The organism is Snodgrassella sp. M0351 (assembly GCF_016100575.1).
Classification (GTDB): domain Bacteria; phylum Pseudomonadota; class Gammaproteobacteria; order Burkholderiales; family Neisseriaceae; genus Snodgrassella; species Snodgrassella alvi.
Genome location: NZ_JACFSG010000001.1, coordinates 115,343 through 173,013, shown reverse-complemented (window position 1 = coordinate 173,013; position 57,671 = coordinate 115,343). Strand labels below are relative to the sequence as shown.

Sequence of the window (57,671 nt, the reverse complement as noted above, 5' to 3'; positions counted from 1 at the left end):
AAATTGTTTGTTATCAATAAACAGCTCTACCTTTTCAATCCCCAGTTCATCTGCTGCATCTACCTGAATATCTATAGGGGCAGAAAGAGTCTGATTTTCTCCGGGTGTTGTGATTGCTCCTGTAGGTACAGGTAAAGCGAAATCAAATATTACAGGAGCACTAGGTTCACTGCTGGCAGAACCATTTATCACAATGGCATGCAAGCGATAGCTACCTTCTTCAGATAACCGGATATCCTGATTAAAATTACCCTGTTCATCCGTTATTACAGGCTTCCCAATCGATTGATTATTTAAATATAGTTGTACTTTACTACCTGCTTCAGCCGTACCCTGAACTTTTAATAAAGAGGTTTTAATCTTTGCCTGAGTAACCGGATTAATAAGTACAGGTGGTGCAATCATAATAGCAGTAGCTTTGGTATAACCAGAGCTGTTACCTGCCTTATCCAATGCATTCAGACGTGCATATAAAATACCTGCAGAGGGCACATCATCAATTTGCACACTATTAGCCTGAGCATTAATATCCTTATCAATCAAAGGATTATTAAATTCAGGATTATTTGCTATCTGCAAATGTACAGAAGCAACCCCACTTAAATTATCGTTGCTGCTGTAACTAATTTGAACAGTATTGCTATTAATACGGTTGAATTTATTCAGTTCAACAACTGGGTTGACAGTATCAATTGTGGTTGGAGCAGATAATGGAGACCACATTTCCCAGCTAGCGCCATTATTAATACTCCCTCTTATACGGGCACGATAAGACTTGCCATCCTCTAAACCATCAGCGAAAGTAAACCGATTCACATGGTTCAGCACTTCTTTATGCACAGAATTTCCGGCAGTATCCTGAATCTCGATTTCCCATGTATTAAATGTATCAGTATTTTTCCATGACCAGGCCGGAGGCTGATTGCTATAAGTGGCAACAGGCTGTGGTGCCGGAGGGATTAAATCTGAAATATCAATGAAATCATATTCAGCATTTTCATTCTTAGTGTATGCTGTTGAATTACCATTGGGCGTAAATAAGATTGCCTGTTCTGATCGAATAGTATCAGCCTTATTACAACCGATCTGGACAGTATTTGGTCGAGTACCTTGTATGCCTATAGTTGCACTGTTACCTCTACTGCGCTCATCAGTTAAAGACCTATATTGGTATTTAATCTGATTTGAGCCTTCATAAAGAATAGCCTGAAAAGTACCCATAGGCTGAGGATTCTTCGGATTTTTAAAATATTGATTAGTCCATTGAACTATCAGCTGCCTGTTGGGAGCCACCCCTTGAGTTTCATATTTGATATTACCCATAGGCTCGCCGGGGACATTGGTAACTAAATCATCCCAGAATACATACAGCGTATTATTAATTTTTGGTAAACAAGCATTGATATAATTTTTCTTAGGTTTGTCAAATTGCAGCAAGCCATTAGTAGTGACATAAAATTTATTATATTTTTTGCCATAATAATTAAACTCAAAACCAATAGGCAATGCACCACTTACCATATTATCACCATTTAAATGGGTATCTGTTCCGGCATAGCCTGATGCAGATGCAATAGTGCATAATGCACAGAAAATCATTACAAATGCATTTTTCTGTTTGTTTTTAAGTTTTGAACTTTCCGTTCGGCTTAAACCGGGAAACCGGTTTTTCCAGTATTGATAAATATTCATTTTATACCCCTCATTAGTTAGAAAACTCCTTAAGTAAGCTATATGTTTAATCGGCAAGATCTGTATAAACTCTTTCCGGTATGGTTAATTAAATTTGTTTGTTGTTGTACATAATGCTGGTAAGCAATTATTCCGCCTCGCAACCATGTAATATTGGCTGATTTACTAAGTTTAATTTGCTGTTGTAACAATTTAATATCCTGTTCATTTGCACCAACCAATACATAGTGAATAAAAGTATCTTTATTAGTAAATTTTTTTTGCATAAACTGATTTAGTTCTGAAACTGTATTTTGGGTAAATGCAAATTGTTTAACTGGCTGCTCAGGTAATGCAGATACTTGTTTGGTATTTAAGCCTATAGAAATGATTTGCCAGTGTATGGTTTTTCCTCCGGATAAAAATTCTTCCGGTGAAATTTCCTGCTGGCGCAGTGACACTGATTTTTGCTGGTTATCCCAGGCATATATACCGCCAGTTAAAGCAAAAATACGCTTAAAGCCTTTTTTTCTTAAATAATTAATAGTCTGATTTATCTGAATCTGATCAAAGCCGCTGCCAACCAGAATTACGTTTTTATCCATTAAAAAGCGTGCTTCAGATATTTGATTAAGTGGGATGGTTAGCATATTTAATCCGGAAATTTTTTCTTTTATTCCTGATCTGACATCCACCAAAATAATATTATCCGGCTGCTTTTTACTTATTTCATTCATTGTCAGCCAGAAATTTTTATCCAGTTGCTGTTTATTCCGGTTATCTGGCCATTTGATAGCCTCAGGCGATATTACGGGATCAGATATATTGCTCTGACATACTGAAATATCTTGTGCGAATATTAGTGTTTTATAGATAACTAATAAGCACATAAGGATAAAAAATTTACTAAATCTAAGCATAACTAATTCTTTTTATTTATTATTTAATCACCGATTACTATTAGGATAAAATATTTAAATTTTATATATCTAGATATAAACTGGTTATTAGTCTGAAAAATTGTCTTAATAATCTACTAGCTGATTCTGAGCTTATATTGCTTTATTCTCATAATGCATAAAGCCATCAATTCGATTTTTTTTGCTTACCACTCTTGTAAACAAAAGACTGAAATATAAATTAAAAATCTAAACCTCTATGTTTTCAACAGTATTTAAAATGCTATAAATATAAAATTCTGATATTTCCATCCAAGATTTTGCATATGAATTATTTAATAAAGATCATCCAGTTTCACTTTAATATGCATTTCAATAATAATTATTTCTGCAGACATATTTCATATAATAAAAATTCGTACCCAAATTAAGTTTAATGGCATTAATTTATATATTAGTACAAAATTACATCAAACAGGAATTATCAGCTTTTTAAATATCATCCAATATCAGTTCATATTGATTCTAATGAACACAAAATAAAATTTTCAGTACTCCATAAGCTTTCGGAATAATTAACAGGTTTAATTTACTTATCTGATAAATACTATAGGAGATAATTTTATACATTATTCATTTTCCATTATTTTCAGACAAAATAATGCGACGATAAGTATTTTGAATAATTGTAGATTTATTTACCAGAAATCAGCAATTTACTAACTAATGTACTGATTAATCTAAATAGCCAGATAAATATAAGAATATTTCAGAACTTTGAATTTTGCGTTCAATATTCTTTTCAGTATCAGATTAATGTATCAATGTTGCTTTTCTAAAGAAGAATTAATTTAAATTGTTGGTAAATATTATCATACCTTAATCTTTACAGGCAAATAATTTTCAATAAAAATTTCAAATAATTAGTATATTGTGTATATTTTTGTTTAAATTTGCGGATATAGAAAATCGTACTTTACAGTACGATTTTCTATTTTAATCAAAAAACATTAACAAAATACATCATTTAATGTACAGATTTTGTCTGATTTATTACTGATACAGGAAATGTAACTGTATTATTATTTTTATCTGGGTCAGTAAGCTGACTTACTACCCGGGCAACAAAATTCCCTTTTCTATCGGAACCAGTTACTTTTACGGTTAATAACAATATAGTTGCATCATTTACTGCCAGCCTGTCTATCCGCTTATCTTTAATATGATAATTTCCCATCAAAACTTTCTGGCTGGTTATTTCTATATCAGAACTCAAATCAGTTTGCAAATAAACATTACGTGCATCAGCCGGGCCATTATTACTGATAGTTAATAATAATTGTACGCTGTCTGCAGGCAGTGTTGGTACACGTTCCAGTTTTTCAACTTCAAGCTCAACATCTGCCTTTCCTGGTAAAACCGGAATACTAATTTGATTATTACTTAAATCAGGATCATTAGTCTGACTGAGTATATGCGTGGTAAACTGGCTTGCCTTATCATCCCCAGTTATCTTAACTGTCAATAATAGTGTGGTACTTTCACCTGAAGCAAGTTTATCAATACGTTTATCCTGAGTATTATAGTTTCCTGCCACAACTTTCTGATCAGTAATTTCAAGATTCTCAGGTAAATCATGCTGAATATAAATATTATTGGCAATCTCAGGTCCGTGATTACTAATCGTGATCAATATTTGCGCAGTATCGTCAGGTAATGAATTGTTCCATTCCACTGCTTGAGCACTGATAGAAATGTCGGCATTATCGGTTGCAGGAGGCTGGCTAATTTTTTGCTTTGCAAACAGATTATTGTCTGCATGCATATCATCTGATAGTACAATGTGCTCAATTTTGCCTGCAACAGCATTACCGCCGGCGCTACCAGCAACAGCAGGACCATCAATCATTCCTTCTACATCGACAACCCAGACAGAATAATCACCGGCAGGTAATTTTTCGAAAATAAATTTACCTGCCTCATTAGTATAAGCAACCCGATCAATGCGTTTACCGGCATTATCCTTTCCGGACAGGACAACTTTGATATGATTCAATCCCGGTTCATTATTATTCAACAATCCGTTTGCATCCAGATCATTAAATACCATACCGGCTATCACTGCCTGATCCTGAACGCTACCTTTTATAAATAAATTATATTTACCAGTTGAATCATGATCAAATACATTCACATAATAAGACCATGACAGATCTTCATTACGGGATTTAGATAACCAGACATTATCATTTAGTAAGCGCTTACCATCTGAACGCTCAACATTTTTCAGTTGTCGGCTACCATGAAAAGGATCGAGTACTTTTGCATAAACAAACCCTTTAGATGCAGGGAATGTTAGCTGGTAACTGTTGCTGATTTCTTTTAAATCAGCCTTACTACTCTGGTCAGTTACATTAGTGTCCACACCATTAGACTCATACAGGCGCAAGGCATCGCCATCACGTGCCAGAAAATCGGTAATATTATCACTGCTGGCCAAATCGACTTTCACATCATGGATCAGTGTATGTGTATTCGTAGCTTTTAACAGACTGGTAACCGCACCACCTAAAGTATCGGCATGAGTAAATGTGGCCTTGAAATCCGTAAATGTACCTGACAGACTGGCCGTCATATTCCAGAGACCGACAGCTACAGCACCGGCCTCTATATCACCAAAATCCAGTAACAAACTTTTACCTGCCTGCTGATTGCCTATATAACTGCCCAGAATGCTGAAATCTACTAGCAGATTCTTTTTATTTTCCACAATTTTGGGCTGAGCAGAATCAATCATGGTTCTATAGGAAATACCTTTACCTTCATTTTTTATGCGTACACCCAAAGCAAACGGAACCGGAGGTTCTTCTTCTGGCGTGAATGGATCATCTCCGTAAACTTCACCAGGTAAAAAGTAATCCAGTGACAGTAATGGCTGGGGTTTCACTACCACATAGTCTGGAACAACATCTACTGTGGTCTCCTGACCATTAAGCTCATAAGTCAGCTTAGCACCAATGTTGTAAAGCGTATCTTTATCTTTAGCTGCTCCGTAGGTCGGTATAATCAGCCAGTGAATATCTGCATTGGATTTTTCAGCCACCTGTCCTGTTCCGTTAATATTATCTATTCCTGACAAGGAGTTAATCCGATAGAAAAATTTAGCTTCATCATCTTCAGTTTTTTGGGTTACCTCAACCGGCTGATTATCTTTGTCAGTAAAAACTAACTCAACCCGTATATTTTTCAGTCTGGTATCCAAACCATTTTTAATTAGCATTCGTGCATCAAATGCCTGCCGCTCAAAAGATAACTTTTGCTCAATTACTATTTTAACTTCTGCACATTCTGCATCTTGCGCAAATACTGGTCTGGCGGGCATTATGCTGCAGAAAAAAAATGCCAACAGAGTCAGTATATGGCAAAACCCTTTAAAGTATTTTAATAGGTTAGCCTTCATTATTTAACCTTCACGTATCATTATTTATCTTGTTGAATTTACAGATATTGTATTCAATAATTTCATATATCCATCCAATTATCTGTTTACTCTCCCTTTAATCTATTATTTAAATTCAAATTTGATTTATCTTTAAATTTCTCTTAATCTCCATTTTTATATCCGTATGTTCTATTATTTAAGTAAGTTATGCTTATTGTAATTTTCAGATAGATAATTACTTATAAATGCTTATAAATAATTATTCCAAATAAATTATAAAGTATAAGCGGATTCCATTAGCTATATAATGCTATTATTACAATTCAGTTAATTATTTGTCATTTAAGAGCAACAACTAACTACGCTGACAGCAGTGTTGCATTCTGTCAGAAAAAAATTTAACTATAACAACCAAAGCTTAATAAAAGCGCGTCAGTTGTTTAAATTATGCAGATTAATGAAGTAATTACAGGTAAAATAGATGATATATGTGAGCAAAATATTATTTATTTCAAGTATTATAATAATAATACAAATACTTTTAATTCAAACTCAACAATGATATTAATACCTGCAGCAAACCATAAAAGCTAATACTATTTATTCAATTCAAATTTAAAATAACCAATAAATAAATGCCATTTTCATATTAAATATACATTAAAATTAAGCAGACATCTATTTCTTTAAATATAACAGCTTTTTAAATACTGACTTTATCTTTAATCAGTGATATCAGCAATATTTGAAACTTAATCTACTATTTATTCATCTGACCAAGATAATTTAAATGATTTCAATAAAAATATAATTTTGTGTCAATAACTCAAATATTAAATATGATTATTAATTCATCCGGAACTTATTTAAGTATTTTATACCGATAATTTAAAATTAAACTCCATTTCCTTGTTATTTCTCTTTTATTCATTCACAACTTTAAAAGTAAATTTCTAAAATCACATTATTCAGAAACAATGTATTTATAAATATCTGTATCACACAATTAAATTTTAAAATATTTTTCTTACTATACTCTGTTTTTAACATACTTTGCAAGTGTTAATCCATACTATTAATCCTGTTCAATAATTCTAGACAGATAATACATCCTGTATTAATGCCTTAGAAGTTAGATTAAAGACCTTCACCAAATTATACTGTGAATATGTTTTTATATTACTTATATCGGTAAAAAGTGCGTTTTGTCTATTATCAGAAGAAACATCATATATATCTCACACCAACTCCTCTATTCTGATACTGATATTACCTATAAAATTCGTATCAGCATGATTGTTAAAAAAGTACGGTAATGTCTTAAGATACATCCGATGCATAAAGCTTTTAATCAGAATGATTATATTTTGTAACAGAGCAATCATTTGATATCAAGCGCCAGAGATATAATGAGCAAATTTGTGCAATTTACCACTTAAAATTTTAGTGTATTTTCAGATAAATCATTAACATTTGTGTTTTGATTATTCAGGTATTAAATCTGTTTTTCAGCTCTTTGAACAATACACCATAATCCGTTTATTTATCAGAGCAATACCGTATCAATTTTATTTTCTAAGAATACAGGTAACTGTATTTAGCAAGTGATAAAGAAAGTATTAATTGCAAGGCAAATCCAATAAAAATTGTATAAATGAAAATATTTTGATACTGAGCCTGCTAAAACAAATAAATTAGTAATCCGTGATAAGATAAATCGTAGAAATTTATTTGCAATCAAAAAATTTCTACTTGTAAAAGTTAGACTATTCTTAATAAAAAAATTAATAATGACTGCTTACCACCATACCATCATAAGCCGGTGTGCAGTTTTTGGGGCAGCGATGCTTGAGTGCGTAATATTCCTGATTATGAGTCATATGAATGAAGTAAGTTTGTCTGGCATTGATACGCTTAGCATAAGTAAAAGCTTGTTCGGTACTTAGATGACTTGGATATGGGGTATCCATCAGGCAATCGAGAAAGAGATAATCCAGTCCGTTTAAGTACGGAAATATAGATTCATCTATATGGTTAAGATCGGTAAACCAGGCGATGTTGCCAATACGAAAGGCACTGGTTGTCCAGCTACCATGCGGTACACCGAAGTGCCATACAGGTACACCTTCAATAGTCAGAACGCTATTTTCACCTTGATTCAATGGCAGTTCATATGCACGTAATACCGGCCGGTTCCAATGGTTATTCTGTTCCAGAAAGGCATAATCGAAACGGTTCTGAATATTGGACAAGGTGTCATGGTGTCCGTAAACAGGAATAGCTGCACGTTGTCTGTAGCAGAATGCACGCAAATCATCAATGCCGTTAAGGTGGTCTGCATGCGGATGAGTATAAAGCACACCATCAATACGCTGCAGTTTATGTTGTAAGGCCTGATGATAAAAATCAGTACCAGTATCAATTTGCCAGTATTGTTCACCAATCTGTACATGTGCACTGCAACGGGTACGCCGGTTTTTGGGATCTGTACTGATACATGCAGGACAGTCACACCCGATAACCGGTGTACCGGATGAGCTGCCACAGCCAAGAACAGTAACAGTAATCTGTGTCATGACTGATTGCTGATTGGCGGAATTTTACTAAAAAGCCGATAGGTATTAGCCGTTGTAGCTTCTTCAATGCTGGTGATGCTGTCTCCGCGCAGTTGTGCTACAAATTCGGCAGTATAACGCACGTAAGCTGGTTCATTTTGTTTACCGCGTTTAGGCACAGGTGCCAGATAGGGAGCATCAGTTTCCACCAGTATTCGGTCTAACGGAACATAGCGACAGGCTTCCTGTATCTGTCTGGCATTTTTAAAGGTTACAATTCCGGAAAAGGAAATATAAAAACCCAAATCCAGTACAGCTTTGGCAAATGCAGTATCTTCTGTAAAACAGTGAATCACACCTTGTTGTGCTTGATTTTCATGCAACAAGCGCAATGTATCACTGGCAGCTTCCCGGGTATGGATAATCAGAGGTAAGCCGGATTGATTAGATGCCTGAATATGCGTACTGAAGCGCTGATGCTGCCATGCCAGATCTCCACTACACCAATGATAATCGAGTCCGGTTTCTCCGATACCCACTACTTTTGGATGTCGGGCAGCGGTAACCAGTTCATCCACACTCATTTCTGCTGAATTCTGATCTTCAGGATGAACACCAACGCTGGCAAACAGATTGGTATGCTGTTCGGCCAGCGCCAGTACCTCAGCAGCGCTGGTACGGTCTACGCTAATAGCAATAGCCTGACCTATGTCTGCCTGAGCCATATTTTCCAGTATTTGCGGTAATCTGACAGCCAGATCAGGCATATTTAAATGGCAGTGTGAATCGATAAGCATGATTATAAAGTATAAGTAGTACGTTCGCTTAACAGTAATCCGGGCAAAATATCTTCAATTGACTGTTTTACTGCAATACTGTCTTCATCTTTACCAAATGCCAGCCCGATACCCTGTGGCTGTCCGGTGGAAGTGGTAGCGGTGTTGATCCATACTACAGTGGTACGCAAATATTTAGCTTCGTTGAATTCTGGCAAGTTAACGACCAGTAATACTTCTTCACCCATATTAAATGTATCAGTGGTAGGAGCAAACAGACCACCATGCTGCAGAAAAGCCATGTAACTGCGATACAGTTCCGGTTTGTCGGGTATTGTTAAATTGAGCATTTTGCCCGGCAGATTAGCAGGAGCTTCGGCCATAAATTTCCTTTATGATTTTATGTTTTTTTGCTGCCAAATATTCAGATATTCAATTAATAAATCTTCCAGCTGCATTTTAACATTGAGTGTATGTTTACCGTAAGGGGCAAGCTTGTTTACTTTATCAATTAAGGCAAACAACGATAATGTATCTGCTTGCCGGCTAATCTCATTTAATGCCTTACTCCATACAGGGTAATACATAGGTTGCATATTTTGCTGAGCCAGTGACAGATCAAGTAACCATTTAGCCAGCCAGTCGAGAAAAGTAGCCAGAGCCAGTTTGTGTTTATCAAAAGTAGCGGCATAATCCAGCAAAGCAATCAGACGCGGCTTAACCAGCAAGGTAATTAATTCGTTACGCAGCCGGGTATGGCTGTCGTTTTCATTAAACAAGGGGGCTCCGCCGTGAAAGGCTAACAGTTCAGCTGCATTATCTCCGTGTTGCTGCTGTGCATAAGCCAGTGCCTGTGCAGGCGCAGGTATGGTTAACACCACTTGCCGGCAACGGCTTTTAATTGTTGGTAACAGACGATCTTTCTGATGGCTTACCAGAATAAATACCATACCTTGCGGCGGTTCTTCCAGAATTTTCAGCAGTGCGTTGGCTGCTTGCAAGTTCATATTTTCTGCCGGATAAATCAGAGCTACACGTTTGCCGCCACGATGAGCACTCAGATGAGCAAAATCCAGAACGTTACGTATAGTTTCCACCTTAATCAGTGGCTGTTTACGCTCTCCGCCTTCGCCATCTGTTTCTTCGGGGCTAACCGGCAGAAAATCGGGATGGCTGTGCTGACTGTATAAATGACAGGATGTACATTCACCACACGGCTGATGATTAGTACCCGGAGACTCGCACAACAATGCTTGTGCCAGATATTCAGCAAATTCCCGTTTACCAATTCCCGGATGACCATAAAGCAGCCATGCATGCGGTTGTTGCTGCCAGTGCAGGGCTATCTGTTGCCAGACTGGTTCAAGCCATGGATAAATCATGAATCTAATCCAAACAACTGTGCTAACCCTTGGTTAATTTGCTGTGCCACATCCTGAAGATTCAAACTGCTATCAATAACAGAATAGCGATGGGGTGTGGCCGCAGCACGTTCCAGGTAGACAGCGCGAGTATGCTCAAAAAACGCAGCATCCAGTTGTTCAAAGCGGTCAGGATGGCTATTCTGGCTGAGACGTTGCTGTGCAACTGTAAGAGGTACATCCAGTAATAAAGTTAAATCGGGCTGAAAACCCTGCTGCACCCAGTTTTCCAGAATAGTGATATCTGTCAGTGGTAAACCACGTCCACCTCCCTGATAGGCGAATGTAGCATCGGTAAAACGATCACTGACTACATGTATGCCTTTTTCCAGTGCCGGTTTAATGACCTCATCCAGATGCTGCTGGCGTGCAGCAAATATCATCAGAGTTTCAGTACGGGCATTAGCATGAGTAGCCGGGTTTAATAATAATTCGCGTAATGCCTCACCAATGGGCGTACCGCCGGGTTCCCGGGTAAAGAGTACCGGCAGCTGGTGTTTTTCAAACCAGTTACGTATGGTATTGAGGTTGGTTGATTTACCGGCACCGTCAATTCCATCCAGAGTAATAAATTTTGCTTTCATCTATAGTTAACCCGGTTAATGCTTTTTCAGAATATATTGGCGGACAGCAGCATTGTGTTCATTCAGATTGTGGCTGAACTGGCTGCGTCCTGTACCATCATTTCGCGCTACAAAGTAAAGATAATTGTTATTGGCCGGATGTGCCGCTGCTTCGAGCGCTGCTTTACCCGGCAACGCAATAGGAGTAGGCGGCAGACCAGAACGAGTATAAGTATTGTATGGTGTATCACGGCGTAAATCCGCTTTTCCAATCTTGCCTTTATAACGGGAACCCATACCATAAATGACAGTAGGATCTGTTTGTAATCTCATGTGCTGATTGAGTCGGTTAACAAATACAGCTGCTACATTGTTTCTGTCTTCAGCATGACCGGTTTCTTTTTCAATCAGACTGGCCATAATTAGTAAATCATAAGCAGACTGATAGGGTAAATCACTGCGACGCTCTTCCCATGCAGTCTGTAAATGTCGCTGCATCGTATTAAATGCCTGCTGATAAAGAGATAAATCACTACTGTCTGAACTAATATCATAAGTAGCAGGAAAAAACAGTCCCTCCGCCTGAGTGTAATTACTTTCAACATTTAGCTGCTGTAGCAATTTGCTGTCCGGCCAGTCTTTCGTAATATGCTCAATATCCGGTGTGTTATCAATTAACCTGCGCATTTGCGCAAATGTACTGCCTTCAATAATCTGCACCGTAATACTGTCTGGTTTACCGTTGCGCAGCCTTTGTAAAATTTGCCAGCTGGAAGCTGAATGGGGAATGCGATAATTACCCCGATTGATTTTATCTCCCATACCCAGCATATAAGCAGTACCGACAAAAACCCAGCGGCTATAAATCACATCATTAGCAGATAAATTACGACTTACTCCGCTAATGCCGTAGCCTGCCGGTACTTTTAACCGATAGCCTGTATTGCTTTTAGGCAGAAATAAAAGTGTTGCCCACATCAGCGCAAATACCAGTAAGCCTGTTAATATTAAAAGTATAGTCTGTCTTTTTTTGCGCTGCATAAACGCTTTCCTGTTTGAGAACAAAAAATCTGGGTTAGCATGTAAGTATAAATTTAATTATCAGATGCGACTACATTATCAATCCATGTTTATTATGGGATAAGTGTTATATTCAAAAATCATACCGGTTGAAAACCATATTTTCTCTCATTCTCAGCAAAGATTGAATCAGTGCTTGCAAAATTCGGTAGTTCAGGTAAAATGCGCAACCTATTCTGCAGTAACTTGCTGCACACAGTGGGGGTATAGCTCAGTTGGTAGAGCGCTTGCATGGCATGCAAGAGGTCAGCGGTTCGATCCCGCTTACCTCCACCAAATAAAACAAGGATTTAGCTTAAATGGCTGAGTCCTTTTGTTTTGTTGGTATGAAAATGTCTAACCTTTTATCTAACCTATTTCGTAGCTACCTTAAAATTGTGTCTTAATACATTTGCAGGCGTGTCAGATTGTTTGCCCAATATTGATATTAATTTTCGATTAGAGAACTGTTGAACCATAAGCTTTATTTTGAGTTTCTTCAGTTATCATATGTAGCTAGACTTTTTTCTAAGAATAGATACAATCCATAGCAATCAAAATTTTATTCGATTGCTACCATGCAAACATCCAATCTAACTCCGTTACAAACTCTTTTGGGTCAATTCCGTGACCTAACTCATTCACAACGCGATAAAGGAACAAGTTTTGAAAATCTCATGGTGAGATACTTTCAAAATGAACCTTTTTACAAGGAAAAATATGCTGAAATATTAAGTTATTTTGATTGGGTTGAAAAATACGGTGATGAACTGGGAATCGGTACAAAAAAAGATACTGGTATTGATTTGGTTGCAATCACATACACAGGTGAACACCATGCCATTCAGTGTAAGAATTTTTCTTCTGACCACAAAGTTAGAAAATCAGACATAGACAGTTTCTTTACCGCGTCAGGTAAATCCTATTTCTCTTATCGTATCATTGTTACCACCTCAAACGAATGGACTGACAATGCCAATGATGCGTTGAGCAATCAAAATCCTCCTGTGAGTAGAATCGACTTATACCACCTTGAAAATAGCGTGATTGATTGGTCGCAATATCAAGAAAATAAAGAGCCTGTGATTCGTTCCAAAAAGCAATTACGTGAACATCAAAAAGAAGCTCAAAAACGCGTTGTAGCAGGTTTACAGGACGCTGAACGCGGTAAATTGATTATGGCGTGTGGTACAGGTAAAACATTTACTGCATTGCGTTTGGCTGAAGAATTGGCAGGAAGTGGTAAACGGGTATTGTTCCTTGTGCCTAGCTTGTCTTTGTTGGGTCAGACTTTGAATGAATGGACTCAAGATTCATTGATTCCGCTCAACAGTTTTGCCGTGTGTTCAGACAGTGATATTGGCAAAAAAACAGGTGACGATGACTGTGTGATTACAGGTTTAAGCGATTTACAATTTCCTGCAACCACAAATGCCAAATCATTGTGCGACAGTATTGTCAAAACAGAAAACGCACATCCAAAATCAATGACAGTCGTATTTTCGACCTACCACTCCATTGATGTGATTAGCCAAGCCCAAAAGCAAGAAAACAATCCTTTAAGTCAATTCGACCTGATTATCTGTGATGAAGCTCATAGAACAACAGGTGCAACATTCGATGGTGATGATGAATCAACCTTTGTTCGAGTACATAACAATGATTACATCAAAGCCAAAAAACGTCTGTACATGACAGCAACACCGCGTATTTATGGCACAACTGCAAAAAGCACTGAAAATGTGACCTTGTGTTCGATGGATGATGAATCTTTATATGGCAAAGAGTTGTATGTTATAACGTTCTCTGAAGCTGTATCGCGTAAATTATTGGTGGATTACAAAGTCATTGTGTTGGCTGTTGAGGAAAGCCATATCAACAAACGATTACAAGACTTATTGAAAGACGAAAATAATTCTTTGAAGGTCGATGACGCTGCAAAGATTGTTGGTTGTTGGAAAGCTTTATCCAAACAAGGGTTGTTTGAAAGTGGCAATGAATTGGGAACGCCAATGCAAAGAGCGGTGGCGTTTTGTCAGGTCATTGGTCAATATCACCATGAAAAAGATGATTCAAAACCGACTAAAAAAGCGACCAAACACAAAGTTGGCTCAAAGAATATTTCTGAAATGTTCCAACAAGTGGTTGAAGCCTATCAACAGTACGAAATTCAAGCCATTCAAGCCAAAGAACCCGATGTAATATTAGACCCTGCATTGTCAATGGTCTGTGAAGCTGACCACATTGATGGTGGAATGAATGCCACCGAAAAAGAATCCAAATTACAATGGCTGAAAAATGACCTTGCTGACAATCATTGTCGCATTCTTTCGAATGTCCGTTGTTTATCTGAAGGTGTAGACGTTCCATCATTGGATGCAGTGCTATTTCTGACTCCACGCAATTCAGAAGTCGATGTGGTGCAATCTGTTGGACGGGTGATGCGTTTAGCTCCGAATAAAAAATTGGGTTATGTGATTTTGCCTGTGGTCATTCCTGCTGGTGTTGAGCCTGAAAAAGCCCTTGATGACAACCAAACCTATAAAGTGGTGTGGCAAGTTCTGAATGCCTTACGAGCGCATGATGACCGCTTTGATGCCATGATTAACAAGCTTGAATTCAACGGTGGCGACTCTAAAAAAATGGAAGTTGTTGCTGTTGCTGAAAAAGTGACTCCGAAATCAAAAAAGGTGTCGAAAAAAGACAATGTGCTTAATAAGGCTCGTCAAAGTGGTGCAATTGGTCAAGCTGATACGAATCCTTATAACAATCCTGCCAACAATATTGGATTCAATTTTGAAGTTGGTGAAATTGAACGTGCCTTGTATGCCAAGATTGTTAAAAAATGCGGTAATCGTCATCATTGGGAAGATTGGTCTAATGACATTGCCAAGATTGCACAAACCCACATTGACCGCATCAAAGCGGTATTGGCTGATTCAAACAACACCAAAGAAATTGAAGCATTCAATGCCTTTGCTATTGAATTGCGTGATGACTTAAACAACAGCATCAGTGATGATGAAATCATTGAAATGTTGGCGCAACACCTGATTACCAAACCTGTGTTTGATGCCTTGTTTGATAAGTACAGCTTTGCTGAACACAATCCGATGTCAAAAGCCATGCAAGCGGTGTTGGATATCTTACAAGAGCAACATCTTGAGAAAGAACGTGACACACTGCAATCATTCTATGATTCGGTAAAAATGCGAGCTGAAGGCATTAACAGTGCTGAAGGCAAACAAAAGATTGTGGTTGAGTTGTACGATAAATTCTTCCGCAATGCCTTCCCTCGTATGACTGAACGTTTGGGCATCGTCTATACGCCTGTTGAAGTGGTGGATTTCATCATTCACAGTGTTGAGCATGTATTGAAGACCGAATTCGGCAAGAGCATGGCTGATGAGAATGTCCACATTCTTGACCCATTCACAGGTACAGGTACGTTCATTACCCGTTTACTGCAAAGTGGCATCATTCCAACAGACAAATTGCCTCACAAATACCAAAACGAAATTCATGCCAATGAAATCGTGTTATTGGCTTACTACATTGCGGCAATCAATATTGAAGCCACCTATCACGGCATCTTGAACAACAATATTCACGGTGAAAACGATGAAAATTCCACGGTCGAATATCAACCGTTCAATGGCATTTGTTTGACCGATACGTTTGAAATGGCTGAACGTGGTGATTTGCATGACCAAATGTTGGTGGAAAACAGCGCACGTCGTAAACGCCAAAAAGAGTTGGATATACGTGTGATTATCGGCAATCCACCGTATTCAGCAGGTCAAGAATCGGCAAACGATAACAATGCCAATGTGGAATATCCTGTACTCGATGGGAGAATTCGACATACCTACGCAGCCAATTCAAACGCTACCAATAAAAATGCATTGTATGACTCTTACATTCGCGCCATTCGATGGTCTTCAGACCGCATCAAAGACTGTGGTGTGATTGGATTTGTGACCAACGCAGGTTTTATTGAAGCCAATACAGCAGATGGATTGCGTAAATGCTTGGTTGAGGAATTCAGCAATCTGTATGTGTTCCACTTGCGAGGCAATCAACGTACATCTGGTGAGCGGCGTCGAAAGGAAAAAGATAACGTTTTTGGGCAAGGTACAAGAACACCTATCGCTGTATCTATTTTGGTTAAGAACCCAAATGCAAAACAGTTTGGTCAAATCCATTTCCATGATATCGGTGATTACCTTTCACAAGCCCAAAAGCTGGAAATCATCCAAGAGCTTGGAAGTATTAAAGGCATCACTGATGCGAATGGCTGGAATGATATCGAGCCTGATGAGTTTGGTGACTGGGTCAATCAACGTGACCCAAATTTTGATGCGTATATGAGCTTGGGAGATAAGAAGGATAAAACTGCCATAACAGTATTTGAAACCTACTCTAAAGGCTTAATGTCAGGAAGAGATGCATGGTGTGTCAACGCATCTACATCTGTTTTAAGCCAAAGCCTTCGGAACATGATTGGAATTTATAACCAACATATCGAAGATGGTTTAAACAGTACCTCTGAACTTAATACCAATTCAGCCGAAATAAGCTGGAATAGAAGCCTACAACAGTTATTGGACAAGAGAGTAAATATTAAGTTTGAACCATCTCATATAGTTCCTTACTACTACAGACCTTATTCAAAACAGAAAGTATATTTTAATAAACATTTAAATGAGATGACTTATAGAATTCCTAAAATGTTTGTGAACGGGAATCAGAACTTTGCAATAATACTTAATGGAATAGGTGTAACTAAAGCATTCTCTACACTCATAACAAATGTTATTCCTGATGTGCAAAATCATGCAAACTGCCAATGTTTCCCACTTTACCTATACGATAAAGTTGAAACCCATGACGATGATTTGTTTGCCAACACCACCGAATCGGAATATACCCGTCGTGATGCGATTACAGATGATGCGCTTAAACATTTTCAGGACGCTTATCCAAGCTGTGAATTGACCAAAGAAGACATCTTCTATTATATCTATGGTTTGCTTCACAGTGAAGAATACCGTGAACGCTACGCCGACAATCTGACCAAGCAGTTACCACGCATTCCACGTGTGAAAACCTTTGAAGCGTTTAAGGCATTCTCTGATGCTGGTCGAAAATTGGCAGATTTACACCTGAATTACGAAACGGTGGATATCCACACAGGTGTGAAACTGAATGCCAAAATCAAGGGATTGAATGTCACCAAACAAGCTGTGATTGGTGGCGTTGATGAAGATTTCCGTGTGACCAAGATGAAGTTCAGCAAGAAGGATGATAAATCAATAGTGGTGTACAACAGCCAAATCACCATTGAAAACATTCCTGAATGTGCCTATGACTATGTGGTCAATGGTAAGCCTGCGCTTGAATGGGTCATGGAACGCCAAGCTGTGACCACTGACAAGAAATCAGGCATTACCAATGATGCCAATGATTGGGCTATCGAAACAATGGGCAATGCCAAATACTCATTGGAATTGTTCTTGAGGGTCATTACAGTCAGTCTTGAAACACAGAATATTGTCAATTCGTTGCCAAAATTGGAAATCTTGAATTAGTAACAGACCACCAAACCACCTCATGTAGGTGGTTATTTTTTACTGCAATATGAATCCAATCAGAATAGAGTGAATTGGATTGTCGCATCGGGGTTTGGATACGACCATGTAGCGCAGCGGAATGGAAAGCACTTAAGTTTGTTCAAGGTGCTTAAAGTTCTTTAAGATGAATGGAATACAGGCTTTAACAAATCCATGAAGTGTGGAATGTGTCTTAAGAATCCTATTAACAGGCTGTAAATACGTTGAGTAAGCTTTGAGTGTTTGCGCCTTACAGCGAATCAACTTTAAGTATTTTCGCCCTTAGGGCGACACTTCAAAAACCGCCTTATGTCGGTTTTCTTGCACACTCAAACTATTTTCAAATTTTTTAATTAAATTAATATAGCTATAACATACTATTGGCAAGAATTTGTGAGTGGAATGGCTTTAACGTATCAAAGGTGTTTACAGTTGGATTTGCAATGGATTTTTGATAATTTATTATTTAAAATCAATTGTTTGATTTAGTTATTTTTGAAGACTACTTGATTGAGTAATACAATCCATATGTGCTAGAAATTAATTTTCATTTAGCAATATATGCTAAATTCATAAAAATATCGCCTATAAAGTGATGTCTTGGATGCTGATAATATTCGGATTTCGTAATGGTTCACAGTCACCAATTTTGACTTCCAAACCAGTTTGGTCTAACACCGATTGCTGTATCAAGTTTAACTGTTCACGTGTTAAACATTCTCAATATGTTAGTCCATCGTGCTGAAGCAACATGATTTTGTTTCCATCAAGTGATTCAATCATGACATCAAGAACAGTCCTTTCTGCCCCTTGTAAAATAAAACTCAACAGTTGACGCCTAGGTGTTTTTTCACATTCCCATTTTTATACGATGCTCCTTTGATAGTAGCAGTCACACCATAATCATTGGTAATAAAACCATTTTTATTGTGATGGTGTTGAATATAATGCTTGACCACACCCTTACCACCTTTTTCCAAGTCACTTAAAATACCTTTTACCAAAGGATGATTATTGAATCGCTCTACATTTTCTTTGCTACCAAAAATATCGCCAATTACGCCAACTTGTTTTGTATACTTATCCAAACGAGTTTCATATTCGGATTTTGCACCAAACATCAATGCCAGCATCGCCTGTTTGACGAATTCAATTGGTATATCCAAATCTTTTGATAACCGTGTTCTGACCAACGATTTATGGTTGTTGTAATATTCAATATTTGGCAGATTAACCCCTATTTTTTTGGCTTTGTTGCAAAGCAAAATATAATGGCAATTATCAAGGTCAATGTCATAGCAGTCTGACAGTGCTGCTTTCCTTACCTCTCTTGGTAAGGTTTGTAAGTTGGGGTAATACTTCGTTGCATATAGACGACTTTGTGGTGATTCAGTGTACTGAATCGGTACGAATCCATCGTAACATCTAGCAACATATCTCAGTGCTAAATCTTTTGTCATAATTTCATGAACATGTCGAAACATTGCCATCATCTCCTTAATTGTCTTAGCACCATCAATCCATGACTGATAAATTGCTCGTACATTCGAAGCGACATTCATAGTCATATCTGCATGTTTAGTTTTATTAATCAATCTCATCTGGGCTTGGGTTTGTAAAGCAGTGTCTTTTTGCTGGAAAAAGCGTTCTGAGTATTTAGGCAGAAATGCGTATGCCGCTTTTGCTAAATCAAATAGAGAATCCACATCAATCGGTATCATGTAAGGCAAATTCGCATCTTTATGAGTTACCTTTGCATTGACCTTTACTGGTGTTTTGCCTTTCATTTTTCTTGTGAATTGAGATTGTATTAGTGTTTTAACCTCGCGGATTTTTTCACCTTATACAATATTAAACTCATCGTTTAGCCATGCGATTTCAAACAGCTCCAACAGCAATCCCATTTTTTTACTAATGCCATAACCCTTTGCTTGATTTTTAAGGTGATTGTGGTCAATCCTTTGTTCAAAAACGCCACCTAATATTTGGTTTATTTGGTCAAATTTTTATGAGCTGCCAAACAAATTACGCTTGGTATTACGGGTAATAATCATGATGTAATCGTTACTCATATCAGCAACATGACGCAATCCTTCGCTGTGCATGTATGCTTATGATAAAAGTTGACTCATGCCTCCTTGATGGTGTTTTTTGATGTCATATTGACCGTATAAATGCAATTGCAAAAATTGGTGTAAGGGATTGGTTGATAAATCCATTGTCTAAATACTCTGTGTACTTGTATTCTATTGATGAATGTCGAATCTCACGTATTGACTGACAATTACGTTGGGTTTCTGTATTGGTAGAGCATGATTTAAACCATTTATATTTGAACGATTCGTCACAATCAGATATATGTCATTCACAAAAAACGCCAGTAGAACTCTCCCATTCGTACTTGCGTCTTTTGGTCGATTTTAATTAACTCGTCTGAGTCAGCACATCATGATAGTTTCCCTCTATAATTTAATACGCTTACATTCCGGTCTTCGACTCAATCCATTTCAAAACATCGCTTTCTTTGTAATGGATTGTTCTCGTTGATAATGCAATTTCCATTGGGAAATGTGGGTCATTACGTTTTTGTCGATAAAATGTAGCTTTTGAGATTCCAAAATGAGCCATAATTTGTTGTGCGGTCAATAAAGCGTCTTCCATGTATTGCTCCTGTATCAATTGATAAAATCCATTTTTGCTTCCTTTTGTTGTGGTTGGAGTAAGCCCTTTTTTAAAGGCTTCGCCTAAATCAGATTTGGATGGGTTACATCTGTATTTCCTTATGGTATGGTTTTTCAAGACGCAAAAATGGCTAGTTTGGATTTTTCACCAAAACTAGCCTCCGCTTTCAAAATCAACCTCACACCACCTTGCTTTAACCAGCTCTCTAATTCGGCACATTGTTGATAGGCATAACCAAATGGCAATTTCTATTTTTTCATTTAAGGGCTTGAGAGTTTTGCGCTTGTTGATTGAGCTAATATAAGCATCTTTCTCCGCTTGTATCAACTGTGCCAACCTAATGATTTCAAATTCTGATAAGTACCATTTCTTACATTGGAATATCCTTTATCAATAAAGGATTTTAGATTGAGATGATTCAATGGATTTTGATATTCTAACAATTGATTCCAACGCTTATTATTTAACGTCCACTTAAAAACTTGTTGTAACTCATCATGTATCTTTTTTACGGTACGATTTCTTGTTTGATTGGTGGTGGCGTTAATTTTAATTTTCTCAAAAATTTTCTTGAGAATAGAGGGTGTAAGGTCAGAAATGCGTTTATTGCCAATAACAGGCAGGACATGTTTGTTGAAGTCAGCTTTGATTGAAGCATTGTCGTTTTCCCTTGATATGCCATGTTCAATCCACTCATCAAACAAATCTCCAAATGTGAGATTTTGTAGTTTTTCCTGTTCTGCCTTTTGTAGAAGAATTTTCTGTTCTTCTTGGTGTTTTATCACGTCAGTCCGTTTTTGAAGATTAGGATTGATTCCTTGTGATAGTTGCTTTTATGTCCAATCACGTTGATTTCAAATGTCTGTCAGTTCATGTTTTCCCTCCCATTTGAATGAGTATTTGAAGTCAATTGACACTTTTCCTGATTGCAATACTCTGATATCACCAAAAAGACCATCTGAATCACTAATTTTATAGCCTTTATATGATGATTGAATTGAATCAAGCTCTTTAACCTCCACTTGAAACCCTTGCCTCTTTTAAGATACAGCGTTTTTGTACTTGTAATTGAATCACTCATGATTGCTCCAAAAAATATCTAACTTTTTGTCTAACCTTTTTATGATATATAATGATACTACTTGAATCCATTAGAATCCAATATAAATATAATTATTCTTTAAATAACTTATTATTATTGATTTTATAGCATCATTTAGTTCCTATTGAATTTGCGTAGTATCATGAATACTTGCATGGCATGCAAGAAGTCAGCGGTTTGATTCCGCTTACCTCCACCAGTTAATATATTGATTATTAAATATAATTATACGCTAGCCAGCGTCTATTTTTGTATTTACAAAATCTTTGCGCGGGTCATGCTGCTTTTTTCTTACGATTGTGAGAGATTTTTTCTGTTGCGGGTCTGTTTCAAGAACCTAACCTGTCATTTCAATCGTGCATTCATATACACAAATCTTCTTATCATCTTTTTGCTAGAAAGCCGTTTGGTGTTCAACCGAAGTATAAGCGGTTTTAATCAACCTTTCCCATAATAAGCACAGCAAATAGTACGTACAAAATCAAAGTATCTAATTGTTCCACTGTGAAATCACTGTTGGTTTTGAAATATGCTACCTACCCGGCTGGCCGATAAGTAGATCATCGTATGCCTTTGTTTGATGTATTTTCTTATTGGTAGTCACCAACAAGTCTAGTTATGCCGTGTGGCTGCACTCTTGATGGGATAAGATAGTGTTCAATGCTTGTTCGCATTTTTTGAGGATTAACATTCAATTAACATTCAATTTATGATAATCAAAATAATTACGCGAGTGTGTATCAATCGGCTAGATGGCAGCTTGAGCTAGTACGCCTTACATCTGGTCTAATTGACGCAAAAGTGAATTCTGCTTGGCATTTTGAAAGTTTCTCTGTGCATAGACTAAGCCAGGATTGTCAATAAGCACAACCACACCGAGATTCTTTTAAAGTAGATCATTTCTACATTTCTTTTTATTAAAAACACCTCAACGATGATTCCAGTATATAAAAATCTGTAATAAATGCGGATTTGGCGTTAATTACTTTTGATGGTATGCTTTTGTATATGAAATTAAAAAAGAATATTTTAATATGAAACAATTTCTTTTTATTATGTGTTGCTGTCTGGCTTTAACAGCTTGCGGAAAAAAAATCAGTACTAGTAACCTACCGCAAAGCTGCCAGGATCTATTTAAACGATGGGATGAATTGATTGTAAAGATGGAATCTAACAGCAATATTCCCGCTTCCCATGTGCAATATGAAAAAGATGATCGAGCCATTATATTTAATGCGGTTCAACATATTGAAGAAAGCAAGAAAATTGGTATGTGTGAATTTTCAAGGCGTTCTGTCGATAAAAAGTTGCAGGCTTTGGCTTCTGACCCTCATGGTCTTGATGAACATGTTAAAAAAATGGAAGAACAAAACAATTATAATTAGACTCAAAAAGCACCCAATGTGGCCTTCACTGGATGCTTAAAATAGTTAAATCACTTCTGCTGCTTCATAAAGCGCAATTTGGACAGGTGATTTATAGCTCAAAGCTACTCTATCTACAACAATCTTATACTGAAGATTGCCACGCAGCACAGCAATCCAATCTTCTGCATGTTTATTGAGGGTATCTTTGGCTTCTTTCAGAACTTCAGCCCATGAACCATAATAGTTCATATAGAAGATTTCAAAAGTTGCGTGAACACCGATCATTGCTTTAGAGCCATCACGGATTTGAGTGAGAACCTGATCCATTAAACGAATCACCCTATCATCGATAGATTCGATGCTGTTAAACTGCATGGTACCATTCCATATAGTATTAATTATTTTTACATACTCAGCTTTTATTTTATCAGTTACCATAATATTTTCTCCTTTTTGTTTATGATTATTATTGAAATAAAATATATATTTTAAATGTTAATTTAACGGAATTTTGATCTCCGTTTTTCTTTTTGTAATTAAAAAGTTCCCTAGGTGAATTCTTTTTTATAATAATGTAACAATCTACAGTATAATTAGCTCCTTTCTAAAAATGATTAAGTGGTGAGAGTTACACTATTGTTACCGAGCTCTTAAAAATTAAAATACAATTTATTTCTGATAAATTTACTGTAATTTCTAAACTCATTTTATTTCTGTTTATAGCTGCATTTTTAAAAGAGATGGATTAATAATTTCAAGAATAATAAACAAGTGTTTGCTTATACTAAACTTATGAAGCCTGCCAATCTGATTAGTCATTCTTTTTACTTCCTTTTCCCCAACTTTGTGTTATATCGAGGTTTTCAGTTTCTTTGGCTTGTTCGATGAGTATATATTACAATTGTAATTAAATATATGCAATCAATTTTGTGATTATTTAGAATAAAAAATATAATATTTTGATTATTAAATGAATTTATTATTACTTTTGTGATTATTTGTTGTAAAAATACCCTATTTGTTACCGATATAAAGTCAGAAGCTTTGGCTACTTCGCCAAACTATTTTGCTTATAATTATAACTATGGCTCCAATACAATAGCATTTACCGGATTATATTCTTTACTGTCCATTATTTTTCTCATGTGATTGCCTTCTTTATCAGCTTCTTCCTGTTTCATTTGCATCAAACATTGTCCTTCACATTGCATTTTTGAAAGCCGAGAAGGCTTTACATCAAAAATAGTTGCTATAAAAAAGACCACCAAGATGGTGGTCGATAATTTGCACATTTTTTCTCCTTTGTAGACCGGCGCATTTGTTATGGAAAATATCTGTTACCGTGCATTTATGATGCAGATAAATTAATGCATATGTTCTAATTTTTGTTTAAAGCTTTTCTTAGTTTTGGAAGAGTTAATACAATGGCAAATAAAATATCTGGCTGTTTTAAAAGAAGAGAAAAACGCTGCTTTACCCTTATAATAAACGGCAAAAATAGGTTCGTTATTAATAATAGCGTATTTGGATATTACAAAACCGCTTTCTTTATGCATCCAGTCAAAGCCACGATCAGGTCGTTTTATTTTGGTTAAGCTGATTTCCATCACGTTCTCCTGCTATTATTAAATCAATTATGCTTATCCTGAAATTGTTAAATCTACTGGTTCCCAATCTTCACTATTTTTACAAGATAACCAATTAAGTGACGTATCGCCGATGTTGTACTCATCTTCCTCAGTAGTAGAAATAACAACTCCATGGCTTTCAGAAAAAAACAGAACAATAAATCCGTACTCTGGATCCCTGCGAGCAACCGGATAGTTAACTCTTTCTTTTGAGGGTTGAACAATTTCCAGCATAATTAACTCCTTTTTAAAAGTGATTAAGTGGTAAGAGTTGCACTGTTACCGAGTTCTAAAAACTAAAATATATTTATTTTTGATATATCTATTGTGGTTTTTAAACTCATTTTATTTCCGTTTATAGCTGCAATTTTTTAAAAAAGAATAATAAACAAGTGTTTGCTTATCATAAGTTTATGAAACTCGGCAATCTGGCCAGTCATTCTTTTGCTTTCTTTCCCCCGACACTGTTTCATGCCGAGGTCGTCAGTTTCTTTAACTTGGTCGATGGGTGTATATTACAATTGTAATTAAATATATGCAATCAATTTTGTGATTATTTGAACTTAAAAATAGTAATAATTTGATTATTAAGCGAATTAATTATTATTTTTGTGATTGTTTGTTGTAAAAAAACCGCTATTTATTAGCGGTATCAAGTTAGAAGTTTAGCCTCCTCGCCAGACCATTTTACCTAGTACTTTAAACTGGTCATATGTTTCTTGTGTTACATGCATAGTTTCATAATCCCGGTGATAGCTAATGATATCCACACCATCTTCAGAATTACGTAATTCTTTAATATATAATCTATTTTTAAATATTATTGCATATACACTGCCATCTATAATCTCTATATCATTTATATCCAGCAAAATCGTGTCCATGTCATAAAGTAAGGGCTCCATGGATTCACCACGAACATACATTGCTTTAAGAGATAACTCATTAAGACCTTTTCTCTGTAGCCAACTTTCTCTGAAGAGTAATTTATCCGGATTATCACGAACTATCCAAGTTGCGTTACCAATACCTGCAGATAAACTAATATCGTAATGCGGAATTTTCACATACGCCCCTTTATCACTAATATTTTTGTCAGAATAGCTACCAATTTCAGAGGATACCGGAACTACACTTAAATCTTTTACTCCATTCAATAAATAATTTGGCGTAGTATCTAGAATTTCTGCAAGCTCTATTATTTTTTTTGTGCTTTTATTTCTGCCTGTTTCTATTTGTGCGATTGTACTTTGTGGGACGCCTGCCATTTTTGCTAATTTAGCTTGTGAAAGATTTTTACTTTCACGAAGCTTAGCCAGACGTTCTCCGAATGTGGTCATAGATCGCTTTCCGGATAAAAATTAAAATTTATCACATATGTAATAATGCTTCAATAACTTAATCGTGTTGGGACTGTACTAAAATTCTAAGATAAAACCCTTTTGAATTGACAATTTAAAATAAAAATTACAATTCTGCCTGCTCATCATAATCATCCAATACCCCATCATTCATTCTGTCTAAATGCTTTTGTTTACTGAGTTCTTTCAGTTTACTATAAGAAATATAACTACAAATTTCAGATAAAGGTGCTTTTTCTAAAAGAGAAAAAACCGGTCTGAGTATTTCCTGAAAAACTTTTTCCTGCCGGTAATCGGGTGCAACAATATGTAATTTGATATTCATATTCGGTTGCAGTGCAAGTAAATCGGCCATTCTTAATAAACCTGAATAAACCGAAGTCGTATGCTCTACTTCGAACGCCCGAACAATTGAACGCCCTTTTAACCAGATAACATCTATTTGTTCAATCGTACTTATTGTCGCTTCATCATAATTAAGCGGTAATCTATCCAATAAAGCTTCGGTACCTTTGTTCCATTCTTTTAAGACTCTGCTGCGATCAGCCTTAGGTAACCAAATTCGATGTCCCATACAAGCTCCTATCTGAGCCAGTAATGCCTGCATTTTAATTGATTCACGAACATCATTATTTTGACTGCCTTCATTATCATCTATAGATTCATCATTTTCAGGCACAGAAACCTGAACGATCTTATCTACACGATTCACAGTATGTTTTTTTAAGTTTTTCAACTCTTTTTCATCTAAAGGATATGGAAAAGGATTATTAGCCTGCATTGATAGCATCTCTGCCAATAACTCTCCGTCTTTATCATTAAGTTTATTTAAACTGTTTCGCAGAATACCGGTCCAGATACTACTATTTTTAGGATATGACTGAGTAAAAGAAAGATGCTGCCAGATTTTATCGTCACGAATTGGGATTGAATCAGGTAAGGATAACCATACTTTTGGTCGTACATGAAAACACAAAACATGCTGATCGTCTGTTTCTACAAAATCAGGTTTAATTGCCCTAAACGGTTCGTTATCAAGTATTTCAAGTAAACCACACCAGCGAGAGATACGGGTAACATAACAAACTAAAATATCTCCGGCTTTAACCCGTTTCGCAACCTCTTTATGTCGTTCATAAAAACCATCAATCGTTCGATCTGATTGAGTAAAAGCCTGATATGTTTCTGGAGTAAAAATTTCCGTATAGTAAGCCATAGACCGCATCCTGTCCACATTTAATTATGATAACTATTATTGTCTATATCAGAATCACAAAAATTAATGACAGCTCTGAATAAAACTAAGTAAAACGATTATTTTTAATAATTACTGATTCAGATACAGAGTTATACACAATTTACTAAAATAAATTTCTCTATTAACTATATTATCCAAAAATAAAAAATATTTATACAAAAATTATTAAAAAATTAACAATAGCATTAGTTCATTTTAATCATTATCCGGATAAATATAAGATTGTATTAACTTAAATAATGTGCTGTTTGTTCTAATATCTGCTGTAATGTTTCTGCGCTCAACCCTAATGCACGTATACATAAAGCACAATCGGCCGCCTGAGTAATCCCCCACAGATATTGATTATTTTCTAACGGCCAGTCTGGCTGTAGTGCAGAATAGATTTCGTTAACCAGTTGCTGGATTTCGTTTTTGCTGGCAGCGGTATTGACATAGTAAAGACAAGCCTGATGGGTATATTGCTCCATCTGTCCCAGTACATTTAACGGCTGCTGGTGCGGATGCCAGTATATATTGTCATTAAGCAATGTCTGCTGTCGGTAATCAATGTTAATGCGTGAAGACAGATAGCGAAAATCCCAGCTTTCCTGATTAAGCACGCGACCGCAGGCTATGATTTCACCTAGAATGAGCTGACAGTTATCTGCCAGAGTAATGTGCATGGTTTGTGTTAAAGCTGCATCACGATGCAATACCAAAGGATGAGGCAGATAGCATAGCCGGCTGTGTTCATGCAAGCAGATACGGGTATGCTGCTGTGCTTCCGTAGCAGCCGGCATGGATTGCACACGGGTAAATGCCTGAGTAAACAAATACAATTGGGTTTGCTCAGCCAGTTCTATGCCAATATCGATACTATCCCCTGCCAGTAATCCCGGTGATGAACTCATCTGTATCGCCGGCAAAGCCTGCGACCATACCGGTGATATCATTTGCGGTAAAGGCAGAATTTTCAGTGGTGGTGTATAAAAGCAACTGGCAAAGGTAGTCTGTCCGTGCCGGTTTAGCTGAGTAGATAGATGTAAGCGGCTGTGCATTAACGTATCAGACCGGCCGGTTCGTCTATGTTCTCAAGTAAAGCGTATTTTTTAATCCATTTGATTACAGTGTTAATACCTTCCTCTGCCATCAGATTGGTAAATACAAATGGCTGCCCTTTACGCATACGCTGTGCATCATGCTGCATCACTTCAAGGCTGGCACCCACATACGATGCTAAATCAGTTTTATTGATAACCAGCAAATCAGAACGGGTAATACCCGGTCCGCCTTTGCGCGGAATTTTTTCTCCTTGCGCCACATCAATAACAAACAGCGTAACATCAGCCAGATCAGGGCTGAAAGTAGCTGAAAGATTATCACCGCCACTTTCGATAAATACTATCTGAATATCTGGAAAGCGTGCTGTCATTTCATCTACTGCTTCCAGATTCATACTGGCATCTTCACGAATGGCAGTATGCGGACAACCACCGGTTTCTACGCCCATAATTCGTTCTGGTGGCAACAGGCTGTTTTTGGTCAGAAATTCGGCATCTTCCTGCGTATAGATATCATTGGTAATCACCGCAATACTATATTCCTGAGCCATATGACGGGTAAGTTTTTCAATCAGTGCAGTTTTACCGGAACCTACCGGACCGGCAACGCCGATTTTAATGTATTCACGCATAGTGTTCTCTGTGCATCGATTACGTTTATTCGGATTGATACAGTATTTCACGACTAACTCAGCTGCTTCTATTCAGACAGAACAGCTTGTTTATTAAACAATCAGTTCAGAAGCCATTTCTGTCTGAACTGATTTTATCCGGGTATTGTTATCAGCCTGCAAACAGCATACCGAAACCAATCAGACCAATCACGCTGCCGATAAAACGTAATACCCACTGATGTTTACTCATTACAGTACCCAGTGCAAATCCGATGGCATGCAAAACCGCCGTTGCAATAATAAAGCCACAGGCATAACTGAATGCACCATGTGAGCCCATTTCGGCACCATGTGCAATACCATGAAACAAGGCAAACAAGCCAACCAGCAGCATAGCGGCACCAGCCGGTACTTTTTTCAGCCAGGCCGCAGCCAGCCCTAATACCAGTACGGAAACGGCAATCCCCTGCTCCAGCATTGGTATTCGGATATCCTGTGCCCCCATCACAAATCCGGCAGTCATCACACTGACAAAAGTAACAGGAATCAGCCAGCGTGCTTTACCCTGAAAAGTTGCCGCCCATAAACCTACTGCTACCATAGCCAGCAGATGATCCCAGCCACTGAGCGGATGCTGAACGCCTGCCATCCAGCCTTCGGTAAGGTGTCCGGGATGAGCAAAGGCAAATGCCGGGGATAATAATAATAAAGCAAATATTTTTTTCATGTTTTCCTCCAGTGTTGAGACATTAACTCATATACAAACGGCTATACAAACGCTCGTGCTGCATTGCCCGAATGTCCGTTGCCAGTGTTGTAGCGCCAAGTTGCTGTTGTTGCGGTTGCATACTTGCAATAACGATATGAGCTATTACTGCATGCAATTCAATTAACATTTCCTGTCCGGCCATCTGGCTGAGCGGTATCAGCTTAACTCCGTTGGTAACTAAACCTACTACCGCATTGTAATAAAATGCCTGCAATGCTGCCGCTTTATCCAGTTGCAAGGATGCAGCAAGTAATCCAAATACCAGCGGGTAAAACCCGCGTACCTGCTGTGCTGTTAACGCAGCCTGATAGGAAGCCACTATTGCTGCGCTGGTATGTGGTGCAAAAATTTTCAGCAGGCGTATGCCGAGCTTATAACTACTTTCCCGTAATTCACGTGCGATTTTTGTCGTTCCTATCTGTCTGTCCAGAGATATCAGGGCATTCAGATTATGTTCAGTAGCAGCAGTATAAGCCAGAGACATGTAAGCACCATCATTATGTAACCAGTTTTGCTTTAGCTGTGTTTCAGCAAATGCTTTCAGTGTAACAGCATCATGAATAATGCCTTGCTGAACAAAAGTCTCCAGCCCTCCGGAATGATTAAAACCACCGATTGGTAGCGTCGGGTCGGCCAGTTGCAGCAATAATCCTGCTCGTGTCAGTGTTTCTATATCAATTTTTCGGTCTGAGCCGGACATATAGTGAAATTCATTAATGATGGTGATGGCCGGTTATATCATGGCTATGGCTGTGTCCTGCGCCGATACCCGGCGCTGAATTAGCCCGCAACTGTTCACTTAATCTTCGTTGCTGAAGTGTCGGTGCAAATCCGGCAGCCTGCAGCCACTCAAATAAAGGTTTATCAAACGGCAACAGTAATTCATTACCATCCAGAAACAATGGTGTGTGTTTATTGCCGATTTCATAGCAGGCACGTGCCATTTCCGGCAAAGTTTGCGGAGCAAGTACCATGACTTCACTTGGCTCGATTTGCACTGCAATGACCAGCTGTTTATCCAGATAAACCACATCATCATGATGCAGTCGCTGCCCCTCTTTCAGCAGGCGAAAAGCAATTTCGCGCCCGCCGGCAGTTGTAGTACGGATAATGCGCCGGTCTGCTTCAAACCATTGCAGGCAGACAGTATCCAGCATCTGAGTAGTAATCTGCTTTTCCTGTTTAAGAGTTTGCAGATTGCCGATAATGGTTTGGATAATTAGATTCATTTGTGGTTTTATAAAAAATATTATTGCATATTAAAACAGAAAATATCGCTGCGCCAAAGCCACTTTATTTACTGGTTTACAGGTAATATGTTCGCCATTCACTTGCACTTCATAAGTTTCCGGATTTACGCTGATTTCCGGCATAGCATTATTGTGAATCAGGTCTTTTTTACCGATTGCACGGCAATTATGCACAGGCAGAGTCTGTTTAGATAAACCGTATTTTTTGCGAATATCATTATCCACTCCTGCCTGAGAGACAAATAACACAGCAGTATCCTGAACAGCACGCCCCAGCGCACCAAACATCGGCCGGTAAATAACTGGCTGCGGTGTCGGAATAGAGGCATTCGGATCACCCATACGTGCATAACTGATGCTGCCGCCCTTGATAATAATTTCCGGCTTAACTCCAAAAAATGCCGGTTTCCACAGAACCAAATCGGCAATTTTACCTGTTTCAATTGAGCCGACATAATCACTGATGCCCTGAGCAATAGCCGGATTAATGGTGTATTTCGCCAGATATCGCTTAATACGGAAATTGTCATTCGCACCTGTTTCTTCGGCCAGACGTCCGCGCTGCTGTTTCATTTTATCGGCAGTTTGCCATGTTCGCAGAATGACTTCTGCCACTCTGCCCATAGCCTGCGAATCTGAACTCATAATCGAAAATACACCTATATCATGCAAAATATCTTCGGCAGCAATGGTTTCAGGACGAATTCGTGAATCAGCAAACGCAACATCTTCTGCTACACTTTTATCCAGATGATGGCACACCATCAGCATATCCAGATGTTCGTCTATGGTATTAACTGTAAACGGACGGGTAGGATTGGTGGAAGCTGGTAATACATTCGGATACATCGCAGCTTTAATAATATCCGGAGCATGCCCGCCACCTGCACCTTCAGTATGAAAGGTATGGATTACACGGCCATTAATTGCCCGCATGGTATCTTCAAGAAAACCGCCTTCATTCAGCGTATCAGTATGAATTGCCACCTGCACGTCCATCTCATCGGCTACCCGTAATGATGCATCGATGACAGCGGCTGTAGCACCCCAGTCTTCATGGATTTTTAACCCCAGTGCTCCGGCATTTATCTGTTCACGCAGCGGCTCCAGAGTCCCACAGTTACCTTTGCCGAAAAAACCAAGGTTAACCGGTGCTTGTTCAGCAGCCTGTAACATTTTCTGAATATGCCATGCGCCCGGTGTGACTGTGGTGGCATTGGTACCATCGGCCGGACCAGTACCACCGCCAATCATGGTAGTAATACCCGATTCGATGGCATGAGTAATCTGTTGCGGAGAAATAAAGTGAATATGGGTATCAATCCCGCCTGCGGTCGCGATCAGGTTGGCGCCATTATGCACTTCGGTAGCAGCACCAATAATCATTCTGGGGTGCACTCCGTCCATTGTATCCGGATTCCCTGACTGACCTACAGCAACAATTTTGCCGTCACGAATACCAATATCAGCTTTTACAATGCCCCAATAGTCCAGTATCAGTACATTAGTGATAACCATATCAAGCACATTTTCATTACTGCGCGTTGCTGTAGCAGACTGTGCCATTCCGTCCCGGATGGATTTACCACCACCGAATTTTCCTTCATCACCATATGTAAGCAAATCACGCTCTACTTCTGCAAATAATTCGGTATCACCCAAACGTACTTTATCGCCTACTGTTGGTCCGTAAGTAGCAACATATTGCCGGCGGGAAATTTTCAGGCTCATAGCTGGTTTCTTTGTCTAAATAATTTGTATCGATTTTTCGGTAAGTTATTTTTGCTATTAATCAGAATATATACATCAATCTGTTATTGCTCAGTCAGATAAATTATTCACTGTTTACGCTGCCATTTATGGCATTATGAAAACCAAATATTTTTTTGTGCCCGCCAAATTCCGTCAGTTCTACCGTTTTCGATTCTCCGGGTTCAAACCGGACTGCGTTACCGGAAGGAACATTCAGACGCATGCCGCGTGTCTGTTCCCGCTCAAACTCAAGTGCCGGATTGGTTTCATAAAAATGATAGTGGGAACCCACTTGTATCGGACGATCACCACGATTAATGACAACAATGGTCATTGTACGGCGGTTCTGATTGGCCATAATGTCATCTGCGGCCAGAATATATTCTCCCGGAATCATGCTGTTTCTCCTGAATTTGTTTTGAGCAGATATTATTTGCTGTTTAATAATAATTCGCCTGCAGCTAATCTCAGAATAACTGGCGTTTATTTCAGCGGATAGGCTGATGTACGGTAACCAGCTTTGTACCGTCCGGAAAAGTAGCTTCAATCTGGACTTCATCTACCATATCAGCAACACCTTCCATAACATCAGCAGTGGTGAGCAGTGTTGCTCCGTACTGCATGAGTTCGGCCACGCTCATACCATCCCGTGCAGCTTCTTGTAGCTGGCTGCTGATATAAGCTATCGCTTCCGGATAGTTTAGTTTTACTCCCCGCGCCCGCCGTCTGGCCGCAAGTTCTCCTGCCAGAAACAGCATTAGTTTTTCCTGTTCGCGACTGGTTAGATGCATTGTTTCTCTCTGTAAATTATTGGATTGATGAATTAAATTTATATGACTTTATTATATATCTTAGATAGATTTATCTATCTTTGTAATATTGATAAATTTTATAAATGATCAGACATAGAAAAATAATTAAAAATATTCTTCCTAAGATGGCGCCAGTTTTATAAGTGGCACTATTTTCATCCACATTCGCAAAAGCATTTGTTATAGGAATAGTAAATATGGCACTTGACCATAAAAAATGTTTTATATATTTCATAATCGGATTAAATTTGAGTTAAAAAAATTAGCTTTCAAAATCATTATTTAAACTTAAATTTATTAAACAAATGTTATAAAAACATAATAAACTTAAATAAAACAGTTTGTACAGTTAAATCGAAAATCCATATATAAAAATACCTGCTCTGATTACTTATACCGTAATAGGAGCAGGCATTTTAAATTATTTAATTTTTTGAGCTTTTTAACTTGTTTTACATTAATTAAATCACACCCTGAGCTTTAACCCGCGGCTGACTATCCAGCTTATTCAAAGCAGACAGATAGGCTTTGGCACTGGCGACAATAATATCTGTATCAGCACCCTGTCCGCTTACCAGATTACCTTCACGCGATAAACGGACTGTAACCTCACCCTGACTTTCAGTACCAGCAGTAATGGCATTAACTGAATACAGTTGTAAATCGGCTGTGCTGTGCGCTTCAGATTCAATGGCTTTGAATACCGCATCAACTGGTCCTGAACCATGACCGCTAGCCCGTTTTTCGTTTCCGTCCAGATTAAAAACAATTTCTGCTACCGGCTCTTCTCCGGTTTCACTGTGAATACTCAGAGATACATATTTGTAACGATCCGGTGCGCGGCTAACCAGCTCATCTGAAACCAGCGCATGCAGGTCTTCATCGAAAATTTCACGTTTTTTATCTGCAAGCTCTTTAAAGCGGGCAAAGGCTGCATTCAGTGCTTCTTCACTATCCAGCTCGATACCCAGCTCCTGTAATTTAGTCCGGAAAGCATTACGACCGGAAAGTTTACCCAGTGTAAGTCGGTTTGTACTCCAGCCAACTGATTCAGCAGACATAATTTCATAAGTTTCGCGGCATTTCAGCACCCCATCCTGATGGATACCGGATTCATGGGCGAAAGCATTAGCGCCTACAATGGCTTTATTTGGCTGGACAGGATACCCGGTAACTGTAGAAACCATTTTTGAGGTAGGAACAATTTGTGTGGTATCAATATTGGTTTCCAGACCAAAAATGTCGTGACGGGTCTTCAGTGCCATGACTACTTCTTCCAGACTGGCATTACCTGCCCGTTCACCCAAACCATTAATAGTACACTCTACCTGTCGTGCACCACCGCTTACGGCGGCCAGTGAGTTTCCTACGGCCAGCCCGAGATCATTATGACAGTGTGCCGACCAGATAACCTTATCACTGCCGGGTGTTTTCTGAATCAATTCACGGAAAAATGCCTCAGTCTGAAAAGGAATAGCATAACCCACTGTATCTGGAATATTGATGGTAGTAGCACCTGCCTCAATAACTGCCTGACAAATCTCGGCAAGAAAATTGATATCACTGCGCAATGCATCTTCGCAGGAAAATTCCACATCATCAGTATATTCGCGTGCAATTTTTACTGCTTTAACTGCGGTTTCTTTAACCTGTTGTGGTTTCATGCGCAGTTTATGTTCCATATGCAACGGACTGGTAGCAATAAAAGTATGAATGCGTTTGCGCTTTGCTGGTGCAATGGCTTCTCCGGCCTTACGTACATCTCGTTCATTAGCCCGTGACAGTGAACATACCGTTGCATTCTGAATAATTTCGGCAATACTGTGAATAGCATCGAAATCACCCGGACTGGCAGCAGCAAATCCTGCCTCAATTACATCTACACCTAATTTCTCCAACTGGCGTGCGATGCGGATTTTTTCTTCTTTGGTCATGGCTGCACCCGGCGACTGTTCTCCATCGCGCAGGGTGGTGTCAAATATAATGACTCGATTATTGGTACTGGTCATTCTTGGTCTCTCCAAGGTAGTGTTATTGTGTTGCATAAATGCATTGATATCCAGCGGCTTATTTTGTTTCTCAGCCATTAGAATAATTTTTTGTAACTGATTTAATGGTAATGAACCACGCTTACGCCATTTATAAATAGCAGCTGTAGAAGCAGCATTATCTGGATAATGTTGTTTGAGTGCTTCTGCCAAAGCATTGACGCCACCAAAATAGGCAATTAAGCGGTCTATATTCAATTGCATAACTGACCTTTTGTCCAATTTACTCATTCTATTGTGCTACAATATATTCCGTTAAGCTAATATACGTAAAATTAGACATTAAAGCAAGTTAAATTTCTATTTTTCTTAATGGAATAATTTTATTTAGACATTTTAGACAAAAGAAAGATAATTATTTTTGAGTTTATACTTGTGATAAAAAAACCGCCGGTTTATCTTTTATTTAGATAAATGGCGGTTGTATGGCAAACAGCTGTGATTTTAATTTGCCAGATCTCCTTTCAGAGCAACACCTGCAATCACTCCGCCGGCATGACATTCATATTCTTTTGTACTAGCCATACTGTTTTTCTTATAATAGCTGACAATATTGGTTACTTTACTGGCATTATGAGCAACGGCCTGTTCCTGTAACTGTTTTACAGCAGATAGAAATGCCCAACGGCAGGCTTCTTCATCTGTTTTGCCTACACTATTGGTTTTACGGTTGCTAACCAAACCGGCACGCACTACCCGTCCGGAACTCTGAGCAAAATAAACTTTTATTTTCGGATTCAATACCTGTGCAGCTTCCGGTGCATTAATTGCATCCTGAATAGACAAAAGCAATTTATCATCACGTGCATAAGCAGCAGACACACAAGCCAGCAATGCTGCCAGCGTTATTACTTTAGAAAACTTTTTCATTCCTTACTCCTTTTAATTAATGAAGTGTACTACATGATGAATCAAGATTGTCTGATTTTGCTCGCATCATCCGAAGTCTCCGGACAATACAGTAACCTGAAACTGGATCAGGCAGACAAACAGCGTTTACAGAAAAATCCGCATTTAGCTCAGCGTACCGACTGGCAAAGCAGCCGGTTTTTGAAACAGCAGCTTTCAGCTTTCTATAAACGGCTTTCTCTAACACATAAGAAAGGTTATGCCGGTTTAATCGCCTGCTCTTCAATACAGCATATTCCAGGTATTGATATGGAGTATGCACAGGAACGTGATTTTATATCACTGGCAAAGCTCTGCTGTACAGATAACGAACAGAAATGGCTATCTGAACAGCAGAATCTATCTTGCTCTTTTTACCAGTTATGGACGCTCAAAGAAGCATTGATTAAAGTCAGACACGGTCAGTTATCTGATATGCACCAATATAATTTAATACCTGACGGATATGATGGAATTTATATTCCGGCATTGGATATTCCGGTTCAGGCATACAGCTGTATTGTCGATAATTGCTGGCATATCAGTGTAGTCTATCCTGCTGACTGCTCGGCATCCCCGTTAAATTGTACTTATGGATTTGGTTGCTGGCATAACTACAAATTTAACTGGCATCAATGGCCCGTTAGCTCATCCGTTTAAATATCAGAGATGAATTTACCCCTCCGAAAGCAAAATTATTATTCATAACAAACTCTGTATCAATTTCGCGGGCTTTATTGACAATATAATCCAGCTCACCGCACCGGCTATCAATCTGATTGAGATTCAAAGTTGGTGCAAACCAGCCTTCATTCATCATGTGAATTGAAAACCATGATTCCAGTGCGCCGCAGGCGCCAAGAGTATGTCCAAGATAACTTTTTTGCGAACTGATCGGCACGTATCCGAATACATCCGCCGTAGCAAGAGTTTCCGCAATATCTCCCTGTTCAGTTGCTGTACCGTGACCATTAATATAACCAACCTCAGCAGCCGGTAGATGCGCATCTTCAAGTGCCATCTGCATACAACGGCGCATTGTCGTACGTTCCGGTCGGGTGATGTGTGACCCATCACTAGTACAGGCAAATCCCACAACTTCAGCATAAATTCTGGCTCCGCGTGCTTTAGCCATTTCGTACTCTTCCAGTACAAGAATACCTGCACCTTCTCCAATAACCAGTCCATCACGATCAGCATCATAGGGACTTGGTGATAGCTCCGGAGTCTCATTACGCAAACTTGTTGCATATAACGAATCAAACACGAAAGCTTCAGAAACACATAACTCCTCACCACCTCCGGCCAGCATCATATCAATTTTGCCAGATTTAATTGCTTCATAAGCATAACCAATTGCCTGATTACCTGAAGCACAGGCACTGGATGTAGGAATTACCCTTCCGGTCAGACCAAAGAAAATTGACAAATTAGCAGCCGTAGTATGCGGCATTATACGTACGTAGGTATTGGCATTAAAATTTGCAGAGCTGCCATTAAGAACAAGTTCGCTGATGTCGCGAATATCCTGCGGACTGCCTGTAGACGAACCACATGCTACACCCATCCGCCCGTCCTTAATAGACTCATCTCCGAGCAGTCCTGCATCTGCCAGTGCATTTTCAGCGGCCTGTGTACACATCTGGGCTACTTTTCCCATACTGCGCAGTTGTTTGCGCGTCCAGTGTGCAGGAGGAGAATAATCTGCCACCGGTGCAGCCAGTCTGGTATTTAAATCCTGATACCGATCCCAGCTTTCCATACGGACTACTTTATTTTTATAAGCCAGCAAACCGCTTTTAACTGAAGCCCAGTCATTCCCAAGCGCGCTGACACCGCTCATGCCTGTAATCACAACACGTCTCAACATAAACCTCCGTTTACAGCCAGCACCTGCCGGGTAATGTAAGCAGCCTGCTCTGATACCAGAAAAGCTACTGCATGGGCTACTTCCTCAGCCCGTCCCATACGATTCATAGGTATAGCCTTCAGAATCTCAGCAACAGGTACATGTTCATCAATCATTTCTGTTTCGATCAGCCCGGGCGCTACACAATTAACAGTAATTTTGCGTCTGGCCAGCTCAACTGCCAGTGCCTTAGCTGCCCCAATCATACCGGCTTTGGATGCACTGTAATTTACCTGTCCCCGATTACCTATTATTCCGGAAACAGAAGCAACGCAAACAATACGCCCGGCTTTCCGCCGGCGTATCATGGGCATCATCAGCGGATGCAGTACATTGAAAAAACCATCCAGATTGGTATCCAGCACCTGATCCCAGTCATCGTTACTTAGTGCCGGAAAAGCGTTATCACGGGTAATACCAGCATTCAGTACTACACCATAATAAGCACCATGCTGTTCGATATCATTTAGTAAAACTTCCTGACAGGCTTGCCGGTCACTGATATCAAAAGTCAGTATGCGGCTGTGAGAGCCAAATGCCGCTATTTCAGCAGCTACTTTTTCGGCATCAGCACGCCGGCTGCGACAATGCAGTACAATATCCCAGCCAGCCTGAGCCAGCGTCAGTGCGATTGCTCTGCCGATTCCGCGAGCGGAACCGGTAACCAGAATGGTTTTATCATTATTCATCATGTATTAGATCATTTTCAGTAGGACTGTATACATTAAGTGCTGCTTCCGCCAGTAACTGATTCGGATTTCTGGCTTCATCACACAGCCATAACTGGCTGTCAAAAACGCCAAAGCCGTTTGTATCCTGTAAAGAAGCATGAATTTTAATCTGCAAGATAACGGGTACTGGTAATGCTGAAAAATAAAGCTGAAGCTTTCTTGTTCCCAGTAAAAAACCCAGCCGCACCGGTTCACCGGCGTCATGAGCTAATGCACCGGCCCATGCCGCTACGCCCTGCGCCATGATTTCCATTGCTGCCCATGAATGAAGACATTCTCCCGTAACCAGGATCTGATTTGGTTTTACGTATGCATAGGCTGTTAAGCTATGTTCATCATAATTTACAATTTCATCCAGTAGCACCATTTTGCCACTATGCGGCAGCAGGGAAGCCACATCATAAATCGGGGTTTGCATTATTGCTCCCCATAATCAGTGCGGTATTATTACCACCAAAAGCAAATGAAGTACTTAATGCTATGCGCGGACTATCAGCATTGAATGCTTCTTGAAATTGTGTCAGATGAATGAATGCTAATTCGGGATCAAGATTTGTTTTTGCCCGATGCGGGGGTAATTTACCATCAGGATTAATTTGGCGACTGATTACTGTCCATAAAAAAGCTGCTTCGAGTGCACCTGCTGCCCCAAGTGTATGACCAGTAAGTGCTTTAGTTGAAGCACAGGATACTTCCTCACCCAATTCGTTATGAATAGCCAGCGCTTCCATAGCATCATTCTGAGTAGTGCCAGTACCATGCAGATTAACCCAGCCAATAGCACTAGCCGGCAACTGTGCTTTATGTAAAGCCTGCTGAATTACTTTTCTGGCTCCTTCTGCATCAGGTCGCGGACTGGACATATGATAGGCATCACTGCTTGAACCATATCCTAATAGAGGCAGACCTCTGGCCGGATTCCGGGTCATTACAAATACAGCTGCTGCTTCACCAATATTGATACCATCGCGCATGGCGGTAAATGGCTGACATTGCCCGGAAGATAATACCTGTAATGCATGAAAACCATTAATAGTCAGCGCCGAAAGAGTATCTACTCCGCCACAAATTACAGCGTCGCACATACCAGTACGCAATAACCGTGCCGCACTTATGAGTGCTCGTGCTCCTGAAGTACAGGCAGTTGATATACCATAGCGGATATTACGCAGCTGATACATCTCAGCCACAAAATCTGCCGGTGAAGACATTAACTGCAAGGTCTGATTATAACCACTGTTTGCCCAGTCCTGCCGCGTAAAACCATACTCAATAGCGGCCCTGTTATCATCACTGCCAGTTGTCGATGTACCGAGTACAACTGCTACCCGATCGGTCCCATATTCAGTAATGGCAGCCTGAATGTCATCTTCAATCTGTAAAAGTGCGTGCCAGAGCAACTGATTATTACGACTACAGAAATCCGGATTCAATCCGGCCGGAAAAGGTCTTAATGCTGTCTGGACTGATCCGAATAAATATGATTTACCGTTTACCCAGAAATCGCTACGGGTAAGATAGCTGTCTGCTTCACCCAGCAAAGCACTTATATGCTCATGCACACCATAGCCGAGAGCACTGACCATAGCAGGACGACTTAGAAAAACCGGTTTATTCATCAGTCACCTCCCGGATTTTCCAATGCTGTTTATGCCATTCTATTTCTGCAGCCATACCATCTGTACCAGAAGAAACTCTTACATCATTCAGTTTAGCAGGTACAGACCAGTGATACTGATGACCAAGATAAACATAGGCAGCAGTAAATAGCTGACGTGCTTTGGGATTAGGAGGTAAAAAACCGTCATTATGCCATTTTCCCTGTTGCAGAATCTGTCTGGATATCGGCGCACCTAAACCATCAACCTGTACAAACCGCCATTGCTGCTCCGACAACGGTTCTATTAACAGCAAACTGTTACTGCCATCTTTATCTGTAACCTGCAAAGTGAGCGTTTGCTTCAATACCGGTAACGAATCAATCACAGGTAAACTTTGACAGGCGCTCAGACAAAACAACATCATCAGCCAAATAACAAAATTCTTTAACATATTTTGGCTTGACCACAAATTTCTGCCAGAACAGCCAAACGACGTTCTGAATTGATAACATAAGGGTTGGTTTCATCCCATGCATAGCCGGCAAGAATAGAGCTTATCATGCGTCTGATTTCAGGATTTATTTTTTCAGCATATATAACATCCTGAAAAGCTGTGCTATACCAGCCATTGACATAAGTCTTAAAGGTATTAATACCTATCTGTAATTTATCAGCAAAATCCTGCTGCCAGTTTACTGTTTCTCCGGAAAACTGCCGGTGCAGCACATCTGTAGCCAGTTTGGCCGAATGCATAGCAATCGTTACGCCGGATGAAAAAACCGGATCAAGAAATTCTGAAGCATTGCCTAATAAAGCAAAGCGTTTTCCATACAGACTTTTAACGTTAGCAGAATAATTGCGTAAGGTCCGGAATGGTACATCGTTGTGCCATTGTGCATTGACCAGAATGCGTTTGAGCATGGGCACTTCACTGACAAATTTTTGTAAAATAGCCTCCGCACCCTCTGCTCCATGATTGTTCAGACATTCCGGCAGGCCGACCACACCAATAGAGGTACGATTGTTACTGAACGGAATAAACCAGTACCACACATCACGTAAATCAGGATGGGTACATATCAGAATTTTGTTACGGTCAAATACCGGATCTGTAACATTATCATCAATATGAGTAAAATAAGCCATGCGTTCAGGCAAGGAAGACGGCTGTTCCAGATCAAGCAATTTTGCCAATACCCGTCCGTATCCGCTGGCATCCAGCACAAATTGCGTCCGAATCTGATAAGGCACTCCCTGTGTATCCGTTACTGACAGAACAGCAGCATCCTCCTCAAACTCAATTCCGTTAACACTGTGCTCAAAACGAACTTCTACGCCCTGTTTCTGCGCTTCACTAATAAGAATATGATCAAAACGCCCCCGCATTACCTGAAAGGTAGTACCCGGACCCGGTGAAAATTTATCGGTAAAATCTATAGTGGTATAGCGATCACCCCAGCTAAATGCCGCACCATTTTTAAACTGGAAACCATCGGCAGCACCTGCATTTACTGCTTCCAGCATTCCGGCCTCTGCAATAAATTCCATGCAATGAGGTAACAGGCTTTCACCAATCACAAACCGAGGAAAAACTTGTTTTTCAAGTACACAAACCCGATAACCTTTTTTATTTAATAAAGCACCGGCTATAGCTCCGGACGGACCGGCACCAATTATTACTACATCAAACTGACTCATTACACCTCCCCCTGTTATCGGCTCCGGGCAGCAAGGCCAGAGCCAGTATCATGCTAAAAAATACCCCAAGAGCAACACTGCGACCAAAACTGGCAATAGCCGGAGTTGCACTGAAACCAAGAATAGCAAACGAAATCATTGTTGTTGTCGCAGCCAGCAATACACCGGCCAGACGTTCGGCTACTGCCATCTGTTTGACGGAAACATAAATTGCATAATCCATACCTATTGCCGTTACCAGAAACAGACCAAAAATAGCAAATAAAGACAATGGCCAGCCTGCATAAGCAAATACAGCCAGACAGGCTAATGAAGACAAAACAGGTACAGCCAGCATTAAAAGTCCTTTACGCCAGCCAAAAGCATAAGCCAGCAATACGATGGCTACCAGATAAGAAGCTATCTTCAATGCAATTGCCTGATTTCGCGTATGTGTAAATAACTGATTTAATGCCTGTAAATTATTGACAAAATAAATACCGTTATTTTTGTCGGCCAGCTTCTGTAAAGCAGTAACCTGACTTACTCCTGACAAACTGACAATAGCCGCAACTTTTCCATTACTCATTTTGCCCAGATACAAATCCTGCCATGCGGTTCCCAGTTCATTATCAAGACTTTGAGAAATTGTTTGCAAAGGTAGTTTTTGTAAACCAGTCAGATAATCCCGGATACTGTGTTCATCTATGCCCAAATTAACTAAATCACGCCAGTTATCTGTATTGCTTAACAGACGACTTACATCCTGCTGGCGCTGCTTTTGGATGCTAAACGGCATAACCCACTGATCAAGAGACTGAAAACCGGATAATTGTTTTTGTATAACTAAATCCTGTAATGATTTGCCCAGAGTACGACTTTTCAGTAACAATTCATCATCATTATCTGCCTGTAATACAAAATACTGTCCGGACGGCATCGTCTGAGTAAGTAAACCGATTTTTTGTGCCTGTGCCATCCATTGTGGTGACAGATTAGCCCACTGGCGGATATCATCCTGAGTGTTCAGCCTTAATAAGCCTCCGCCCATAAGCAGCAGAATCAGTAATACCGGCCATTTTTTCTGTACCATAATCTGCCTCTTGCGGACAATAAATTTACCGAAAGACAACATGGCACTCAAAGCCTGAGGATAGATATATGCCTGAGTAGTAGAAAAAAATGCAGGTAAGCAAAGTAAGCTGAATAAAAATGCACTAATCAGCGCAGCAGCAGAAAATATCGCCGTCTGCTGCAATATCGGCAAAGGTGTAATCAGTAAAGCCGCATAACCCAGTAAAGTAATAATCAAACTTAATAAAAAGGCTTTAGCTGCAATATGTAAAGCCTGCCAGCGATTCCATTGCTGCTGAATCACGCCACTGGCCAGCCAGTGCAAAGGAAAATCCAGCAATACACCCATCAGACTGGTTCCCACTACCAGAGTGAGAATATGGATATGTCCGAAGAGCATTACGGTAGCTGCCAGACCAAATAAGATACCTACTGCCAGAGGAAGCAACAAATATAAAATACGCAGACTGCGGAAAAGCAACAACAGCAGCAGAAAAGTTAAACCCATACCCAGTATACTCATATACTGGCTTTCCTTCTCTCCGGTGGCTTTATTTTCTGCGGCAAAAATAGCACCTCCAGCCATCAGTACCTGCACATCCTGAGATGCCTGAGTATCATGAATTACTTTAAGAAGACCATCTGGTACATTAATCAGTCCGGCTTTTTCCGGTAAACGCGCCCGTAGTAAAACCCATGTAGTATCACCATCATCTATATTCAGCCAGCCCGTCTGAAAATTATAATAAACAGGTCCGTCCTGACTGGCCTGATGCATAATGATGTTACCCAGTCCGAGCCAGTCCTGATCAACAGGCAATATGCTACGCTCAGTAAACGGATTAACGAGTGTTTGCGCCTGTCTGGCAAAAGCTTCTTCAGGCTGATTGATAATATTGCGCCAGCTTTGTTCTGAAACGACAGCCAGGCTCAGTCGTTGCATACTGGCCTGCAAAGCGGCAATATCTGGCTCAAGTTTACCTGTAACAGACTGGAATATATGACTATCCTGCCATTTTTGCTGAATCATCTGTGCCGCCTCAACCGCCTTGTCAGGCGATTTACTGCCCACTAAAACCACAATATCACGGTTCATGCGCTGATTCATGCGCATTTTAGCCATTTGCTGTGCCTGTGTATTCTGCCCGTCATCAGGCAACAGGCTGGTTAAATCAGTATCCAGACGATTCTGTTGCAGAAAGCTATAAAATAACGCTACCGCCACAAAAAATATCAGCAGTAAATAAAGACCAGCCCAGACACGTTTACGGTAAAATGGCATTTTGCTCAAACCTGTTCAGGGCTGTATTAATTTTCAAAGCGGAAAATGTAATTTCCGTACGATCGCCCTGCACTTCAGACAGTACAATTTTTTTCACCGACTCATCACCCTGAATATCAATTTTGGTGAAAATTTGTTTCATCAATACACTTTTCGGCTGCAATTGTAATTTCCAGTTTTGAGCAGTACCTTGCAACTGCATAGTAAACTGGCTTTGTATGCTATTGGTTTGCCCGGCAAGCAGATCCAGAAAAAGCTTTACCTGATTTTTTTGCGCACTGGCTGATTGTTTGCTGGCAATCCATTTATTATTGGCGTTTAGCTGATCAATACCTGATTTACGCACCCTCATGGTATCTACAAAAGGTTTTTTCATCTGCCATAATAAGCCGGCTTTTGGTACCAGTACAAACTGTCCCTGTGCAATAATGGGTTTATTGGTACCACGCAAAAAACGCTGCTGCGTGAAATCACCTTTTATATTTTGCGGCCGTTGCAATTGATTTTGTAACTCAGTTAAATCAAAAGCCCATAACAATCCACTAAACAGGCAACACCAGCAAATAAATAAAATTTTTCTCAACATATTAATCTTCCCCTTTCAAACCATTTTGCATGGCACTCCGCACTGCCTGTAACCAGCTTTTCGGAGTCTGAAACTGAGTTTCCCGTGTCTGCATACACACAGCAACCTGCATACTTGATGCCTTGGTAAGCTTTTTGCCGCTGATAATGTCACTGATGACATAATCAAACTTCAAACAGCTTTCATATTCTTTTAATACAACTTCAACGCGGATTTTCTGTCCGAAAACAGCCGGTCGTACATACTTGAGATTAAGTTGCACAATCGGCCAGCCATAACCGTTGGCTTTCATGACATTGTAATCATAACCTATAGCACTTAAAAAAGCACAGCGTGCTACTTCCAGATATTTGACATAATGTCCGTGCCAGACAATATCCATTGAGTCGACATCAAAGAAAGGTACTTCAATAATCACACTGTGCCGTAACTGCTTATATTGCCCTGTCATCCTGATTCCAAAAATCAAAAAAATTAAACCATTGTCTTGGTGCTTTACAGCAATAAGTACCTAATAATTGAGCATATTGCTGAACATATTGTTTAATACAATGCTCCCTTTTTTGCCGTTTCCAGTTCACATTTGCTGCAAAACGCTGAATATGTAAATGATACTTACCCTGCTGTTTAAAGCAGAACAAGGTATTGACTGGTACTTTTAATAATCCGGCTAATAACCATGGTCCCTGTGGCCAGTTTGCTGTCTGCCCGAGAAAAGGGATGGCTACAATTTTCTCTCCTCTTACCGGTACACGGTCAGCAGCAATAGCCAGCCACTCACCACGCTGCACTCTTTCATTCAGCTCCATCATTACCTTTGTATCCAGAGATGTCACCTGAATTAAACGAATCCGTGAAGCACCGGCGTCTTTTAAAGCCTGATTAAATTTCACTGCATGGCTGCTATGAATCAGCACATTCAGTATAAGACTCTTATGTTTTTTGACTAATGCACGGCAGATTTCTGTATTACCCAAATGTGAACAGACAAATATCTGACCCGTAGTACCTGCAACAGGCTGATCAATATACTGAGTAAGATTATCCGGATCATGAATAATCAGATCTTCATATCTGATGCGCCCCTGCCAGACCGCGAAGCGGTCGACTATAGCCTGAGCAAAAGCATAAAACTGCCGGAATACAGATCCTTTTACGGACAGAATCCGGGACAGCTCTGTATGGTTTTCTGCTAATAAATGCTGATAACAGGCAACATTTCGGCGTGCCGATGACGCGGTCAGATAAAAATATGCCACTACTATACAAACTATCGGTGACAAAAGTAGTACAGGACAATATTTAACTAGATAACGGGTCAGAAGCAAGGCAAAGCTACTTCCCCGTTCCTGCTGATTAGCCCAGTGGCGAATTGAATTAGCCATGGAGCTTCCTTTTCCGGCGATTTCGTAAAATTTCCGGTAAATTCAATAACATATTGAAAAATAAACGCGCATGCATTTTGGAAATCAGAACATTATCCTTCCAAACACGAAAATGGGAAATACCATCGGAAGCATAAGTAATCGGCGTATCAATCCAAATAAAGACACAGCCCCGCCGATGCAGATACACCAGCAGCTCAGCATCAAAATCCATGTAATTACCGATATTTTTTTCTCTGATCACATCAATGGTAGGAACCAGCGGATAAATACGGAATCCGCACATTCCATCCTGAATATCCATTGATAACGTATTTACTGCCAACCAGAAATTAGTAATTTTACGTCCATAAAGACGTGCTTTTGGTGTATCGTCATTGTAAACCGGTCGCCCGCAAATAACTGCATGAGGCTGTGCTTCAGCGGCAGTTATCAGTTTTTGCGTATCTTCCAGACAATGCTGTGCATCAGCATCCACCTGTAAAATATGTGTATAGCCATGTACGGCAGCATACTTTATGCCATCCTTAACCGCTGCACCTTTGCCACCGTTACAGGCACGATAAATTATTTCAATACCGGGTTGTAATAATTCATGTAATTGCGTACGAATTGTTTCATCAGAACCGTCATCTACAATCAGACAATCTATCCCGTAGCCCAACATTGACTGAGCTACCTTACCTACTGTATGCAAATGGTTATAATGCGGAATCAATGCCAGCACTTTCATGATGCATCACTTTCACTATCAGGTATCACCAACCGGCCGGAAGTAATTTTTTTATCCTGCATTGTGCATTGAAAGGAAATTTTTCTGCGGACACAATCACGCTTAAATACCAGTTCAACAACATCAGCCGGCCGGAGAAAATGTTGAAATTTCAGATTTTCCATTTGTAACGGTGCCTGAACCAGCCATGAACATTGTTGTAGCAGTTCTATTATCCATTTAATCTGAATAACGCCCGGTACCAGATGAAATACATCGAAATGACCTTTGAAATACTCCAGATCCAGAGGGACCTGAATACGTAACCAGTATTCATCTGCAGAAATCATTTTTTGATCCAGAACAACAGGGTTGATAACTGGCTGTAAAATGGCCTGTTGTACATCCTCCGGATTCAGTTTACTTTGTGTATTGCGCGGTAACACTGTTGTAAACCGCCAATGGCGCGGCAAGGCAATTTTTTCCTGACTTTTAGCCAGATAGTTTTTTAACTGATGAATAATAACTTTGCGTCCCTGTTTGCACCATTCCTGAATGCCGGTATCGGTCAAAGCCACCCATGCAGCGAGATGAGTACCCTCAGGATGCTTTAGAATATGAATATCAGCAACCCATTCATGCTGCATAAGCTGATTTTCCAGTTGCATAAGGGAAATACGTTTATCTGCCAGTTTGATAATCCGGTCTATCCTGCCTAACAAATCAAAACCATTTTCATGTTCCACCACTGCATCAGCCAGTAATTGCTCGGTAGTACAGCGCTGCGACTGAACAGCCAAACCATTCTGACTAACGCTATAACTAATATCAGGAAGAAACTGCCAGTATGGCTGTTTGATTCGACTGGCTACCGCGCCAGTTTCAGTACTACCATAAATTTCAATTACTTCAGAGCAGATATGTTCATGCAAAAAATCTTTATTGGTTTGTGCCAGTATTCCACCGGCAGAAATAACAGCACTCACATGCCCTTTAGCCAGAGAGATATCATGAGTTTGCCGGAATGTATGCAGTAAAGTCGGGCTGCTGATCCAGATCACTTTTTTAAAAGCCTGACTAGTTACCAGCAATAACTCCGGAAAAATAAGGCGCTGGCGATAAAGCGGCAATCCCAGATACATGCTGAGCATAATAAGAAAGCTCAGCCCATACATATGCTGTACACTGACACTGCCCAGCACAACCGGCCAGTCTTTGATAACTGAATCCGGTAATACCGCTGCCAGAATCTGTGCCTCAAGACACAATACGTTCCAGTCTTTTTTAATCAGTTTGGCTTTACCGGTAGAACCTGATGTTTGCAAAAATACCGCGATATTATTTATTGGCTTTCTGTCAGACTCACTGTAACTCTGTGAAATCCATGCAGATGCCGGTAATGACGGAATATTTAGTTGATTATTAATTTCATCAGACAGATAAATATCTACAGTCTGCTCCAGCCACTGAGCATTTTCATCAGAAAGATTAGCCGGCAGATAAACATCTGTACCGGCCTGCACACATGCCAGTAAAGCGATAGCAAAATGAGCATTATCATCAAAATACAGACCGGCACGTTTGACAGAATGATCAGACAAATACTGGCTTAATGCCGTTATGTGTGCCATGGCCTGCTGCCAGCTCAGGCTGCTCTGACCAGTAGTAAATAAAGCCTGACTTCGGGCCCGCTCTGCCCAGAATTGCTCTGACGTCATCATATTTATATTTTTAATATTAACCGCCGATACAGAAACTCTCCGCCAAACAGTATTCCCATCAGCAGATAAGAAATCAGCCCTGTATATACAGTCCATGCGTGCCAGTATTCACCGGTAATCAAACCAGCGGTAATTATGATATTCACACAAAAAAAACCGCACCATATCTGAGTAATACGTCTGGTATAGCGTACACCTGAAGCAGGCAGATCAGGACGCTGTAAGCGGGCAAGACGCTCAATTAAGGACTGCCGGCTATACAGACTTGCACCAAATACCAGCAAAAGCAGCGCACTTACCATTACTGGGTACCAGTACATGGCTTTAGCTGAATGCAGCCATGCTAAAACGATAAACAGTAACATTACTGCACATGACAACAGCTTTTGTAATGGCTGACGATTAAGTAATGCCCGTAACAGCCAGATCAGCGCCATTAATACTGCAACCGGAATAACACCGGTGTATTTTTGACCAAAATACCAGATAAACGGGTAAAGGATACTGACCAGAACGAGTACAGTATTAATTACCGGATATAATTTAGGCATTCTCGGCCTGTTTGGCCTTGTTCATGACTGCCTGAATTACATCAGCTACCGTACGCACATTGCGAAAATCCTCTGCCTGTAATTTGTGTCCAGTCTGGCGCTTGATATAATCAATCAGATCAATAGCATCAATACTATCAATTTCTAAATCCGCAAATAAATCGGCTTCCGGTTTGATTCGCTCTGGAGCAATTTCAAACAGATTTTCCAGTGCATTTGCCAGAATGGCATAAATTTCCTGTTCAGTCATACACAGGTTTCCCTTTTAAAATAAAAACAGGTTATCTTTAACGTTTGCTTTGGATGTAATTTGCTAATGTATTAACACTAAAAAAATACTCGCGCAGCTGGCTGCTGTCACTTTCCATTTGCAAACCAAATTTTTTCTGGATAGCCAGACCTAACTCCAGAGCATCTACTGAATCAAGTCCTAGACCATCATCCCCGAATAAGGCCATATCATCACCTATATCATCTGTTGTGATATCTTCCAGCCCTAAACTGTCAATAATTAATTCTTTAATCTGAATAACTAAATCGCTCATTTACTACTTTCTTCTACTGCATTCCTGCTGGAAATATTCCTGCAACTGCTGGTTAAGTTGTCTTGCCGCAATTGGCAAAGGTTTGCGTTGTAACCACTGCTGTGGATCGATATCATCACCAACATAAAAATCATAATGAATTTTCTGTTTTGGTATCTGATACCAGGGTTGGTTTTTTTTCAGTGCCGGCGGATTCATGACAATCACGACCGGAGTAATTACGCTGGCACTGCGTAATCCGATAGACACAGCACCACGATTAAAACAAATTTTATTATCCCATCCGGTACGTGTGCCTTCAGGAAAAATCAGCATACTCTGCCCGCTGCGCAGTATTGCATCCGCATCCTCAATAACCTGTAAGGATTCATCATTCGGTAAAAATCCACAGGCAAGTATCGAGTTTTTCATTACCGGATTATGCAACAAATCCTTCTTAACAATACAGTTGAGCACCGGCACCTTGGCCAGCATAAACACAACATCCAGTAATGAAGGATGATTCACCAGAATCAGTTGCCCGGGGCGACCCAAACGTTCAAAACCATGATAGCGGACAGCAATAACTCCTGTGATACTCAGATAACGGATAAATGCCGCCCAGACAGATGCAACCAGCCGTCGCGCTTTTATCTGGCTATCTGCATTTTTTCTTGCAGCAGGTAAGGTATAAGGCCACAGAATTATTTTAAACAGCAGCCCGAATACACCAAAAATTACAAAACCCATTGCTGTTGCACACCAGCGCCACAGCCAGTTACACCAATCCGTTAACCAATTTGCCACTGCCAGATACCTTGCTCCGCAGATTGATGACGCACCGGTTGCGCTGTAATCTGCTGTGTAATCCATTCCAGTGCACTACTGTAATAATTCAGTTCACCAGATAATAATTCGTTGCCAGTATCTGCTGTTGAATAAGTCAGGCTTACCTGTTCACCTCTGGTAATAATTAACCCCAGTGCCAGCGGAAACGGAGCACGTACAGCAGCTACGTTATATTCCTCAGCCAGAGGTTCTTCTACTACAACTACCAAAACCTGTGATGCCCCCTCTTCCAGCAGACCTACAGCCTCAGTAACTCCGATTTCCAAACCATTGTATCTGGCAGTCAGCGCAATACTTTCGCTCATATCACCCCGCATCAGCGACCATTGTCCGATAATGGCATTATGTACTGATAAGGCAAACGAAGTGGGTGATAACTCTTCTTGCTGTATCAGGCTTTTCCACAATTGAAAACTGCGGTTGATCTCACCATCATGAGAAACAAAAACTACCGGACAGGAAGCATCCTCTTGCAGCAGCGGCCATGACGCAGCAAACATCAAACGAGCAGCAGAGCTTAAGCGGCGTCTTTTCATTGCCGGCAAAAAAGATAAATCCACATCTTTAACCGGTAAACCACCTACATTTCTGCGCTGAGCAACCCATTTTTGCCAGTCTTCCGGCGTATGATGAAAAGGACTAACAGCATGCCAGTCAGATATTGAAAATTTCATATATCTGTTGAAAATCTTATAAACTTGACATTATATGTAAATATATAACAATAAACAATAAGATTTTTTGTTAATTGTTAATGTCATTTGAATCAATTTAATTTCAATATATTTGGTAAATTTTAAAGTATTTGATTATACAATATTAAATACCATAAATATCTAATAGTTAATGATTAAAAATATTAAGAGTAAATGGTTAAATGTAATTTAAAATTTAAATTAAGTGTTAATTATTATTTGGATTTTAAATTAATTTATTTGCAGATATTAGTATATACCTATCAGCACATAAAAGCAGTGCTCCTCTGTTAAAGCGCTTATTTATGGAAATTTCAATGTCATATCCGCAAAGTAATGCACATCTAATCTTACTGATTACTTAGATAATAGTTTGCTAGTTAGTCTTTATTACTTATTGTTACCGTACCATAGACCATGAATATTTTCGTTGTGTCTGCCGAACCGGTATAGCAGCCTTCACCGCCGCTGAGGTAACACGCAAGTGCAGCAAATCCCCATGCATCATCCATAGAAATCTCAAGTTTGCGAGTGGTGAGTGCTTCCAGATGATATTCTGTACCAAAATCTTGTACTTTTTGTGCAGCTACACTGAGCGATTCACTGACTGACGGATGATCCCATCCCCATAACCAGGTATTGTCTTCAGTATTGTATGTACCAACTATTTGTACTGGGGCAGTTACCATCAGTTTTTTTTCATGACTGACAAAAGTAATCGTACCGGTATCAAGGTCTGCACTCCATTCAGCAGTATCAAGACCCCAAGTATCTATTGCTATCTGCGTGCGTAATTGTATCTCGTTATTTGCGCGTGCAATGGTAAGCTCTGGCTCGGAAAGCTCTGTTGTATGCTGATCAGTATTTTTCTCTTTGCTGCCAAAAAGTTTTTTTAAGAAATTACCCATGTTTTATCCCCTGTTTATAATGCTGGTTAAGAAAAAATTATTTTACATAATTTATTGATTGTTATAACTAGTTGAATTATATCACGATAATTATCAACTTCTAAATCAGTTTTATATAGTTAATTTAACAAAGTATATACCTACAATATTATTTAAGCATTATTATCAGATACTTACCACTTTATTAGCATGCATGACCGGATTAAATTTTTCGGCAGAAGTATCAACGATTTATTTTTAAGTTGATTCTTTTCTAAAAAACATTGATGCTCTGGCTAAAAAATGAATTCGATTTGTAAGCAATTTAATCCATTGCGGTTTTATTCGAGCCAGATTGCACTGAGCATACGTCCGGTTTTCCCGTCACGACGATAAGAAAAATAACGCTCACGCTGCAATACGGTACATTCCGTTCCACCATATACCTGATGCACGCCGGCATCTGCGAGAGCCAGCCGTGCCAGGGCATAAATATCAGCCAGATAGTGCTCATTACCAATATCTGTAAATGCAGTCTGTGCCTTTGGCTGTTTCAGACAAAACACCTCCCATACCTCAGCGCCGACTTCAAAAGCTTCCGGTCCGATTGCAGGACCAAGATAAGCTAATATTTCCAGAGGGTTAACCTGCATAGCCTCTACAGTATTCTGCAATACTCTGTTTGCCAGCCCGCGCCAGCCGGCATGTGCAGCGGCAACTACTGTTCCGGCACGGTCACACAATAATACCGGCAAACAATCGGCTGTCATAATCGCACAGGCTGCTGATTCGCCGCGGTGACAAAAGCTTGCATCAGCATTGGCCGGTGTACCTGACTGCAATGCAGTTAACGCAGACACAGCATTAATAACATCTGCGCTGTGCACCTGATTCAGATAAGCCAGAGGTTTTGCTACCTGTTGTTGTACTAATGCACGATTATGCTGCACGGCATCTGCGTTATCACCGACATGTGCTCCGACATTCAATGAACTGAACGGTGGCTGGCTCACACCGCCCTGACGTGTTGTAAACAAGGTATGCACACTGGCTGGTGCCGGCCATTGTGCATTAAAAAAGACATTTTTATTCTGATTCAGACCGAGTGCCCGATTCATGTCCCACTGATTCATTCCTCTGTCCTATTCGCGTACATAAATAACATCCACATCATAATCATCGTCGTCCCAGTCTTCATCTTCAGATGCTTCCGCACTCAGCCGCTGCTGCCATTGGTCTTCGGTTTTAATGGAAGAGTCCATGCCAGCCTGTAAACGCAGTACAGACAGTAAATGATAAATATCAGTCGGTAACGGAGCTTCAAATTGCATGTTCTCCTGAGTTTGCGGATGAATAAAACTCAGCCGGTAGGCATGCAGTGCCTGACGTGCCAGCATTTTAACAGCGTCTCTGACTTCTGTTGTGGCGTGATGGCGCGGATTACCATAAAGAGCATCTCCGGCAAGCGGATGTCCGGCAGCTTTCATATGCACGCGAATCTGATGAGTACGGCCGGTTTCCAGCTGACATTCGATATAGCTGAAATCAGCATAACGTTCGAGTACTTTTACATGCGTAATGGCCTCTTTGCCGCCAAAAGGGACTACAGCCATACGGGTACGATTATGCGGATCACGTCCGATCAGTGTTTCAATTTTACCGTCAAACGGCACTACCCCGTCAGCAACAGCACGATAGGTACGTTTGACTGTCCGTGCCTGTAACTGACGAACCAGATGAGTTTGTGCGACTATGGTTTTGGCAACAACCATTAATCCGCTGGTATCTTTATCCAGACGGTGCACGATACCGGCTCGTGGTACTTGTGTCAGTGCCGGGCAATACGCGAGCAGACCATTGAGTAATGTGCCCTGCCAGTTTCCTGCTGCAGGATGTACAACCAGCCCGGCCGGTTTATTCAGTACCAGTACAGTATCATCTTCATATATAATATCCAGTGACATAGCCTGCGGTATGAAAGCCAGCTGACTTTCATCCTGCTGGATGGCTGCCTGTATGGCTTCGCCGCCAATCAGTTTATACTTGGGCGGGACTACGCTGCCATTGACTGTGACATGTCCGTCTTTTATCCACGCAGTCAGCCGGCTGCGGGAAAATTCCGGTGCCAGTTTTGCCAGTGCGGCATCCAGACGCAGGCCGGCCAGTTCATTAGGTACTGTCCAATTTTTATAACTTTGTGTACTATCATCTGCCGTAAATGGCAAATCATCGTTATAATCGTCATCATTCTCTAACAAAGAAGTGTCTTTCATGAAAAATTTGTTTTTGGCGGTGGCCTTAGGCCTGTTACTGAGTGCCTGTGCCAGCACAAGTACGGTAGATAAAGATTCCCAGATTACCCAGGACTGGTCAGTTCAGCGTCTGTACAATGAAGCACATGATGAGCTGATGCACCGTAATTATACTCATGCAGAGAAATTATACGAAATTCTGCAGGCACGTTTTCCTTATGGTTCTTATGCCGAACAGGCTCAGCTGGATACGGCTTATGCTTATTATAAGGATGATGAGAACGATAAGGCACTGGTTGCTATTGAACAGTTCCAGCGTCTTTATCCGCAACATCCGAATATGGATTATGCGCTATATTTGAAAGCGCTGATTCAGCTCAATGAAGACAAATCATTTGTCAGCAAACTGGCAAAACAGGACTGGTCTGACCGCGATCCTAAAGCAAACCGTGAAGCTTATGCTACTTTTGCTCTGCTCGTACAGTATTTTCCACAGAGCAAATATGCTGACGACGCCCGTGCCAAAATGCAGAAACTGCTGGATGCACTGGGTGGTAATGAACTCTCCGTGGCACGCTATTATATGAAGCGCGGTGCATGGCTTGCTGCGGTAGGACGGGCACAGACTGTAATTTCTCAATTTCAGAATACGCCAAATGTTGAAGAAGCTCTGGCAATCATGGTTTCAGCATATGCAAATCTGGGCGAGCAGAAACTCAGTGATGATACCAAACGTGTACTGGCACAGAATTTCCCGAACAGCCCGTATTTACAGAAACCATGGCAGGATCACAATTCCATTCCATGGTGGCGTTACTGGAAGTAATTACGGCTGATATTCCGGTACTCAGTCTCAGATAAGCTACACTTCTTAATCAGACCAATTCGCAGGTATTGGTCTGATTTTTGTATATGCGCAATTGATTATTCTGCTCTGGATAGTTATTGCACATGGTGCACAGAAGTAATCAGGACTTACAAATACAAGTAATCTGTATTCTTTTTTACAGCAAATATTTATTCAATATGTTCGGAATTTCTGCAGGCATCGTTTCTGAGATTGAAAAGTATGTTTTGATTATTGTTACCCTGATTTCAGTTCAGAAAAAATTTTATACTTTTGGCAAATATTCGCGTGCTAACCAGCGAATCTGCATCTGTGCTTCCGGTAATAATTTTTGTAATTTTGCCACAGCAGCTTCAGTCAGTAACTGTCCGCACATAAATATATCAATGGCAGCATAGTGATGTTCAGGCCATGTATGGATACTGATATGTGATTCAGCCAATAACAATACACCCGTAACACCACCGTTGCCGCCGAAAGTATGAAAATAACTGGTAAGAATATGCGCCTGTGCTGCCTGCGCAGTCTGACGCAATAATTCTTCGATGGCAACAGCATCCTGCAACCAGTTACCGTTTGTTTGATAAACATCCAGTAAACAGTGCTGCCCTACACTATGACTAAGCTGTTTTATTTGTGCCATCGCCCGCTGCTACTATAATAATGCCCGCCCGAAGAGTTTGTATCTGTTTCATGCGCGGCATAATCTATCCATGTAAATGCAATTAATAGTATTGCAGCAATATAAATATTATATTTTCTGGTTTTATTTAATTGACGAGTTTTTAATTTGGGCACAGTCGACAGTAAACTAAAAGCAAGTATAAACACTAGTACCGCATCAATTCCATAGTCATAATCAGCCGGTCCGCCGACCAATATTATAAAAATTACTGGTAAATTTAAAACAACAAATAAAGCTATCCAGAAATTAGGGTTATAAATATTAAACAGAGAATTTATAAAGGTTTGCCGGGACCATTTTCTGATATTGTCGGCATTAAAATCTTTTGCTTTAATGCCTTGATGTTCACGCACAATTTCAACAGCTTTATCCCGCTCAAGGGGTTTTGCTTTAATACTGATATTTTTATCATTTTGAAACCATGCAGCCACCAGAGAAGCAGGGATGGTGCTGACCACAGACCATGATTGTTCGTTGTCCGTGAGCGTTGTAGACAGTTTATGCGCCTTGCAACCATAATCGATATAATACATTCTGTCGCCCGGAGCAACCTGCCAGTAAAATGCACCGGCAGCATACATTACATGGGCAGCATAATCATATAAAAACGGAATATCTTCTCTTTTTAAATCGAGAGGTTGCAATGGTCCGTTTAAAATAGGCCAATCGTCCAGTGTTGAAGCCATTGCCCATTGATTATTTTCCAGCTCCAGCAGCCATAAAAAGCCTTTTCTGGGTGAGTAAAGCAGATATTCAGTCCAGCCAAGACTGTCTTCTTCCTCTGTCTCTTCACGCATAACCTGAACATACAAAGGTACATCCGGAAAAGCTATCTGTACTGGTAATTCCACCAGTATCATTGCACCCAGTACCCACCAGTCTTCATTGTTGATACGTGCTTTACTGCCAATTTTAATGGTTAACTGACGCTCATACCATTCACGCTTCTCACTGATGTTTTTCTGTAATGCCGCGTCTTCACTCATATCCATCTGACCGTGGCAATACTGGCATAGTACGTAATCGGTTACCCCGCTTACCCAGAGAATTTCACCGCCGCAACTCGGGCATTTACCTCTTTTAGTACTGCCTTTTACATAACCGGCCTGGCTGCGTATCTGTTCTTTTCTG

Annotated in this window: 55 protein-coding genes and 1 tRNA gene (2 of these 56 running past the window's edge); 5 read left to right on the top strand and 51 right to left on the bottom strand. The window is 39.9% G+C overall.

Going from position 1 to position 57,671, the window contains the following annotated elements; genetic code table 11:
- The 9 genes from H3V01_RS00715 to mltG all read right to left on the bottom strand — a co-directional run.
- Window positions 1-1,692: the beginning of an Ig-like domain-containing protein gene (locus H3V01_RS00715; RefSeq protein WP_198185670.1), read on the bottom strand. 2,112 nt of this gene lie to the left of the window's left edge; 1,692 of the gene's 3,804 nt are visible here — the first part of the coding sequence; its start codon is at window positions 1,690-1,692; its stop codon lies beyond the left edge, outside the window.
- A gap of 38 nt (window positions 1,693-1,730) precedes the next feature.
- Window positions 1,731-2,321, bottom strand: a complete 591-nt coding sequence (locus H3V01_RS00710; protein ID WP_198185668.1) for a rhodanese-like domain-containing protein — start codon at window positions 2,319-2,321, stop codon at window positions 1,731-1,733.
- 1,276 nt (window positions 2,322-3,597) lie between these two features.
- Window positions 3,598-5,952 (bottom strand): SdrD B-like domain-containing protein, encoded by a 2,355-nt coding sequence (locus tag H3V01_RS00705; RefSeq protein ID WP_198185666.1) that lies wholly within the window; start codon window positions 5,950-5,952, stop codon window positions 3,598-3,600.
- 1,844 nt (window positions 5,953-7,796) lie between these two features.
- A complete protein-coding gene (locus H3V01_RS00700; RefSeq protein WP_041879260.1) occupies window positions 7,797-8,588 on the bottom strand; it encodes an MBL fold metallo-hydrolase in 792 nt (263 codons plus the stop codon).
- Window positions 8,585-9,367, bottom strand: coding sequence for a TatD family hydrolase (locus tag H3V01_RS00695; protein ID WP_198186408.1), 783 nt, complete (start codon window positions 9,365-9,367; stop codon window positions 8,585-8,587). Before H3V01_RS00695 ends, H3V01_RS00700 begins: the two co-directional genes overlap by 4 nt.
- A complete protein-coding gene (locus tag H3V01_RS00690) occupies window positions 9,367-9,726 on the bottom strand; it encodes a PilZ domain-containing protein (protein WP_037391894.1) in 360 nt (119 codons plus the stop codon). The genes H3V01_RS00695 and H3V01_RS00690 overlap by 1 nt, the downstream gene beginning before the upstream one ends.
- A gap of 9 nt (window positions 9,727-9,735) precedes the next feature.
- Window positions 9,736-10,725, bottom strand: a complete 990-nt coding sequence (gene holB, locus H3V01_RS00685; RefSeq protein WP_198185664.1) for a DNA polymerase III subunit delta' — start codon at window positions 10,723-10,725, stop codon at window positions 9,736-9,738.
- Window positions 10,722-11,348 carry a dTMP kinase gene (tmk, locus tag H3V01_RS00680; RefSeq protein ID WP_198185662.1) on the bottom strand — a complete coding sequence of 209 codons (627 nt, stop codon included), beginning with the start codon at window positions 11,346-11,348 and terminating at the stop codon, window positions 10,722-10,724. Before tmk ends, holB begins: the two co-directional genes overlap by 4 nt.
- 15 nt (window positions 11,349-11,363) lie before the next feature.
- Window positions 11,364-12,368: an endolytic transglycosylase MltG gene (gene mltG, locus H3V01_RS00675; protein ID WP_198185660.1), complete on the bottom strand. Its 1,005-nt coding sequence runs from the start codon at window positions 12,366-12,368 to the stop codon at window positions 11,364-11,366.
- Between the two features lie 239 nt (window positions 12,369-12,607).
- Between mltG and H3V01_RS00670 the strand changes: the two genes are divergently transcribed.
- Window positions 12,608-12,683: transfer RNA gene (locus tag H3V01_RS00670), tRNA-Ala, on the top strand.
- A 281-nt stretch (window positions 12,684-12,964) separates the two neighbouring features.
- Window positions 12,965-17,977, top strand: coding sequence for a DEAD/DEAH box helicase (locus H3V01_RS00665; RefSeq protein WP_198185658.1), 5,013 nt, complete (start codon window positions 12,965-12,967; stop codon window positions 17,975-17,977).
- Window positions 17,978-18,822: 845 nt separating this feature from the next.
- Here the strand turns inward: H3V01_RS00665 and H3V01_RS00660 are convergent.
- The 4 genes from H3V01_RS00660 to H3V01_RS11215 form a co-directional block, all read right to left on the bottom strand.
- Window positions 18,823-19,785 (bottom strand): hypothetical protein, encoded by a 963-nt coding sequence (locus H3V01_RS00660; protein ID WP_198185656.1) that lies wholly within the window; start codon window positions 19,783-19,785, stop codon window positions 18,823-18,825.
- Between the two features lie 691 nt (window positions 19,786-20,476).
- Window positions 20,477-20,659 (bottom strand): helix-turn-helix transcriptional regulator, encoded by a 183-nt coding sequence (locus tag H3V01_RS00655; protein WP_198185654.1) that lies wholly within the window; start codon window positions 20,657-20,659, stop codon window positions 20,477-20,479.
- Between the two features lie 344 nt (window positions 20,660-21,003).
- Window positions 21,004-21,465 carry a phage integrase central domain-containing protein gene (locus H3V01_RS00650; protein WP_198185652.1) on the bottom strand — a complete coding sequence of 154 codons (462 nt, stop codon included), beginning with the start codon at window positions 21,463-21,465 and terminating at the stop codon, window positions 21,004-21,006.
- A gap of 907 nt (window positions 21,466-22,372) precedes the next feature.
- Window positions 22,373-22,456 carry an RAQPRD family integrative conjugative element protein gene (locus H3V01_RS11215; protein WP_370570119.1) on the bottom strand — a complete coding sequence of 28 codons (84 nt, stop codon included), beginning with the start codon at window positions 22,454-22,456 and terminating at the stop codon, window positions 22,373-22,375.
- Window positions 22,457-22,816: 360 nt separating this feature from the next.
- On the opposite strand from H3V01_RS11215, the gene H3V01_RS00640 reads away from it, so the two are divergent.
- Window positions 22,817-23,167: a hypothetical protein gene (locus H3V01_RS00640; RefSeq protein WP_198185648.1), complete on the top strand. Its 351-nt coding sequence runs from the start codon at window positions 22,817-22,819 to the stop codon at window positions 23,165-23,167.
- Between the two features lie 45 nt (window positions 23,168-23,212).
- On the opposite strand, the gene H3V01_RS00635 is transcribed toward H3V01_RS00640, so the two are convergent.
- From H3V01_RS00635 to H3V01_RS00560, 16 genes are all read right to left on the bottom strand, one after another.
- Window positions 23,213-23,587: a hypothetical protein gene (locus H3V01_RS00635; RefSeq protein WP_198185646.1), complete on the bottom strand. Its 375-nt coding sequence runs from the start codon at window positions 23,585-23,587 to the stop codon at window positions 23,213-23,215.
- 644 nt (window positions 23,588-24,231) lie between these two features.
- Window positions 24,232-24,441: a hypothetical protein gene (locus H3V01_RS00630; RefSeq protein ID WP_041879276.1), complete on the bottom strand. Its 210-nt coding sequence runs from the start codon at window positions 24,439-24,441 to the stop codon at window positions 24,232-24,234.
- Window positions 24,442-24,513: 72 nt separating this feature from the next.
- Entirely contained in the window at window positions 24,514-24,756 is a 243-nt protein-coding gene (locus H3V01_RS00625; protein WP_084548085.1) for a hypothetical protein, read from the bottom strand.
- Between the two features lie 33 nt (window positions 24,757-24,789).
- Window positions 24,790-25,011 carry a hypothetical protein gene (locus H3V01_RS00620; RefSeq protein ID WP_198185644.1) on the bottom strand — a complete coding sequence of 74 codons (222 nt, stop codon included), beginning with the start codon at window positions 25,009-25,011 and terminating at the stop codon, window positions 24,790-24,792.
- Between the two features lie 431 nt (window positions 25,012-25,442).
- Entirely contained in the window at window positions 25,443-26,117 is a 675-nt protein-coding gene (locus tag H3V01_RS00615) for an XRE family transcriptional regulator (protein WP_198185642.1), read from the bottom strand.
- Between the two features lie 127 nt (window positions 26,118-26,244).
- A complete protein-coding gene (locus H3V01_RS00610; protein ID WP_084563220.1) occupies window positions 26,245-27,354 on the bottom strand; it encodes a hypothetical protein in 1,110 nt (369 codons plus the stop codon).
- Between the two features lie 269 nt (window positions 27,355-27,623).
- Window positions 27,624-28,436, bottom strand: coding sequence for an urease accessory protein UreD (locus H3V01_RS00605; protein WP_198185640.1), 813 nt, complete (start codon window positions 28,434-28,436; stop codon window positions 27,624-27,626).
- Entirely contained in the window at window positions 28,436-29,071 is a 636-nt protein-coding gene (gene ureG / locus H3V01_RS00600) for an urease accessory protein UreG (RefSeq protein ID WP_037392625.1), read from the bottom strand. The genes H3V01_RS00605 and ureG overlap by 1 nt, the downstream gene beginning before the upstream one ends.
- Before the next feature lie 151 nt (window positions 29,072-29,222).
- Window positions 29,223-29,780, bottom strand: coding sequence for a HupE/UreJ family protein (locus tag H3V01_RS00595; protein ID WP_037392624.1), 558 nt, complete (start codon window positions 29,778-29,780; stop codon window positions 29,223-29,225).
- A gap of 22 nt (window positions 29,781-29,802) precedes the next feature.
- A complete protein-coding gene (locus H3V01_RS00590; protein WP_037392621.1) occupies window positions 29,803-30,522 on the bottom strand; it encodes an urease accessory protein UreF in 720 nt (239 codons plus the stop codon).
- A 13-nt stretch (window positions 30,523-30,535) separates the two neighbouring features.
- Window positions 30,536-31,051 (bottom strand): urease accessory protein UreE, encoded by a 516-nt coding sequence (gene ureE / locus H3V01_RS00585; RefSeq protein ID WP_198185639.1) that lies wholly within the window; start codon window positions 31,049-31,051, stop codon window positions 30,536-30,538.
- Window positions 31,052-31,081: 30 nt separating this feature from the next.
- Entirely contained in the window at window positions 31,082-32,803 is a 1,722-nt protein-coding gene (ureC, locus tag H3V01_RS00580) for an urease subunit alpha (protein WP_198185638.1), read from the bottom strand.
- Between the two features lie 103 nt (window positions 32,804-32,906).
- The gene (locus H3V01_RS00575) at window positions 32,907-33,221 is read right to left on the bottom strand and encodes an urease subunit beta (protein ID WP_025330074.1); all 315 of its coding nucleotides are present in this window, start codon (window positions 33,219-33,221) and stop codon (window positions 32,907-32,909) included.
- Between the two features lie 91 nt (window positions 33,222-33,312).
- Window positions 33,313-33,615: an urease subunit gamma gene (ureA, locus tag H3V01_RS00570; RefSeq protein WP_037392615.1), complete on the bottom strand. Its 303-nt coding sequence runs from the start codon at window positions 33,613-33,615 to the stop codon at window positions 33,313-33,315.
- A gap of 482 nt (window positions 33,616-34,097) precedes the next feature.
- On the bottom strand, window positions 34,098-35,888 hold the full coding sequence (locus H3V01_RS00565; RefSeq protein ID WP_084548094.1) for a 2-isopropylmalate synthase: 1,791 nt from the start codon (window positions 35,886-35,888) through the stop codon (window positions 34,098-34,100).
- 240 nt (window positions 35,889-36,128) lie between these two features.
- Window positions 36,129-36,554, bottom strand: a complete 426-nt coding sequence (locus H3V01_RS00560; RefSeq protein WP_037392613.1) for a hypothetical protein — start codon at window positions 36,552-36,554, stop codon at window positions 36,129-36,131.
- 33 nt (window positions 36,555-36,587) lie between these two features.
- Between H3V01_RS00560 and H3V01_RS00555 the strand changes: the two genes are divergently transcribed.
- Window positions 36,588-37,232: a 4'-phosphopantetheinyl transferase family protein gene (locus H3V01_RS00555; RefSeq protein ID WP_198185637.1), complete on the top strand. Its 645-nt coding sequence runs from the start codon at window positions 36,588-36,590 to the stop codon at window positions 37,230-37,232.
- On the opposite strand, the gene H3V01_RS00550 is transcribed toward H3V01_RS00555, so the two are convergent.
- From H3V01_RS00550 to rluD, 20 genes are all read right to left on the bottom strand, one after another.
- Window positions 37,216-38,442: a beta-ketoacyl-ACP synthase gene (locus H3V01_RS00550; RefSeq protein ID WP_198185636.1), complete on the bottom strand. Its 1,227-nt coding sequence runs from the start codon at window positions 38,440-38,442 to the stop codon at window positions 37,216-37,218. The two genes, H3V01_RS00555 and H3V01_RS00550, sit on opposite strands and share 17 nt — an antisense overlap.
- On the bottom strand, window positions 38,436-39,170 hold the full coding sequence (gene fabG / locus H3V01_RS00545) for a 3-oxoacyl-ACP reductase FabG (protein ID WP_025330068.1): 735 nt from the start codon (window positions 39,168-39,170) through the stop codon (window positions 38,436-38,438). Before fabG ends, H3V01_RS00550 begins: the two co-directional genes overlap by 7 nt.
- Window positions 39,163-39,630: an ApeP family dehydratase gene (locus tag H3V01_RS00540; protein WP_025330067.1), complete on the bottom strand. Its 468-nt coding sequence runs from the start codon at window positions 39,628-39,630 to the stop codon at window positions 39,163-39,165. Before H3V01_RS00540 ends, fabG begins: the two co-directional genes overlap by 8 nt.
- Window positions 39,611-40,831, bottom strand: a complete 1,221-nt coding sequence (locus tag H3V01_RS00535) for a beta-ketoacyl-ACP synthase (protein WP_084585852.1) — start codon at window positions 40,829-40,831, stop codon at window positions 39,611-39,613. Before H3V01_RS00535 ends, H3V01_RS00540 begins: the two co-directional genes overlap by 20 nt.
- Window positions 40,824-41,264: a hypothetical protein gene (locus H3V01_RS00530; RefSeq protein WP_198185633.1), complete on the bottom strand. Its 441-nt coding sequence runs from the start codon at window positions 41,262-41,264 to the stop codon at window positions 40,824-40,826. The genes H3V01_RS00535 and H3V01_RS00530 overlap by 8 nt, the downstream gene beginning before the upstream one ends.
- A complete protein-coding gene (locus H3V01_RS00525; RefSeq protein WP_041879316.1) occupies window positions 41,258-42,511 on the bottom strand; it encodes an NAD(P)/FAD-dependent oxidoreductase in 1,254 nt (417 codons plus the stop codon). Before H3V01_RS00525 ends, H3V01_RS00530 begins: the two co-directional genes overlap by 7 nt.
- Window positions 42,498-44,846, bottom strand: coding sequence for an MMPL family transporter (locus H3V01_RS00520; protein WP_198185631.1), 2,349 nt, complete (start codon window positions 44,844-44,846; stop codon window positions 42,498-42,500). The genes H3V01_RS00525 and H3V01_RS00520 overlap by 14 nt, the downstream gene beginning before the upstream one ends.
- Window positions 44,830-45,432 (bottom strand): LolA family protein, encoded by a 603-nt coding sequence (locus H3V01_RS00515; protein ID WP_198185629.1) that lies wholly within the window; start codon window positions 45,430-45,432, stop codon window positions 44,830-44,832. The genes H3V01_RS00520 and H3V01_RS00515 overlap by 17 nt, the downstream gene beginning before the upstream one ends.
- Before the next feature lies 1 nt (window position 45,433).
- Complete coding sequence (locus H3V01_RS00510; RefSeq protein ID WP_198185627.1) at window positions 45,434-45,883, bottom strand: acyl-CoA thioesterase; 450 nt, start codon at window positions 45,881-45,883, stop codon at window positions 45,434-45,436.
- Complete coding sequence (locus H3V01_RS00505; RefSeq protein WP_041879321.1) at window positions 45,867-46,817, bottom strand: LpxL/LpxP family acyltransferase; 951 nt, start codon at window positions 46,815-46,817, stop codon at window positions 45,867-45,869. The genes H3V01_RS00510 and H3V01_RS00505 overlap by 17 nt, the downstream gene beginning before the upstream one ends.
- Window positions 46,810-47,550, bottom strand: coding sequence for a glycosyltransferase family 2 protein (locus tag H3V01_RS00500; protein ID WP_041879324.1), 741 nt, complete (start codon window positions 47,548-47,550; stop codon window positions 46,810-46,812). The genes H3V01_RS00505 and H3V01_RS00500 overlap by 8 nt, the downstream gene beginning before the upstream one ends.
- The gene (locus H3V01_RS00495; RefSeq protein ID WP_198185625.1) at window positions 47,547-49,250 is read right to left on the bottom strand and encodes an AMP-binding protein; all 1,704 of its coding nucleotides are present in this window, start codon (window positions 49,248-49,250) and stop codon (window positions 47,547-47,549) included. The genes H3V01_RS00500 and H3V01_RS00495 overlap by 4 nt, the downstream gene beginning before the upstream one ends.
- Before the next feature lie 2 nt (window positions 49,251-49,252).
- Window positions 49,253-49,801: a membrane protein gene (locus tag H3V01_RS00490; protein WP_041879327.1), complete on the bottom strand. Its 549-nt coding sequence runs from the start codon at window positions 49,799-49,801 to the stop codon at window positions 49,253-49,255.
- Window positions 49,794-50,051: an acyl carrier protein gene (locus H3V01_RS00485; RefSeq protein WP_025330056.1), complete on the bottom strand. Its 258-nt coding sequence runs from the start codon at window positions 50,049-50,051 to the stop codon at window positions 49,794-49,796. The genes H3V01_RS00490 and H3V01_RS00485 overlap by 8 nt, the downstream gene beginning before the upstream one ends.
- A gap of 37 nt (window positions 50,052-50,088) precedes the next feature.
- Window positions 50,089-50,346 (bottom strand): phosphopantetheine-binding protein, encoded by a 258-nt coding sequence (locus H3V01_RS00480; protein ID WP_037392583.1) that lies wholly within the window; start codon window positions 50,344-50,346, stop codon window positions 50,089-50,091.
- A 3-nt stretch (window positions 50,347-50,349) separates the two neighbouring features.
- Window positions 50,350-51,075 (bottom strand): lysophospholipid acyltransferase family protein, encoded by a 726-nt coding sequence (locus tag H3V01_RS00475; RefSeq protein WP_232332616.1) that lies wholly within the window; start codon window positions 51,073-51,075, stop codon window positions 50,350-50,352.
- A 41-nt stretch (window positions 51,076-51,116) separates the two neighbouring features.
- On the bottom strand, window positions 51,117-51,848 hold the full coding sequence (locus H3V01_RS00470) for a beta-ketoacyl synthase chain length factor (protein ID WP_037392580.1): 732 nt from the start codon (window positions 51,846-51,848) through the stop codon (window positions 51,117-51,119).
- A 401-nt stretch (window positions 51,849-52,249) separates the two neighbouring features.
- Window positions 52,250-52,777: a DUF6882 domain-containing protein gene (locus H3V01_RS00465; RefSeq protein ID WP_198185623.1), complete on the bottom strand. Its 528-nt coding sequence runs from the start codon at window positions 52,775-52,777 to the stop codon at window positions 52,250-52,252.
- Between the two features lie 320 nt (window positions 52,778-53,097).
- Complete coding sequence (gene pgeF, locus H3V01_RS00460; RefSeq protein WP_100125118.1) at window positions 53,098-53,889, bottom strand: peptidoglycan editing factor PgeF; 792 nt, start codon at window positions 53,887-53,889, stop codon at window positions 53,098-53,100.
- Between the two features lie 9 nt (window positions 53,890-53,898).
- Window positions 53,899-55,029 carry a 23S rRNA pseudouridine(1911/1915/1917) synthase RluD gene (rluD, locus tag H3V01_RS00455; RefSeq protein WP_198185621.1) on the bottom strand — a complete coding sequence of 377 codons (1,131 nt, stop codon included), beginning with the start codon at window positions 55,027-55,029 and terminating at the stop codon, window positions 53,899-53,901.
- Here rluD and H3V01_RS00450 point away from each other — a divergent pair.
- Window positions 55,028-55,834 (top strand): outer membrane protein assembly factor BamD, encoded by an 807-nt coding sequence (locus H3V01_RS00450; RefSeq protein WP_084585857.1) that lies wholly within the window; start codon window positions 55,028-55,030, stop codon window positions 55,832-55,834. The genes rluD and H3V01_RS00450 overlap by 2 nt on opposite strands.
- Before the next feature lie 286 nt (window positions 55,835-56,120).
- On the opposite strand, the gene speD is transcribed toward H3V01_RS00450, so the two are convergent.
- Entirely contained in the window at window positions 56,121-56,498 is a 378-nt protein-coding gene (speD, locus tag H3V01_RS00445) for an adenosylmethionine decarboxylase (RefSeq protein ID WP_084585858.1), read from the bottom strand.
- A protein-coding gene (locus tag H3V01_RS00440; RefSeq protein ID WP_198185619.1) for a DUF4178 domain-containing protein crosses the window boundary here: on the bottom strand, window positions 56,486-57,671 show its 3' portion. 653 nt of this gene lie beyond the right edge of the window; only the last 1,186 of its 1,839 coding nucleotides appear in the window; its start codon lies beyond the right edge, outside the window; it ends in the stop codon at window positions 56,486-56,488. The genes speD and H3V01_RS00440 overlap by 13 nt, the downstream gene beginning before the upstream one ends.

Coding starts and splice junctions, on each gene's coding strand:
- H3V01_RS00505 (WP_041879321.1), bottom strand. CDS start 46,817: ATGGCTAATTCAATTCGCCACTGGGCTAATCAGCAGGAACGGGGAAGT.
- H3V01_RS00540 (WP_025330067.1), bottom strand. CDS start 39,630: ATGCAAACCCCGATTTATGATGTGGCTTCCCTGCTGCCGCATAGTGGC.
- holB (WP_198185664.1), bottom strand. CDS start 10,725: ATGATTTATCCATGGCTTGAACCAGTCTGGCAACAGATAGCCCTGCAC.
- tmk (WP_198185662.1), bottom strand. CDS start 11,348: ATGAAAGCAAAATTTATTACTCTGGATGGAATTGACGGTGCCGGTAAA.
- H3V01_RS00705 (WP_198185666.1), bottom strand. CDS start 5,952: ATGCCCGCCAGACCAGTATTTGCGCAAGATGCAGAATGTGCAGAAGTT.
- H3V01_RS00625 (WP_084548085.1), bottom strand. CDS start 24,756: ATGGAAATCAGCTTAACCAAAATAAAACGACCTGATCGTGGCTTTGAC.
- H3V01_RS00510 (WP_198185627.1), bottom strand. CDS start 45,883: ATGACAGGGCAATATAAGCAGTTACGGCACAGTGTGATTATTGAAGTA.
- H3V01_RS00655 (WP_198185654.1), bottom strand. CDS start 20,659: ATGGAAGACGCTTTATTGACCGCACAACAAATTATGGCTCATTTTGGA.
- H3V01_RS00515 (WP_198185629.1), bottom strand. CDS start 45,432: ATGTTGAGAAAAATTTTATTTATTTGCTGGTGTTGCCTGTTTAGTGGA.
- H3V01_RS00610 (WP_084563220.1), bottom strand. CDS start 27,354: ATGGCTTACTATACGGAAATTTTTACTCCAGAAACATATCAGGCTTTT.
- H3V01_RS00665 (WP_198185658.1), top strand. CDS start 12,965: ATGCAAACATCCAATCTAACTCCGTTACAAACTCTTTTGGGTCAATTC.
- H3V01_RS00615 (WP_198185642.1), bottom strand. CDS start 26,117: ATGACCACATTCGGAGAACGTCTGGCTAAGCTTCGTGAAAGTAAAAAT.
- H3V01_RS00500 (WP_041879324.1), bottom strand. CDS start 47,550: ATGAAAGTGCTGGCATTGATTCCGCATTATAACCATTTGCATACAGTA.
- H3V01_RS00470 (WP_037392580.1), bottom strand. CDS start 51,848: ATGAAATTTTCAATATCTGACTGGCATGCTGTTAGTCCTTTTCATCAT.
- H3V01_RS00565 (WP_084548094.1), bottom strand. CDS start 35,888: ATGCAATTGAATATAGACCGCTTAATTGCCTATTTTGGTGGCGTCAAT.
- H3V01_RS00620 (WP_198185644.1), bottom strand. CDS start 25,011: ATGCTGGAAATTGTTCAACCCTCAAAAGAAAGAGTTAACTATCCGGTT.
- H3V01_RS00690 (WP_037391894.1), bottom strand. CDS start 9,726: ATGGCCGAAGCTCCTGCTAATCTGCCGGGCAAAATGCTCAATTTAACA.
- H3V01_RS00520 (WP_198185631.1), bottom strand. CDS start 44,846: ATGCCATTTTACCGTAAACGTGTCTGGGCTGGTCTTTATTTACTGCTG.
- H3V01_RS00525 (WP_041879316.1), bottom strand. CDS start 42,511: ATGAGTCAGTTTGATGTAGTAATAATTGGTGCCGGTCCGTCCGGAGCT.
- speD (WP_084585858.1), bottom strand. CDS start 56,498: ATGGCACAAATAAAACAGCTTAGTCATAGTGTAGGGCAGCACTGTTTA.
- H3V01_RS00700 (WP_041879260.1), bottom strand. CDS start 8,588: ATGACACAGATTACTGTTACTGTTCTTGGCTGTGGCAGCTCATCCGGT.
- H3V01_RS00640 (WP_198185648.1), top strand. CDS start 22,817: ATGAAACAATTTCTTTTTATTATGTGTTGCTGTCTGGCTTTAACAGCT.
- H3V01_RS00485 (WP_025330056.1), bottom strand. CDS start 50,051: ATGACTGAACAGGAAATTTATGCCATTCTGGCAAATGCACTGGAAAAT.
- ureE (WP_198185639.1), bottom strand. CDS start 31,051: ATGAATCTAATTATCCAAACCATTATCGGCAATCTGCAAACTCTTAAA.
- H3V01_RS00710 (WP_198185668.1), bottom strand. CDS start 2,321: ATGCTAACCATCCCACTTAATCAAATATCTGAAGCACGCTTTTTAATG.
- H3V01_RS11215 (WP_370570119.1), bottom strand. CDS start 22,456: ATGCGAACAAGCATTGAACACTATCTTATCCCATCAAGAGTGCAGCCA.
- H3V01_RS00575 (WP_025330074.1), bottom strand. CDS start 33,221: ATGATTCCGGGAGAATATATTCTGGCCGCAGATGACATTATGGCCAAT.
- fabG (WP_025330068.1), bottom strand. CDS start 39,170: ATGAATAATGATAAAACCATTCTGGTTACCGGTTCCGCTCGCGGAATC.
- mltG (WP_198185660.1), bottom strand. CDS start 12,368: ATGCAGCGCAAAAAAAGACAGACTATACTTTTAATATTAACAGGCTTA.
- H3V01_RS00550 (WP_198185636.1), bottom strand. CDS start 38,442: ATGTTGAGACGTGTTGTGATTACAGGCATGAGCGGTGTCAGCGCGCTT.
- H3V01_RS00590 (WP_037392621.1), bottom strand. CDS start 30,522: ATGTCCGGCTCAGACCGAAAAATTGATATAGAAACACTGACACGAGCA.
- H3V01_RS00560 (WP_037392613.1), bottom strand. CDS start 36,554: ATGAAAAAGTTTTCTAAAGTAATAACGCTGGCAGCATTGCTGGCTTGT.
- H3V01_RS00555 (WP_198185637.1), top strand. CDS start 36,588: ATGATGAATCAAGATTGTCTGATTTTGCTCGCATCATCCGAAGTCTCC.
- H3V01_RS00450 (WP_084585857.1), top strand. CDS start 55,028: ATGAAAAATTTGTTTTTGGCGGTGGCCTTAGGCCTGTTACTGAGTGCC.
- H3V01_RS00530 (WP_198185633.1), bottom strand. CDS start 41,264: ATGTTAAAGAATTTTGTTATTTGGCTGATGATGTTGTTTTGTCTGAGC.
- H3V01_RS00605 (WP_198185640.1), bottom strand. CDS start 28,436: ATGCACAGCCGCTTACATCTATCTACTCAGCTAAACCGGCACGGACAG.
- ureA (WP_037392615.1), bottom strand. CDS start 33,615: ATGCATCTAACCAGTCGCGAACAGGAAAAACTAATGCTGTTTCTGGCA.
- H3V01_RS00495 (WP_198185625.1), bottom strand. CDS start 49,250: ATGATGACGTCAGAGCAATTCTGGGCAGAGCGGGCCCGAAGTCAGGCT.
- ureC (WP_198185638.1), bottom strand. CDS start 32,803: ATGAGCCTGAAAATTTCCCGCCGGCAATATGTTGCTACTTACGGACCA.
- H3V01_RS00660 (WP_198185656.1), bottom strand. CDS start 19,785: ATGAAAGGCAAAACACCAGTAAAGGTCAATGCAAAGGTAACTCATAAA.
- H3V01_RS00465 (WP_198185623.1), bottom strand. CDS start 52,777: ATGGGTAATTTCTTAAAAAAACTTTTTGGCAGCAAAGAGAAAAATACT.
- H3V01_RS00630 (WP_041879276.1), bottom strand. CDS start 24,441: ATGTGCAAATTATCGACCACCATCTTGGTGGTCTTTTTTATAGCAACT.
- H3V01_RS00635 (WP_198185646.1), bottom strand. CDS start 23,587: ATGGTAACTGATAAAATAAAAGCTGAGTATGTAAAAATAATTAATACT.
- ureG (WP_037392625.1), bottom strand. CDS start 29,071: ATGCGTGAATACATTAAAATCGGCGTTGCCGGTCCGGTAGGTTCCGGT.
- H3V01_RS00535 (WP_084585852.1), bottom strand. CDS start 40,831: ATGAATAAACCGGTTTTTCTAAGTCGTCCTGCTATGGTCAGTGCTCTC.
- rluD (WP_198185621.1), bottom strand. CDS start 55,029: ATGAAAGACACTTCTTTGTTAGAGAATGATGACGATTATAACGATGAT.
- H3V01_RS00595 (WP_037392624.1), bottom strand. CDS start 29,780: ATGAAAAAAATATTTGCTTTATTATTATTATCCCCGGCATTTGCCTTT.
- H3V01_RS00475 (WP_232332616.1), bottom strand. CDS start 51,075: ATGGGTTTTGTAATTTTTGGTGTATTCGGGCTGCTGTTTAAAATAATT.
- pgeF (WP_100125118.1), bottom strand. CDS start 53,889: ATGAATCAGTGGGACATGAATCGGGCACTCGGTCTGAATCAGAATAAA.
- H3V01_RS00490 (WP_041879327.1), bottom strand. CDS start 49,801: ATGCCTAAATTATATCCGGTAATTAATACTGTACTCGTTCTGGTCAGT.
- H3V01_RS00480 (WP_037392583.1), bottom strand. CDS start 50,346: ATGAGCGATTTAGTTATTCAGATTAAAGAATTAATTATTGACAGTTTA.